62 protein-coding genes (2 of these 62 running past the window's edge) are annotated in these 53,374 nt (G+C 63.1%); 33 read left to right on the forward strand and 29 right to left on the reverse strand.

Features of this window, described 5'->3' with window-relative positions:
- Positions 1–176 carry the 5' portion of an ADP-forming succinate--CoA ligase subunit beta gene (gene sucC / locus NKH89_RS24405; RefSeq protein ID WP_023723108.1) on the reverse strand. 1,018 nt of this gene lie to the left of the window's left edge, so the window shows 176 of its 1,194 coding nt (coding positions 1–176); its start codon is at positions 174–176; its stop codon lies beyond the left edge, outside the window.
- Positions 177–217: 41 nt separating this feature from the next.
- Entirely contained in the window at positions 218–1,186 is a 969-nt protein-coding gene (mdh, locus tag NKH89_RS24410; RefSeq protein ID WP_023723107.1) for a malate dehydrogenase, read from the reverse strand.
- 232 nt (positions 1,187–1,418) lie between these two features.
- Between mdh and NKH89_RS24415 the strand changes: the two genes are divergently transcribed.
- A complete protein-coding gene (locus NKH89_RS24415; RefSeq protein WP_031195456.1) occupies positions 1,419–1,847 on the forward strand; it encodes a GNAT family N-acetyltransferase in 429 nt (142 codons plus the stop codon).
- Between the two features lie 87 nt (positions 1,848–1,934).
- Here NKH89_RS24415 and zapE read toward each other — a convergent pair whose 3' ends face one another.
- A complete protein-coding gene (gene zapE / locus NKH89_RS24420; RefSeq protein WP_352790100.1) occupies positions 1,935–3,131 on the reverse strand; it encodes a cell division protein ZapE in 1,197 nt (398 codons plus the stop codon).
- An 82-nt stretch (positions 3,132–3,213) separates the two neighbouring features.
- Positions 3,214–3,753, reverse strand: coding sequence for a protease inhibitor Inh/omp19 family protein (locus NKH89_RS24425; RefSeq protein WP_023723103.1), 540 nt, complete (start codon positions 3,751–3,753; stop codon positions 3,214–3,216).
- 281 nt (positions 3,754–4,034) lie between these two features.
- On the opposite strand from NKH89_RS24425, the gene NKH89_RS24430 reads away from it, so the two are divergent.
- On the forward strand, positions 4,035–5,045 hold the full coding sequence (locus NKH89_RS24430; RefSeq protein ID WP_352494047.1) for an MBL fold metallo-hydrolase: 1,011 nt from the start codon (positions 4,035–4,037) through the stop codon (positions 5,043–5,045).
- On the opposite strand, the gene NKH89_RS24435 is transcribed toward NKH89_RS24430, so the two are convergent.
- Positions 5,042–6,301 carry a flavin-containing monooxygenase gene (locus NKH89_RS24435; protein ID WP_352790097.1) on the reverse strand — a complete coding sequence of 420 codons (1,260 nt, stop codon included), beginning with the start codon at positions 6,299–6,301 and terminating at the stop codon, positions 5,042–5,044. The genes NKH89_RS24430 and NKH89_RS24435 overlap by 4 nt on opposite strands.
- 289 nt (positions 6,302–6,590) lie before the next feature.
- Between NKH89_RS24435 and NKH89_RS24440 the strand changes: the two genes are divergently transcribed.
- From NKH89_RS24440 to NKH89_RS24470, 7 genes are all read left to right on the forward strand, one after another.
- Positions 6,591–6,752 (forward strand): DUF1328 family protein, encoded by a 162-nt coding sequence (locus NKH89_RS24440; RefSeq protein WP_031195454.1) that lies wholly within the window; start codon positions 6,591–6,593, stop codon positions 6,750–6,752.
- 74 nt (positions 6,753–6,826) lie between these two features.
- Positions 6,827–7,711: a diaminopimelate epimerase gene (gene dapF / locus NKH89_RS24445; protein WP_352481057.1), complete on the forward strand. Its 885-nt coding sequence runs from the start codon at positions 6,827–6,829 to the stop codon at positions 7,709–7,711.
- Positions 7,711–9,012: a tRNA (N(6)-L-threonylcarbamoyladenosine(37)-C(2))-methylthiotransferase MtaB gene (gene mtaB, locus NKH89_RS24450; RefSeq protein WP_352494045.1), complete on the forward strand. Its 1,302-nt coding sequence runs from the start codon at positions 7,711–7,713 to the stop codon at positions 9,010–9,012. Before dapF ends, mtaB begins: the two co-directional genes overlap by 1 nt.
- 11 nt (positions 9,013–9,023) lie before the next feature.
- Positions 9,024–10,787 (forward strand): signal recognition particle-docking protein FtsY, encoded by a 1,764-nt coding sequence (gene ftsY / locus NKH89_RS24455; RefSeq protein WP_352494044.1) that lies wholly within the window; start codon positions 9,024–9,026, stop codon positions 10,785–10,787.
- Between the two features lie 60 nt (positions 10,788–10,847).
- Entirely contained in the window at positions 10,848–11,513 is a 666-nt protein-coding gene (locus NKH89_RS24460; RefSeq protein ID WP_023721875.1) for a septation protein A, read from the forward strand.
- 91 nt (positions 11,514–11,604) lie between these two features.
- On the forward strand, positions 11,605–12,225 hold the full coding sequence (locus tag NKH89_RS24465) for a pyridoxamine 5'-phosphate oxidase family protein (protein WP_352481060.1): 621 nt from the start codon (positions 11,605–11,607) through the stop codon (positions 12,223–12,225).
- A 40-nt stretch (positions 12,226–12,265) separates the two neighbouring features.
- Positions 12,266–12,799, forward strand: coding sequence for an NADPH-dependent FMN reductase (locus NKH89_RS24470; protein WP_352481121.1), 534 nt, complete (start codon positions 12,266–12,268; stop codon positions 12,797–12,799).
- Positions 12,800–13,077: 278 nt separating this feature from the next.
- On the opposite strand, the gene NKH89_RS24475 is transcribed toward NKH89_RS24470, so the two are convergent.
- Entirely contained in the window at positions 13,078–13,287 is a 210-nt protein-coding gene (locus NKH89_RS24475; RefSeq protein ID WP_352481061.1) for a tautomerase family protein, read from the reverse strand.
- Positions 13,288–13,319: 32 nt separating this feature from the next.
- Positions 13,320–14,237: an SMP-30/gluconolactonase/LRE family protein gene (locus NKH89_RS24480; protein ID WP_352481062.1), complete on the reverse strand. Its 918-nt coding sequence runs from the start codon at positions 14,235–14,237 to the stop codon at positions 13,320–13,322.
- Between the two features lie 263 nt (positions 14,238–14,500).
- Between NKH89_RS24480 and NKH89_RS24485 the strand changes: the two genes are divergently transcribed.
- Positions 14,501–14,668 carry a hypothetical protein gene (locus NKH89_RS24485; RefSeq protein WP_023721879.1) on the forward strand — a complete coding sequence of 56 codons (168 nt, stop codon included), beginning with the start codon at positions 14,501–14,503 and terminating at the stop codon, positions 14,666–14,668.
- A 32-nt stretch (positions 14,669–14,700) separates the two neighbouring features.
- Here NKH89_RS24485 and NKH89_RS24490 read toward each other — a convergent pair whose 3' ends face one another.
- From NKH89_RS24490 to ccmA, 5 genes are all read right to left on the reverse strand, one after another.
- On the reverse strand, positions 14,701–15,276 hold the full coding sequence (locus tag NKH89_RS24490; RefSeq protein WP_352790086.1) for a DsbE family thiol:disulfide interchange protein: 576 nt from the start codon (positions 15,274–15,276) through the stop codon (positions 14,701–14,703).
- Positions 15,273–15,440, reverse strand: a complete 168-nt coding sequence (gene ccmD, locus NKH89_RS24495) for a heme exporter protein CcmD (RefSeq protein WP_352494038.1) — start codon at positions 15,438–15,440, stop codon at positions 15,273–15,275. The genes NKH89_RS24490 and ccmD overlap by 4 nt, the downstream gene beginning before the upstream one ends.
- A gap of 102 nt (positions 15,441–15,542) precedes the next feature.
- Positions 15,543–15,920: an Imm50 family immunity protein gene (locus NKH89_RS24500; RefSeq protein ID WP_352481064.1), complete on the reverse strand. Its 378-nt coding sequence runs from the start codon at positions 15,918–15,920 to the stop codon at positions 15,543–15,545.
- The gene (ccmB, locus tag NKH89_RS24505) at positions 15,920–16,585 is read right to left on the reverse strand and encodes a heme exporter protein CcmB (protein WP_352481065.1); all 666 of its coding nucleotides are present in this window, start codon (positions 16,583–16,585) and stop codon (positions 15,920–15,922) included. Before ccmB ends, NKH89_RS24500 begins: the two co-directional genes overlap by 1 nt.
- The gene (gene ccmA / locus NKH89_RS24510; RefSeq protein WP_352494037.1) at positions 16,579–17,208 is read right to left on the reverse strand and encodes a heme ABC exporter ATP-binding protein CcmA; all 630 of its coding nucleotides are present in this window, start codon (positions 17,206–17,208) and stop codon (positions 16,579–16,581) included. The genes ccmB and ccmA overlap by 7 nt, the downstream gene beginning before the upstream one ends.
- Before the next feature lie 283 nt (positions 17,209–17,491).
- Between ccmA and acnA the strand changes: the two genes are divergently transcribed.
- Entirely contained in the window at positions 17,492–20,182 is a 2,691-nt protein-coding gene (gene acnA / locus NKH89_RS24515) for an aconitate hydratase AcnA (protein ID WP_352481066.1), read from the forward strand.
- Between the two features lie 67 nt (positions 20,183–20,249).
- On the opposite strand, the gene NKH89_RS24520 is transcribed toward acnA, so the two are convergent.
- The gene (locus tag NKH89_RS24520) at positions 20,250–20,912 is read right to left on the reverse strand and encodes a ceramidase domain-containing protein (protein WP_023721887.1); all 663 of its coding nucleotides are present in this window, start codon (positions 20,910–20,912) and stop codon (positions 20,250–20,252) included.
- A 175-nt stretch (positions 20,913–21,087) separates the two neighbouring features.
- On the opposite strand from NKH89_RS24520, the gene NKH89_RS24525 reads away from it, so the two are divergent.
- Positions 21,088–21,837 carry a DUF1223 domain-containing protein gene (locus tag NKH89_RS24525; RefSeq protein WP_023721888.1) on the forward strand — a complete coding sequence of 250 codons (750 nt, stop codon included), beginning with the start codon at positions 21,088–21,090 and terminating at the stop codon, positions 21,835–21,837.
- Positions 21,838–22,436: 599 nt separating this feature from the next.
- Positions 22,437–22,823, forward strand: a complete 387-nt coding sequence (locus NKH89_RS24530) for a DUF2794 domain-containing protein (protein WP_023721889.1) — start codon at positions 22,437–22,439, stop codon at positions 22,821–22,823.
- Between the two features lie 4 nt (positions 22,824–22,827).
- Here the strand turns inward: NKH89_RS24530 and NKH89_RS24535 are convergent, their stop codons facing one another.
- The 4 genes from NKH89_RS24535 to NKH89_RS24550 all read right to left on the reverse strand — a co-directional run bounded on the left by NKH89_RS24535 (position 22,828) and on the right by NKH89_RS24550 (position 27,820).
- Positions 22,828–23,397 (reverse strand): GNAT family N-acetyltransferase, encoded by a 570-nt coding sequence (locus NKH89_RS24535; RefSeq protein WP_352494036.1) that lies wholly within the window; start codon positions 23,395–23,397, stop codon positions 22,828–22,830.
- 164 nt (positions 23,398–23,561) lie between these two features.
- The gene (locus tag NKH89_RS24540; RefSeq protein ID WP_254817871.1) at positions 23,562–24,341 is read right to left on the reverse strand and encodes a Bax inhibitor-1/YccA family protein; all 780 of its coding nucleotides are present in this window, start codon (positions 24,339–24,341) and stop codon (positions 23,562–23,564) included.
- Between the two features lie 219 nt (positions 24,342–24,560).
- Positions 24,561–27,110, reverse strand: coding sequence for an ABC transporter permease (locus tag NKH89_RS24545; RefSeq protein ID WP_352481069.1), 2,550 nt, complete (start codon positions 27,108–27,110; stop codon positions 24,561–24,563).
- Positions 27,110–27,820 (reverse strand): ABC transporter ATP-binding protein, encoded by a 711-nt coding sequence (locus NKH89_RS24550; RefSeq protein WP_023721893.1) that lies wholly within the window; start codon positions 27,818–27,820, stop codon positions 27,110–27,112. The genes NKH89_RS24545 and NKH89_RS24550 overlap by 1 nt, the downstream gene beginning before the upstream one ends.
- A gap of 108 nt (positions 27,821–27,928) precedes the next feature.
- Between NKH89_RS24550 and NKH89_RS24555 the strand changes: the two genes are divergently transcribed.
- The 4 genes from NKH89_RS24555 to NKH89_RS24570 all read left to right on the forward strand — a co-directional run bounded on the left by NKH89_RS24555 (position 27,929) and on the right by NKH89_RS24570 (position 30,065).
- The gene (locus NKH89_RS24555; RefSeq protein WP_023721894.1) at positions 27,929–28,573 is read left to right on the forward strand and encodes an arylesterase; all 645 of its coding nucleotides are present in this window, start codon (positions 27,929–27,931) and stop codon (positions 28,571–28,573) included.
- A gap of 137 nt (positions 28,574–28,710) precedes the next feature.
- Positions 28,711–29,307, forward strand: a complete 597-nt coding sequence (thpR, locus tag NKH89_RS24560) for an RNA 2',3'-cyclic phosphodiesterase (protein ID WP_352481070.1) — start codon at positions 28,711–28,713, stop codon at positions 29,305–29,307.
- 6 nt (positions 29,308–29,313) lie between these two features.
- Entirely contained in the window at positions 29,314–29,610 is a 297-nt protein-coding gene (locus tag NKH89_RS24565; RefSeq protein WP_352481071.1) for a 4a-hydroxytetrahydrobiopterin dehydratase, read from the forward strand.
- A gap of 92 nt (positions 29,611–29,702) precedes the next feature.
- Entirely contained in the window at positions 29,703–30,065 is a 363-nt protein-coding gene (locus NKH89_RS24570; RefSeq protein WP_023721897.1) for a YkvA family protein, read from the forward strand.
- Between the two features lie 45 nt (positions 30,066–30,110).
- Here NKH89_RS24570 and NKH89_RS24575 read toward each other — a convergent pair whose 3' ends face one another.
- The gene (locus NKH89_RS24575; protein ID WP_352494034.1) at positions 30,111–30,719 is read right to left on the reverse strand and encodes a methyltransferase family protein; all 609 of its coding nucleotides are present in this window, start codon (positions 30,717–30,719) and stop codon (positions 30,111–30,113) included.
- A 362-nt stretch (positions 30,720–31,081) separates the two neighbouring features.
- Here NKH89_RS24575 and NKH89_RS24580 point away from each other — a divergent pair, with 362 nt between their 5' ends.
- From NKH89_RS24580 to NKH89_RS24590, 3 genes are all read left to right on the forward strand, one after another.
- Positions 31,082–31,588, forward strand: coding sequence for an invasion associated locus B family protein (locus NKH89_RS24580; RefSeq protein WP_023721899.1), 507 nt, complete (start codon positions 31,082–31,084; stop codon positions 31,586–31,588).
- Between the two features lie 314 nt (positions 31,589–31,902).
- Positions 31,903–33,135 carry a dual-specificity RNA methyltransferase RlmN gene (rlmN, locus tag NKH89_RS24585; RefSeq protein WP_352856355.1) on the forward strand — a complete coding sequence of 411 codons (1,233 nt, stop codon included), beginning with the start codon at positions 31,903–31,905 and terminating at the stop codon, positions 33,133–33,135.
- Positions 33,132–33,611, forward strand: a complete 480-nt coding sequence (locus tag NKH89_RS24590) for a hypothetical protein (RefSeq protein ID WP_023721901.1) — start codon at positions 33,132–33,134, stop codon at positions 33,609–33,611. Before rlmN ends, NKH89_RS24590 begins: the two co-directional genes overlap by 4 nt.
- On the opposite strand, the gene NKH89_RS24595 is transcribed toward NKH89_RS24590, so the two are convergent.
- Complete coding sequence (locus NKH89_RS24595; protein WP_023721902.1) at positions 33,583–34,224, reverse strand: LysE family translocator; 642 nt, start codon at positions 34,222–34,224, stop codon at positions 33,583–33,585. The genes NKH89_RS24590 and NKH89_RS24595 overlap by 29 nt on opposite strands.
- A gap of 178 nt (positions 34,225–34,402) precedes the next feature.
- On the opposite strand from NKH89_RS24595, the gene NKH89_RS24600 reads away from it, so the two are divergent.
- From NKH89_RS24600 to NKH89_RS24610, 3 genes are all read left to right on the forward strand, one after another.
- The gene (locus NKH89_RS24600; protein WP_352481074.1) at positions 34,403–35,626 is read left to right on the forward strand and encodes an argininosuccinate synthase; all 1,224 of its coding nucleotides are present in this window, start codon (positions 34,403–34,405) and stop codon (positions 35,624–35,626) included.
- A 147-nt stretch (positions 35,627–35,773) separates the two neighbouring features.
- The gene (locus tag NKH89_RS24605) at positions 35,774–36,073 is read left to right on the forward strand and encodes a hypothetical protein (protein ID WP_352481075.1); all 300 of its coding nucleotides are present in this window, start codon (positions 35,774–35,776) and stop codon (positions 36,071–36,073) included.
- A 46-nt stretch (positions 36,074–36,119) separates the two neighbouring features.
- Positions 36,120–36,614, forward strand: a complete 495-nt coding sequence (locus NKH89_RS24610) for a hypothetical protein (RefSeq protein ID WP_352495991.1) — start codon at positions 36,120–36,122, stop codon at positions 36,612–36,614.
- A 58-nt stretch (positions 36,615–36,672) separates the two neighbouring features.
- Here the strand turns inward: NKH89_RS24610 and NKH89_RS24615 are convergent, their stop codons facing one another.
- A complete protein-coding gene (locus tag NKH89_RS24615) occupies positions 36,673–37,473 on the reverse strand; it encodes a lytic murein transglycosylase (RefSeq protein WP_023721906.1) in 801 nt (266 codons plus the stop codon).
- Between the two features lie 185 nt (positions 37,474–37,658).
- On the opposite strand from NKH89_RS24615, the gene NKH89_RS24620 reads away from it, so the two are divergent.
- From NKH89_RS24620 to rpsP, 7 genes are all read left to right on the forward strand, one after another.
- The gene (locus NKH89_RS24620; protein ID WP_352495992.1) at positions 37,659–38,906 is read left to right on the forward strand and encodes a flavin monoamine oxidase family protein; all 1,248 of its coding nucleotides are present in this window, start codon (positions 37,659–37,661) and stop codon (positions 38,904–38,906) included.
- Between the two features lie 90 nt (positions 38,907–38,996).
- On the forward strand, positions 38,997–40,094 hold the full coding sequence (locus NKH89_RS24625) for a zinc-binding metallopeptidase family protein (RefSeq protein WP_352481078.1): 1,098 nt from the start codon (positions 38,997–38,999) through the stop codon (positions 40,092–40,094).
- Positions 40,095–40,157: 63 nt separating this feature from the next.
- Complete coding sequence (locus tag NKH89_RS24630; RefSeq protein WP_023721909.1) at positions 40,158–40,760, forward strand: DUF1236 domain-containing protein; 603 nt, start codon at positions 40,158–40,160, stop codon at positions 40,758–40,760.
- A 147-nt stretch (positions 40,761–40,907) separates the two neighbouring features.
- Positions 40,908–41,876 (forward strand): CPBP family intramembrane glutamic endopeptidase, encoded by a 969-nt coding sequence (locus tag NKH89_RS24635; protein WP_023721910.1) that lies wholly within the window; start codon positions 40,908–40,910, stop codon positions 41,874–41,876.
- Between the two features lie 312 nt (positions 41,877–42,188).
- Positions 42,189–43,799, forward strand: coding sequence for a signal recognition particle protein (ffh, locus tag NKH89_RS24640; protein WP_352481079.1), 1,611 nt, complete (start codon positions 42,189–42,191; stop codon positions 43,797–43,799).
- Between the two features lie 7 nt (positions 43,800–43,806).
- Positions 43,807–44,133, forward strand: coding sequence for a chorismate mutase (locus NKH89_RS24645; protein ID WP_023721912.1), 327 nt, complete (start codon positions 43,807–43,809; stop codon positions 44,131–44,133).
- Between the two features lie 51 nt (positions 44,134–44,184).
- Positions 44,185–44,586: a 30S ribosomal protein S16 gene (gene rpsP / locus NKH89_RS24650; protein ID WP_023721913.1), complete on the forward strand. Its 402-nt coding sequence runs from the start codon at positions 44,185–44,187 to the stop codon at positions 44,584–44,586.
- 93 nt (positions 44,587–44,679) lie between these two features.
- Here rpsP and NKH89_RS24655 read toward each other — a convergent pair whose 3' ends face one another.
- The gene (locus NKH89_RS24655) at positions 44,680–44,943 is read right to left on the reverse strand and encodes a YMGG-like glycine zipper-containing protein (protein WP_023680734.1); all 264 of its coding nucleotides are present in this window, start codon (positions 44,941–44,943) and stop codon (positions 44,680–44,682) included.
- Positions 44,944–45,135: 192 nt separating this feature from the next.
- A complete protein-coding gene (locus tag NKH89_RS24660) occupies positions 45,136–45,546 on the reverse strand; it encodes a DoxX family protein (RefSeq protein ID WP_023721914.1) in 411 nt (136 codons plus the stop codon).
- Positions 45,547–45,805: 259 nt separating this feature from the next.
- On the opposite strand from NKH89_RS24660, the gene NKH89_RS24665 reads away from it, so the two are divergent.
- The gene (locus NKH89_RS24665; protein WP_352481080.1) at positions 45,806–46,213 is read left to right on the forward strand and encodes an ACT domain-containing protein; all 408 of its coding nucleotides are present in this window, start codon (positions 45,806–45,808) and stop codon (positions 46,211–46,213) included.
- A 3-nt stretch (positions 46,214–46,216) separates the two neighbouring features.
- On the opposite strand, the gene NKH89_RS24670 is transcribed toward NKH89_RS24665, so the two are convergent.
- The 3 genes from NKH89_RS24670 to NKH89_RS24680 all read right to left on the reverse strand — a co-directional run bounded on the left by NKH89_RS24670 (position 46,217) and on the right by NKH89_RS24680 (position 48,047).
- A complete protein-coding gene (locus NKH89_RS24670; RefSeq protein ID WP_352910365.1) occupies positions 46,217–46,600 on the reverse strand; it encodes a GNAT family N-acetyltransferase in 384 nt (127 codons plus the stop codon).
- 159 nt (positions 46,601–46,759) lie between these two features.
- The gene (locus NKH89_RS24675; RefSeq protein WP_023721916.1) at positions 46,760–47,794 is read right to left on the reverse strand and encodes an aspartate-semialdehyde dehydrogenase; all 1,035 of its coding nucleotides are present in this window, start codon (positions 47,792–47,794) and stop codon (positions 46,760–46,762) included.
- A 103-nt stretch (positions 47,795–47,897) separates the two neighbouring features.
- Positions 47,898–48,047, reverse strand: coding sequence for a hypothetical protein (locus NKH89_RS24680; RefSeq protein WP_023721917.1), 150 nt, complete (start codon positions 48,045–48,047; stop codon positions 47,898–47,900).
- A gap of 200 nt (positions 48,048–48,247) precedes the next feature.
- On the opposite strand from NKH89_RS24680, the gene NKH89_RS24685 reads away from it, so the two are divergent.
- Both NKH89_RS24685 and NKH89_RS24690 read left to right on the forward strand, forming a co-directional pair.
- Entirely contained in the window at positions 48,248–50,080 is a 1,833-nt protein-coding gene (locus tag NKH89_RS24685) for a DEAD/DEAH box helicase (protein WP_352856351.1), read from the forward strand.
- Between the two features lie 88 nt (positions 50,081–50,168).
- The gene (locus tag NKH89_RS24690) at positions 50,169–50,882 is read left to right on the forward strand and encodes a DUF805 domain-containing protein (RefSeq protein WP_352481083.1); all 714 of its coding nucleotides are present in this window, start codon (positions 50,169–50,171) and stop codon (positions 50,880–50,882) included.
- Between the two features lie 58 nt (positions 50,883–50,940).
- Here the strand turns inward: NKH89_RS24690 and leuB are convergent, their stop codons facing one another.
- The 4 genes from leuB to NKH89_RS24710 all read right to left on the reverse strand — a co-directional run.
- Positions 50,941–52,044 carry a 3-isopropylmalate dehydrogenase gene (gene leuB / locus NKH89_RS24695; protein ID WP_352495996.1) on the reverse strand — a complete coding sequence of 368 codons (1,104 nt, stop codon included), beginning with the start codon at positions 52,042–52,044 and terminating at the stop codon, positions 50,941–50,943.
- A gap of 132 nt (positions 52,045–52,176) precedes the next feature.
- Positions 52,177–52,527 carry a VOC family protein gene (locus NKH89_RS24700; RefSeq protein ID WP_352496012.1) on the reverse strand — a complete coding sequence of 117 codons (351 nt, stop codon included), beginning with the start codon at positions 52,525–52,527 and terminating at the stop codon, positions 52,177–52,179.
- Positions 52,528–52,578: 51 nt separating this feature from the next.
- Entirely contained in the window at positions 52,579–52,962 is a 384-nt protein-coding gene (locus NKH89_RS24705) for a RidA family protein (RefSeq protein WP_352495997.1), read from the reverse strand.
- Positions 52,963–53,110: 148 nt separating this feature from the next.
- On the reverse strand, positions 53,111–53,374 hold the end of the coding sequence (locus NKH89_RS24710) for an Ivy family c-type lysozyme inhibitor (protein WP_352516119.1). 666 nt of this gene lie beyond the right edge of the window; only the last 264 of its 930 coding nucleotides appear in the window; the start codon falls outside the window, past its right edge; the stop codon is at positions 53,111–53,113.

Below are 53,374 nucleotides of genomic sequence, written 5' to 3' on the forward strand. Positions count from 1 at the left end.
AACTTGCCCTTGCCGCGGCCGCCGGCATGGATCTGGCTCTTGACCACATAGAGCGGGCCGGGCAGCGCCTTGGCGGCGGCTTCCGCCTCGCTCGCCTTGAACACCGGCACGCCCTCGGCCACCGGTGCGCCAAAACCTTTCAGCAGCGCCTTGCCCTGATACTCATGGATGTTCATGCGCTATGTCTCCAGCTTGTTTGGCGGGCTTGGTTGCCGGCTTATTTGGCCGCGAGATGCGGAGCGATCTTGACGCAGGCGTCGCACAGACCCTGCACCGCGGCGACCGAACTGTCGAACATCTTCTGTTCGCTTTTCGCCAGTTCGATCTCGATGATACGCTCGACGCCGCCGGCGCCGATCACCACGGGAACGCCGACATAGGTGTTCTTGACGCCATATTGGCCGGAAAGAAAGGCAGCACAGGGCAGCACCCGCTTCTTGTCCTTGAGATAGGCTTCGGCCATGGCGATGGCCGAGGCGGCGGGCGCGTAGAAGGCCGAACCGGTCTTGAGCAGGCCGACGATCTCGGCGCCGCCGTCGCGGGTGCGCTGCACGATCTGGTCGAGCCGCTCCTTCGAGGTCCAGCCCATCTTGATGAGGTCGGGCAGCGGGATGCCGGCAACGGTGGAATAGCGGATCATCGGCACCATGGAATCGCCGTGGCCACCGAGCACGAAGGCGGTGACATCCTCGACCGAGACCTTGAATTCCTCGGCCAGGAAATAACGGAAGCGCGAACTGTCGAGCACGCCGGCCATGCCGACGACATGGCTCTTCGGCAGGCCGGAAAACTTCTGCAGCGCCCAGACCATGGCGTCGAGCGGATTGGTGATGCAGATGACGAAGGCCTTCGGCGCGTATTTCTTGAGGCCGGCGCCGACCTGCTCCATCACCTTCAGATTGATGCCCAGAAGATCGTCGCGGCTCATGCCGGGCTTGCGCGGCACGCCGGCGGTGACAATGCAGACGTCGGCGCCCTCGATGCCGGCATAGTCGTTGACGCCGGTCAGCCTGGAGTCGAACCCATCGACCGGCGACGACTGCGCGATGTCCAGCCCCTTGCCTTGCGGGATGCCTTCGGCGATATCGAACAGCACGACGTCGCCGAGATCCTTGAGGCCGACCATGTGGGCGAGGGTGCCGCCGATCATGCCCGAGCCGATGAGCGCTATCTTGTTGCGTGCCATGTCAGGATGTTTTCCCTTTGACTATGACGGCGCCCAAATCCTTGACGATTTGATGACGGCGTCGGAGGAAGAGGCCGGAATGCTGCGGAACCGCGAAATTCGCCGCACGCAATAGCCCCGGCCGTGCAAAAATTCAAACGATTATTTTGGAGTGAGTAATTTCAATCGGTTAGAAACAATGGGACTTACGTAAACGTAAAAGTTCTGAAGCCGGCTAGAGGAATTCTACACAATGGCATCTGAAATCAGAAGGCTATTTCCGGGCGATGACGCCCTTGTGATGCGGGTTGCCGACGAGGTTTTCGATGAGCCGGTCAGGCCGGATCGACTCTCTGCCTATCTCGCGGCGCCCGGCCATTTCATGATCGTGGCCCTCGCCGACGGCGTCGTTATCGGCCAATGCGCCGCGATCGTCCACCGGCACCCGGACAAGGTGAGCGAACTCTACATAGACGAGGTCGGTGTGGCGCCGGCCTTTCAACGCCAGGGCATTGCGACGAGGATGCTCGACGCCATGTTCGCACTCGGTCGCGAGCATGGTTGTGAGGAGGCCTGGGTCGGCACCGAGCCGGACAATGTTGCTGCTCGCGCACTTTACGAGTCGCGAAAGGTGCCGCATGGGCCGGCGGAGGATTTTGTGATGTATGTTTATCGATTATAGACGCGGCGGGACGGACCCTTTTAACGATGGCTGGACAGGTGTGAAGGAGCGCTGCAGATCAGCCTGCTGGGCATCGGGCTCCTAGCCCTAAGCCTGCCGCGCCTCTGTCGATGATCCCCGCGCCTTCTGCCTTTCCACCCAATCCTCCAGCCAGTCGTGGCTCTGCATCTCGATCAGCCGCGATGCGGTGCGCTCGAACTCGAAGACCTCGTTGCCGCGCTTGGCCGTATAGAGCTGCGGCGGCGGTGCTGCGGCGCTCATCACCAGCCGCACATGATGATCGTAGAGCGTATCGACCAGCAGGATGAAGCGCTTGGCTTCGTTGCGCTTGCCTTCGCCGAGCACCGGCACATGGTCGATGAAGATGGTCGAGAAACGGCCGGCGATGGCAAGATAGTCACGGGCGCCGAGCGGCCTCTCGCAGAGATCAGCGAAGGAAAACCGCGCCGCCTCGCCGGCAGCACGCGGCACTACGACATGCCGGCCCTTCACCATCAGCATCGTCTCGGCCGTCGGCCTGCCATGCGTCATCACCGCCCAGGCGTCGTCGAGCGCATGGTCGGCGGCGGCATCGGCCGGGGTGACGTAGACCGGCATGCGGCTGAGCTTGTCGAGGCGGTAATCCTTGTCGGCGTCCAGCGCCAGCACCTGCGCGTGGCGCTCCAAGATAGCAACAAACGGCAAGAACAACTGACGGTTCAGGCCGTCACGGTAGAGCTCCTGCGGCGCGACATTGGAAGTGGCGACCAGCACCACGCCATTGGCAAACAACGCCGAAAACAACCTGGACAGGACCATCGCATCGGCGATGTCGGTGACCGAAAACTCGTCGAAGCACAGCACCCAGGCTTCCTCGGCCAGCGCGCGCGCCACCGGTGGGATCGGATCGTCCTCCTTGGCCGTGCCGTTCTTGCGAGCCTGCCGGTGCTTCTGGATGCGATCCTGCACGTCGGCCATGAAATCGTTGAAATGCACGCGGCGCTTGCGCCGCACCGGCAGCAGCTCGAAGAACATATCCATCAGCATGGTTTTGCCGCGGCCGACGCCGCCATGGATGTAGAGGCCCTTGACTGCCTCGTGCACTTCGCGCTTGCGGGCGAACAGCCACCCAAGTGCGCTTGATTTATGCGCCAGCCGCTTTGCCGATATTTCGTCGATCAGCCGGTCGAGCGCAGCGGCGATCCGCTCCTGCGCCGGGTCGCGCCCGATGGCGCCCGTCTCGACCAGATGGTCGTAGCGCTGCTTGACGGTCGCATGGGTCTGGAGGCCGTCACGCAGATGCATCGGTCACGTCGTTCTGCAGCAATTCCAGGAAAGTGTATAACGGTTTTCCGTCCGGAATTGCGTAACAATAGGGGCGGTTCGATTACCTTGTTAGCGAGATCGGCAGGCCGTTGGAAGTCTGGCCGTCGAATTTCTCGCCGCCCGAGGAATAGAGCCGTGCCAGCGTGCCGCCGTTCTCGTCAAAGAGCGTCAGCTGTTTGCCGGCGACGTTCCAGGATTTGATGCCGTCGAGCGGCGCCGGGCAATGCAGCGGTCCGGCGCGATAGCCCGAGCCGAATTTGGTCTGCGGCGTCGCCACCTGACAGCTCTGGCCGGACACGCTTGCCTTCCACACGCCGGCGACGCTGGAGGCGGTCAGGTCGGCCGCGCCGGCCGGCGCCGTCCCGTCGGGCGGCAACGAGGCGACCTGGGTGTTCTGCGGCGCGGTTGGAAATTTCGACGGATCGGCCGGGCCGGGTGTCGCCGGGGGCGGCAGCTGGTTTGCAGTCACCTTGCCGGCGGGCGCAGCTTCCAGCGGCGCCGGCTGCTGCTCGTCCATTGATGAGAACCGCGAGGTTGAACAGCCGCTCGCAACGAGCGCGGCCAGCGATACGGCCAGCAGGCCGGTTTTCGAAAATCTCATTCTTCAACCTCCGTCGGATCCGGCTGGGGGGTGCCGTCCGCGCAATGTCCCTCTCACCAAGATGGAGAAGGTGGCGAAATTTCAACCCGATATGGTTAAAATACGGTTTGCGCCGCTAATGTTGCAAATTTATCGCAAAATGCACATTGCCTGGCTGATACCTCCGGGTCGGTGCGATACGGCGCGCCGGCTCCAAATCCTTGACGTTCACCTCAAATGCTTGCGCCAGCTGGCTCCGGCATTATCTCTTGGCGATCAGCAAACTGCAGGGAGCCGATTTCTTGGCCGCGAGAAAGAGAGCCGCCAACCGCTATTACAGCGGCCCGCCCAGCGATCATTTCGACGGCACCTTGTTCTTCAATCCCGACGGCCGGCCGCCGGGTCGCTTTGCCGATCTGTTGAAATGGCAATTGAGCGGCGAGCGCTCGAAATGGCCGGCGGCGAATCCGAGTCCGTTTCCACCGGCAAGACCGGTCGAGCGGATCGATGGTGCAGCGCTCCGCCTCACCATGGTCGGCCATTCCTCGCTGCTCGTCCAGACAGCCGGCCTGAACATCCTTACCGATCCGGTCTGGTCGCGGCGTGTCTCGCCAATCTCGTTCGCCGGGCCGAAACGCGTCAATCCGCCGGGCATCGCCTTTTCCCATCTGCCGCCGATCGACCTCGTGCTGGTCAGCCACAACCATTACGACCATCTCGACCTCGCCACGCTGAAGCGCCTGAAGGCAAGGCACGACCCGCTACTGCTGACGCCGCTCGGCAACGACGCCATCATCGGCGCTGCCGTTCCCGGTATGCGGCTTTCCGCGCATGACTGGGGCGATCGGGTCGATATCGGCGATGACGTCGCCGTGCATGTCGAGCCGGTGCACCACTGGTCGGCCCGCGGTACTCGCGACCGGCGCATGGCGCTGTGGGCGGGTTTCGTCGTCGAAACGCCAAGTGCAAAGATCTATTTTGCCGGCGATACCGGCTTCCACGGCGGTATCAACTACCGGCTGATGGCTGAAAAGCATGGCGGCTTCCGCCTCGCCATCCTGCCGATCGGCGCCTACGAGCCGCGCTGGTTCATGGCGCCGCATCACCAGGATCCGGAGGAGGCGGTGCAAGGCATGCTTTTGTGCAACGCTGGCTATGCCGCCGGCTGCCACTGGGGCACATTCCGGCTCACCAACGAGCCGATCGACGAGCCGGCCAGAAAGCTCGGCGAAGCACTTGGAGCCGCCGGTCTGCCGCGGGATCGTTTCCGTGCCTTGCAGCCGGGCGAAGTCTGGGACGTGCCAGAGGTTTAGCGCGGCGGCTGGCCTGACGGCGAAGGCGGCTGCAAAGCTTCCATATGCCTGGCTATATGGGCGGCGTCGCGGCCCACATATGAAAGAAGGCCGGAGCCGAAGGTATGCATCCAATGAAGGCCAAGAAAGTATAGGCCGGGAAAGGCTGTCACGCCACGCTGTTGAATAGGTGCGTTGCGCGAATCGAAAATTGGTAAATCGATCCAGTTATAGTCGAAGCGATATCCCGTTCCCCAGATGACCGAGCCGACGTTCTCGCCGGAGATATCCACTGACCGGGCGCCGCCGACTTCCGCCAGGTTTGGCGTTGCTGAGCGTTCATTGCCATCGCTGATGTGGTCCGAGACTTCAGGTTTCTCTGCCAACGCCTCTGCCGCGGAGACAAAATCGTCATAGGACCTATCGGCTTCAGCCAATATCTGCGAGGCATCCCCGGCCACCAACAGTTTTCCATCGGCGCATCCGAGTACACGTCCCAGCACCACTCCACCATCGTGTGCAAAACGGCGGACGTTCATATCGTAACCGCCGTTGACACCGGTTACGACGGTCGAGGGGGGATACCGCCGCTCCGGGAAACTATCGATAGTGATCTCGAAACGTCCCATTTTGTCGAACCACCACAAAACATCCTGGCCGCGATAGCGCCGCGGCACCCGACGATGCGGACTGACCGAAAGATAGACATCGCGCCCGGATTGCTGGAGTTCATCCGCAATCTGGCTGCCGGATGCACCACTGCCCACCACCAGCACCACTCCGGGGGGAAGCTCGTCGGGGTTGCGGTACCTCGAAGCGTGAACCTGGTAAACGGATCGAGGCAAATCCTTGGCCGCCGCCGGTACCATCGAACGCTGGAACGGGCCCGTCGCCACAACGACATTGCGGGCCGTCATGCTGCCGGCGTTTGTCTCCAACGCATAATCGCCGGTATCCCTGTGTCGGAGCTTCGTGACCTCCACACCCTCGCGAACCGGAGCTGCAATTTTTGCCGCATAATGCTCGATGAACCGCGTGATGGCGGTGTGGTGGGCGAATCCTTCCGGTTCAGGGTCCTGATAAGAAACCCCAGGAAGCTCTATTGCCTGGTTGATGAATTGAAACCGAAGCGAATCCCAACGCTCAGTCCGCCAGCGTCCGGCAATACGCGCGCGTTCCAACACGACATGCTCACGTTCATGTTGGTGAAGATAGTAACTCATGGCGAGCCCCGCCTGGCCGCCACCAATAATGATCGTGTCCCAACGCTCAGTCATTGGAAAACTCTATCGCCGGCCCGCCAAACACGTCGTCAGCTTACGGTCTCGGTGCGGTGAAGATCATGGGTAAGACGAAAAAACGGATCCAAGATTGCTTAGCAGCGAAATATCCATTCCCGGACGTCAAATCGACACAACGGTAGCGTTCATTCAACACCATGACAACATTGCATCCGTAGCTGCATATCACAGCCAGGTCCTCGACCCGCCCAGCCACCGCAGGGAACCCAAGCCCTCGCAGAAGCGTTTGTAGGTGTTCAAACCTGCCGGCTGCGAGGTGTCTCTCATGATCAGGTGGATCATCATTCTTTTGATTATCGCGGCCGCGGCAAGCCTGCTCGGCATGCCGGCACTGGCTGGAGCCGCCGCAACCGGCGCCCGCATCCTCATCGGCATCGTGCTGATCATCTTCCTGCTGATCGTGCTTGGCGTATTCGCGGTGACCTGAAAAGCATGCCGCACTGGTAATTTCGGCCGGTATCCGCCATATAGGCGCCAAATCGGCAAGAGACCTTTCGATCCATGGCAAGCGCGGCCCCTTTCGCCAAGATGAACGGTATCGGCAACGAAATCATCGTTGCCGATATGCGTGGCCGTGCCGATCGCGTAACGCCTGCGGCAGCCGTCGCGCTTAATGCCGACGCCGCGACCAGGTTCGACCAGATCATGGCGATCCACGATCCCAGGACGCCGGGCACCGCCTTTTTCATCGACATCTTGAATTCCGACGGAACCAGTGCGCAAGCCTGCGGCAACGGCATGCGCTGTGTCGTCCAGGCGCTCGCCGCCGAGACGGGCCAGAAGACATTTGCCTTTGAAACAGTCGCCGGCATCCTCAATGCCGAGGAACATGCCGACGGAATGATCTCGGTCGACATGGGCAAGCCGCGCTTTGGCTGGCGGGACATCCCGCTGGCCGAGGAGTTTCGCGACACCCGCATGATCGAACTGCAGATCGGCCCGATCGATGCGCCGGTACTGCATTCGCCGTCGGTCGTCTCGATGGGCAATCCGCACGCCATCTTCTGGGTCGACCGCGACGTCCGGTCCTATGAACTCGAGCGCTTCGGCCCGCTGCTCGAAAACCACCCGATCTTCCCTGAGCGCGCCAACGTCACCATCGCGCAAGTGACTTCGCCGGAGACCATGGCCATCCGCACCTGGGAGCGCGGCGCCGGACTGACCAAGGCCTGCGGCTCGGCTGCTTGCGCCGCCGTGGTCGCCGCGGCCCGCACCCGGCGCACCGGCCGCAGCGTCACGCTGATGACGCCCGGCGGCGGCTCGCTGCACGTCCTGTGGCGCGACGACGACCACGTCATCCTGACCGGTGCCGCCGAATGGGAATTTTCCGGCAGCTTCGATCCGTCGACCGGGGCGTGGGCGCGCGACACCGAAAGCGCCGCCTGATGGCTCCTCGTGGCAACAGGGGTATCGACGTCGTCACCTTCGGCTGCCGGCTGAACACCTATGAATCCGAGGTGATGCGGCGTGAAGCCGAAAGTGCGGGCCTCGGCGGGCTCGAAGGCGGCGCTATCATCTTCAACACCTGCGCCGTCACCGGCGAGGCGGTGCGCCAGGCCAAGCAGTCGATCAGAAAAGCCCGCCGTGAGAACCCGGCCGCCCGCATCATCGTCACCGGCTGCGCCGCGCAGACCGGCCCGAAGGATTTCGTCGCCATGGACGAGGTCGATCTCGTCCTCGGCAATGAGGAGAAGCTGAAGGCGCATTCATATCGCGCGCTGCCGGATTTCGGCGTCAACGACACCGAAAAGGCGCGCGTCAACGATATCTTTTCGGTGCGCGAAACGGCCACCCACATGGTCGACGCCATCGAGGGCCGGGCGCGCGCTTTTGTCCAGGTGCAGAACGGCTGCGACCACCGCTGCACCTTCTGCATCATTCCCTACGGTCGCGGAAATTCGCGCTCGGTCCCGATGGGCGCCGTGGTTGAGCAGGTCAAGCGACTCGCCGGCAATGGTTATGCCGAGATCGTGCTGACGGGCGTCGACATGACCAGTTTTGGCGCCGATCTGCCGGGCGCACCGAAGCTCGGCAAATTGGTCAAGACCATCCTGAAGCAGGTGCCAGACGTGAAACGCCTGCGGCTTTCTTCCATCGATTCGATCGAGGCCGACGACGATCTGCTGGACGCCATCGCCACCGAGCCGAGGCTGATGCCGCATCTGCACCTGTCGCTGCAATCGGGTGACGACATGATCCTGAAGCGGATGAAGCGCCGGCACAGCCGCGACCAGTCGATCCGCTTTTGCGAGGATGTGCGCAAACTGCGCCACGGCATCGTTTTCGGCGCCGACATCATCGCCGGCTTCCCGACGGAGACGGATGCCATGTTCGAAAACTCGCTGGAGATCGTCGAGGAATGCGGCCTGACGCATCTCCATGTCTTCCCGTTTTCGCCGCGCCAGGGCACGCCCGCCGCGCGCATGCCGCAGCTTCGCCGCGAAATGGTCAAGCAGCGCGCCGCACGGTTGCGCGCCGCCGGCGAGGTCGCCTACCGCCGTCACCTTTCCTCGCTCGCTGGCACACGCCAGTCGATCCTGGTCGAGCGCGATGGGCTCGGCCGCACCGAAGGGTTTACGCTGGCCGTGTTGTCAGCCGGGGCGCCGGGCGACATCGTCGAGGCTGATATCGCCGGCAATGACGGTATCAGACTGATCGCCGCGCCGCTTGCCGCCCGCGCCGCCTGAGAGCGCAAGACATGGCCGGGTTTTTCAAGAAGATATTTTCGTTCGGCAAGAAGGAAGTTGTCGAGGAGCGGCCCGACGAGACCGCACCGCTGCCGCCGATCAAATGGGACGAACTGGAGGCGCTGAAGCCGGCGGCCGAGCAGGCCGTCCCGGAGTTTTTGAAACGCGAAGAGTCGCGGCCCGAGGCAGACACTGCGCCTCCGCCGTCTGTCGAGACGGAAGCGCCGCCCGCGCCGCAGCCACCGCTCGAACCCGCACCAACCATTCCGCCCGAGCCAGAGATCCAGCCGGAGTCGGAAACGCCTGCTGAGGAGCCGGAAGAAATCCCGGCCGAGCTTGTTATTCCCGAGCCGGAGCAGCCGGAGATTGTCCAGACTGAGCCTCGGTCATCGGAAGCTGGCGCTGCCCCTCATCCGCCTGCCGGCACCTTCTCCCCGTATGGTGACGGGGAGAAGGGGGCTGATCGGCAGGCCGAGCCTCCTTTTGAAAGCGATGAAGAAGAAGCTGCAACGCTGACGTCCCCCTCTCTCCGTCCTTCACGGGGGTCCGGAGGACCGGCGAGACAAGCGGCTCGCCCCGGAACGGGAAAGGGTGAGGGGCAGCGCGAACCTCTGCAAGATACCGCACCGCCCGCCGAGAGCCCCTCCGCAGCGCCCGAAGCGCCGCCGGCCGAAATCCCGCCTCCGCTCCGCCAGCCCGCCCCGGTCGAAACGAAACCGGTCTTGACCGAGATTGCGCCCGAACCAGAGGCCATTCCGCAACCATCGCCGGAGCCAAAACCTGCCCCCGGCAAGGTGACCGTAACCAAGAAGGTCGAGCAGAAGGCCGAGCCGCAAAGAGCGCCCGAACCGGCGCCGAGGCGCTCCTGGTTCCAGCGCATGCGAGACGGGCTTGCCCGCTCTTCCAGGGAGTTGTCCGGCAACATCGCCGGCGTCTTCACCAAGCGCAAGCTCGACGAGGACACGCTGCAGGACCTGGAGGATGTGCTGATCCGCGCCGATCTCGGCATGGAGACGGCTTTGCGCGTTACCGACGCGCTCTCCGCCAGCCGCTACGGCAAGGATGTCTCCGAGACGGAAGTCCGCGCCATCATGGCGGCGGAGGTGGAGAAGGTGCTGACCCATGTCGCCATGCCGCTGGAACTCGACCTCAGCCACAAGCCGCATGTCATCCTGGTCGTCGGCGTCAACGGCACGGGGAAAACCACGACCATCGGCAAGCTCGCCGCAAAGCTGACCGATGGCGGCCTCTCGGTGATGCTCGCCGCCGGCGACACTTTCCGCGCCGCCGCGATCGAGCAGTTGAAGATCTGGGGCGAGCGCACCAACTCGCCGGTCATTGCCTCGAAGCTCGGCGCCGACGCCGCCGGCCTCGCTTACGACGCCTTCGAGCGGGCGAAGGAGGCCGGCTCCGACGTGCTGATCATCGACACCGCCGGGCGGCTGCAGAACAAGACCGAACTGATGGCGGAACTGGAAAAGATCGTCCGCGTGCTGGGCAAGCTCGATCCGGAAGCGCCGCACACCGTGCTGCAGACGGTCGATGCCACCACCGGCCAGAATGCGCTCAACCAGGTCGAGATCTTCCGCAATGTCGCCGGCGTCAACGGCCTGGTGATGACCAAGCTGGACGGCACGGCGCGCGGCGGTATTCTGGTGGCGATCGCGGCAAAGCACAAATTGCCGGTCTACTTCATCGGCGTCGGCGAACAGGTCGACGACCTCGAACCCTTTTCCGCAAGCGAGTTCGCCAGGGCGATCGCTGGCGTGGCTTGACGAGCATGATCCCGAAAAGTTGCAGACTTTTTGGATTGGATCGTGCGTAAGAAGGATCCCATGAACCCACCCATCCTCGAACGCGACCTGTCCGATCCGCGACGCAAGGCGTTGAACTCCGGCCTGAAATTCCTGCTCGAACTCGGGCCTGGTCTGGTGTTCTTTTTCACCACCATCCGCGGCGCGTGGCTTGTCGGGAAATTCCCGATCCTCAGCCATATCGGCGAGCCTATCCTGATTGCCACAGCGTTCTTTATGGTGGCGACGGCGCTGTCGCTCAGCGTTTCGTGGATTTTGACGCGCAGCTGGCCGATCATGCCGCTGGTCTCGGCCATCGTCGTGTTTGTGTTTGGTGCGCTGGCGCTGTGGCTGCAGGACAAGACCTTCGCTTTCATGAAGCCGACAATCATCAACAGCCTGTTCGGCATCACGCTGCTTGGCGGGTTGGCGTTTGGCAGATCGCTGTTGGGCTATGTCTTTGATTCCGCCTTCAATCTCGACGCCGAAGGCTGGCGCAAGCTCACTTTCCGATGGGGGCTTTTCTTCCTTTTTCTGGCTGTACTGAACGAGGTCGTGTGGCGCAATTTTTCTGAGGAAACCTGGCTTTATTTCAAGGTCTGGGGCACGATTCCCATTACCCTTGTCTTCACGTTAAGCCAAATGCCGTTGATCCTGCGCCACTCGCTCGAGGACAAGGCCGCCAAGGAAGAGAAAGCCGGCAAATAGAGCAATTCCAAGAAAAGTGTGTAGCGGTTTTCCGGGGAAAAGCGCGTAGCGCTTTCCCTAGGGAATTGCGTCAGAATAGGAGGAGAGGGGCATGGAATTCATCACCACGCGCGACGAGTTGAGGACGATCTACAAGACGCCTCGGCCGACCGACGGTTCGATCCGCAAGGAACTGAAGGCATTGGACGGCCACTGCCGTTCCTTCATCGGCAAGAGCCCCTTCGTGCTGATCGGCTCGTCCGACGGCGCCGGCAATGCCGATGTGACGCCGAAGGGCGACAGGCCGGGCTTCGTAACAGTGCTTGACGAGAAGACCATCGCCATCCCCGACCGGCCCGGCAACAACCGGCTCGACACGCTGGAGAACATCCTTCTCAATCCCTCGATCGGGCTGCTCTTCCTCATTCCCGGCATGAACGAAACGCTGCGTGTCAATGGCGATGCCCGCATCACCGTCGATGCGTCATTGCGTGAGCGGCTGGCGGTCGACGGCAAGGCACCGCAAAGCGTCGTCGTGGTGACGGTCAAGGCCGCCTACATGCATTGCGCCAAGGCCTTCATGCGCTCCGAATTGTGGAAGCCGGAGAGCTGGTACGACCGCGCGACGCTGCCGACGCTCGGCCAGATCCTGCGCGACCAGTTGGCGCTCGCCGATTCGGCCGAGGCGACCGACCGCTGGCTGGACGAGGAATACAGAGAGACCATGTGGTAGTGTGCCCGGCGACGAATCGCTCGAGCCGGTCTCCATTTCCTTGCTCAACATCCTCGCCATCTCTGGCAGCCTGCGCGCCGCCTCGACCAATTCGGCCCTGGTCGCGGCACTCGCGCAAAACGCGCTGCCGGACTGTCACGTCGCCGTCTACGATGGGCTTGGGCGGCTGCCGATCTTCAACCCCGACGACGAAGGCGAGCGAACGCCACCGCAAGCAGCGGCGCTGATCGACGCGGTCACCGCCGCTGACGGCGTCATCGTCTCCTGCCCGGAATATGCCCATGGTGTGCCAGGCGGCCTGAAGAACGCGCTCGACTGGCTGGTGTCGCGCGATGCAGCCGTCGGCAAACCGGCCATGCTGGTACATGCCTCGCCGCGCTCGCTGTTTGCCCGCGCCGCACTTGCCGAGATCATGCGGACAATGTCTTTCGCGCTCTATGAGGAAGCAGCGCTCGAAATCGCGTTGCTCGGCAAGAAGCCGCCGGAGGTGGAGAAAATCCTGGCGGAACCGGAAAACCGGCTGGCGATGCGCAGCGCCGTTTCGGCCTTCGCGGGCTTCATCCGCTCGCGTTAAGTGGCGGCCATCGTGCTGTCGTATCCCAGGGCAGAGCGAACGCGAAGCGAGCGTCGGCGATCCTTCGCGCCCCCCTCTGTCCTGCCGGACATCTCCCCCACAAGGAGGGAGATTGGCCGTCATCCCTGCTTTCGCCAATCTCCAACGTTGAAACAAGGGCCATGCGGCGAAGCTGCCGATCTCCCCCCAAGTGGGGGAGATGCCCGGTAGGGCAGAGGGGGGCGCTGTCCCGCAGGCCTCTCGCAAACTTCCGCACTGCCGCTGTGCTCGTCGAGAAATCAGCCCTTGCCCCTCCGCGTCTCGACGTCGGTCTCGCCGACGAACCAGTCGCGTGCAGCGACTTCCTCGAACACCACCCAGACATCGTTGCTGGTCAGGCCGGTGGCGCCGGTGATGGCCGCCGTCACCTGGGCGGCGATCGCGGCCTTTTTGCCGGCCGGGTCATCGGCAATCACCTCCTTGACCAGGCGGATATTCACGAATGGCATGGTGCCCTCCCTTGGATATGCTTGGCGGCCGTTCAATAGGTTTTGGCGCCGTTGACCATGAGCCGGACCATGTAGAGCGAGGTCGTGCCGGCGATGTAGAGGCAGTTCAGCTTGTTGCCGCCGAACACGCAATTGGCGACGACTTCCGGTACCTTGACCTTGCCGATCAGCGTCCCGTCTGGATCGTAGCAATGGATGCCGTCGGCGGCACTGGTCCAGATGCGGCCGTCCGCATCCAGCCTGAAACCGTCGAACAGGCCGGCGGTGCAGTCGGCAAAGACCTTTTCGCCGGAGACCGTCTTGCCGCCCTGGCCAACAGTGAAAACCCGGATGTGCGCCGGGTTTTGGGCGCCATGCGTGCGGCCGGTGTCGGCGACGTAGAGCTTGCTCTCGTCGAGCGAGAAGGCGAGCCCGTTGGGCCTGACCATGTCGGTGATCACCGCCTCGGTCTCGCCGGTGCCGGGATCGACGCGGTAGACATGGCAGGCGCCGATCTCACTTTCGGCCTTGTCGCCCTCGTAATCGGTATCGATGCCGTAGCTCGGGTCGGTGAACCAGATCGAGCCGTCGGACGTGACCACCGCGTCATTGGGCGAGTTCAGCCGCTTGCCGCGCCATTTGTCGGCGATGGTGATGACCGAGCCGTCATGCTCGGTGCGGCTGACGCGGCGGCCGGAGTGCTCGCAAGTGACCATCCGGCCTTGCCGGTCGACGGTGTTGCCATTGGAATTGCCGGACGGCTGACGGAACACGCTGACGCTGCCGTCGGTGTCATCGTAGCGCAGCATGCGATTGTTCGGAATGTCGGACCACACCACATAGCGCCCGGCCGCAAACCAGGCCGGCCCCTCCGCCCATCGGCAGCCGGTAAACAGCCTGTCGACCTGTGCGTTGCCGTTGAACAGCCGCGAAAAGCGCGGATCGAGAACTTCGTAGAATTCGCTGGTCATGGTTCCTCCCGGTATCAGTCGCTTGGCGAGCCGCGATCAAGCCAGCCTGCGATCGATATGGCAAGATCGATGATGCGTCAGAAGCATTAGGGGAGCGAATGCTGGGCCGGACGGCAGGTCACATCCCGTTAACCGGCTATGCGCCCAGCGCAATGGTGCATTGCAACATCTTATTTTTGCAACGCACCATAACTATGTCATGCTTCGTATCGATCAAGGGAGGAACAACTGGCCGCGAAATGCGGCGCAAAAGGAAACTCGCTATGATCATCGACAGCCTCATGAGCCGCGCTCGCGCCAGCATCGCCAAGCGCCGGCATTACAACCGCCTCGTCGCCGAAATCGACAGCTTCAGCAGCCGCGACCTCGCCGACATGCGCGCCGACCGCTCAGAAATGCTCTATCAGGTCCACAAGCAGATCTACGGCTGAGTCTTCGGTCGACCTATCACGATCGGCGGGCATCAGCCCGGCACGGCCAGCGCCTTCTCGATCTCCGGCAGCAGCAGCGTCTGCGCCGAGTCCGGCGTCAGCGGCCCGACATGCTTGTAGGCGATCTTGCCATCCTTGCCGATGACGAAGGTCTCCGGCACGCCGTAGACACCCCAGTCGATCGCTGTGCGCCCGGCCTGGTCGACGCCGATCGCCTGGAACGGATTGCCGAGATCGCCAAGGAACCGACGGGCGTTTTCCGGCTGGTCCTTGTAGTTCAGCGCTGCCATGACGAAGCGTCTGTCCTGCGACAGCGCCAGCAGCACCGGATGCTCGTCGCGGCACGGCGCGCACCAGGACGCGAAGACGTTGACCAGCGTCACTTTGCCGGCGAACTGTTTTGAATCGAGGCCCGGCAAATTGGTGCCTTCGAGCGCCGGCAGGTTGGTCTGCGGCGCCGGCAGGCCGATCAGTGCCGACGGCACTTCCGAAACGTCGCGCCCGGACAACAGCTGCGCCAGGAACAATCCCGCCAGCCCGAGAAAGACCAGCAGCGGCACCAGCACGATCAGGCGGCGGCGCGCCGGAGTTTCCGTTTCCGTGCTCATGATTTTGCTGCCTTGTCGGAGCGCCGGCGCACGCCGGACGCCTCCAGCTCGGCGAGCTCTCGCTTGCGGCCGCGCTGGTCGAGCAGGATCCAGCCAACCAGCCCGGCCAGCACCACGGCCGTAATGGCATAGGCGGCGGTGACATAAAGGGCGTGCACGCTCATTTTCCCGATCCAAGGCTTCTCACGGCGAAATTCATAGCCTCACCGGCTGTTTGCCGCAATGAACGGGTCTGCGGCAGATTTGCGGTTATCGCAAGCCGAAGGTCACTGCGAAAGCAAAACACCTGATATGTTTTTGATACGCATGTATTGGCACGTCAGGGACAGCCTGACAGCTCCTTCGCAGGTAAGCAGGATTCTACCGGCGTCATCCCACATCCTGATTGCACTGGAGCCATGGCTCTGGAACTTGCGAAGGCTAATGGATTCGACCGCGATGAACTCAAGCCCGAAAGACACGGCATTGAACGCCGCCCATTTGGCGGGAGGCCGGTAGGGGAGGACGGTCGAGATGAAGGAAAGGTGCATGCTAGGCCCGTTGCGGTCCATCTTGGCCCCGGTAACCTCGACGGAGGACAGATCGGGGTAGTTGCCGTAGATGGTCTGGAGAAAGATCGGGTTCTCTATGCGCAGCGGCCACATCAATCCGTTCCGTGCCGCAGCGCCAGCGCCGCTGCCACCGGCCCGAGCACGGCAAGAAACAGGGTCAGCGCGGTAAGAATGAGGAAGGGCTGCAGGAAGGGATCGGGGTCCGCCACCGCGCCATAGCTTGCCGATACGCCGAAGATCAGCACGGGAATGGTCAGCGGCAGCACCAGCACCGAGATCAGCAGCCCGCCGCGCGGCAATGCTACCGCCACCGCGGCACCGGCGGCACCGATGAAGGTGATCGCCGGCGTGCCTACCAGAAGCGTCAGCGCCGTGGCACCGATGCCGATGGGCTCCATGTTCATGAACAGGCCGAGCAGGGGAGCCGCGATGACCAGCGGCAACACGCTACCCGCCCAATGCGCCAGGCATTTCGTCAGCACGGTCAGGGCCAGCATGTGCCGGTCGTTGCCAAGCACCAGAAGATCGAGCGAGCCGTCCTCGCGGTCAGCCTGGAACAGCCGGTCGAGGCCGAGCAGGCAGGCCAGCAAGGCGGCGATCCACAGGATCGCCGGGCCGATGCGGGCCAGCAGCTTCAGGTCGGGACCGACGCCGAAGGGGATGGTCGCGATAACGGCGAGAAAGAAAATCACGCCAGTCAGCGCCCCGCCGCCGGCGCGGATACTTAAGCGGATGTCGCGGAGAAAGAGGGCTAGCATGATGTGAGATGCTTTCGCCCAGGCACCCCCATCACAAGCTCCCTCGCCCCCTCCAGCCCCAGCGGCAAATGCGTGGCCGCAACCACGATCCCCCCACCATCGAGATGCTTCCGCAGTAGCCCGCCGAATCTCTCCTCCGAAGCCTTGTCCAGTCCCGCCGTCGGCTCATCGAGCAGCCACAATGGCCGATGACTGACCAGCAGTTTTGCGATCGCGGCGCGGCGGCGCTGGCCGGTCGAGAGATAGCCGAACGGCAGATGGCCGATGCCGCCCAACCCGACGGTCTCCAGCGCCTCTTCAACACCCCTGGAACCCGCGCCCGAAAAATCGCGCCAGAAGCACAGATTCTCCTTAACGGTGAGTGCGCTCTTCATCGCGTCGAGGTGGCCGAGATAGTGACAGGCCGAGGCGGCCGACGGAAAGTCTTCGCCACCACCTTCGAACCGCACACGGCCTGCCGCCACCGGCAACAGTCCGGCGATGATCCTGAGCAGCGTCGATTTGCCGGCGCCGTTCGCGCCGGTGACGACCAACGCCTGGCCATCCCCCAGCGCGAATTCGATGCCGGAAAATACCGTCTCGCCGCCGCGTTCGCCGCCCAGATTTTCGGCGATCAGCCGCATCCGTTCCCCTTCGCCGAAAGTTCAAGCGCGGCTTCGGTGCGCCGCAGCAAAAATGGCAATTCCGTGTCTAGAACTATTCCAGAAAATTCTCTATATCCGCATCATCCGTGCCAGCGGTCGGCACGGGAACCGAATTTGCGCCGAACCAGCGCGCGTGCCGCCTTGAACGGCCCGGACGCTTGGGAACGGATAGCGGAAATGGCCGTACCCGCACCTTTGCGCGTGATTTGCATGCCCACTGGCGTCCGTTCCCTCCCCGGCAACCGACAGTTAGGGATCGCACGTGTCCAAATCACTCGACAGCTTCAATTGCCGCCGCACGCTGACCGCCGGCGGCGCCGAGTACATCTACTATGACCTTGTCGAGGCCGAAAAGAACGGCCTCACCGGCATCGCTCAATTGCCCTATTCGATGAAGGTGCTGCTGGAGAACCTGCTGCGCAACGAGGACGGCCGTTCCGTCACCAAGGAGAGCATCCAGGCGGTCGCCGGCTGGCTGACAGACCGGGGCACTGCCGGCGTCGAGATCGCCTATCGCCCGGCCCGCGTGCTGATGCAGGATTTCACCGGCGTTCCGGCTGTGGTCGACCTTGCCGCCATGCGCGACGCCATGGCCTCGCTCGGCGGCGACCCGCAAAAAATCAATCCGCTGGTGCCGGTCGATCTGGTCATCGACCATTCGGTCATCGTCGACGAATTCGGCACGCCGCTGGCTTTCGCCCGCAATGTCGAGCTTGAGTATGAGCGCAATGAGGAACGCTACAAATTCCTGAAATGGGGCCAGCAGGCGTTCCGCAATTTCCGCGTCGTGCCGCCCGGCACCGGCATCTGCCATCAGGTCAACCTTGAGTACCTCGGCCAGGTCGTGTGGACCAACAGCGAAGATGGCGAGACCACCGCCTATCCCGACACCTGCGTCGGCACCGATTCGCACACCACCATGATCAACGGCCTCGGCGTGCTCGGCTGGGGCGTCGGCGGCATCGAGGCCGAGGCCGCGATGCTCGGCCAGCCGGTTTCCATGCTGTTGCCCGAAGTGATCGGCTTTCGCCTCACCGGCAGGCTGAGGGAAGGCGTCACCGCCACCGACCTGGTGCTCACCGTCACGCAGATGCTGCGCAAGAAGGGCGTCGTCGGCAAGTTCGTCGAATTCTTCGGTCCGGGCCTGTCCAACATGACGCTGGCCGATCGTGCCACCATCGGCAACATGGCGCCGGAATATGGTGCCACCTGCGGCTTCTTCCCGGTCGACAGCGAAACCATCCGCTACCTCACTATGTCCGGCCGTGACGAAAGCCGCATCGCCCTGGTCGAGGCTTATTCGAAGGCGCAAGGCCTATGGCGCGACGTCGGCTCGGCCGATCCGGTCTTCACCGATCTGCTCGAGCTCGATCTCGGCAGTGTCGTCCCGTCGATGGCCGGCCCGAAGCGGCCGGAAGGCCGCGTGGCACTTGAAGACATTCCGGCCGGCTTCGACAAGGCCATGGAGACCGAGTACAAGAAGGCCGCCGAAATCGACAAGCGCTATGCCGTCGAGGGCACGGACTACGATCTTGGCCATGGCGATGTCGTCATCGCCGCCATTACCTCCTGCACCAACACCTCGAACCCGAGCGTGCTGATCGGCGCCGGGCTGTTGGCGCGCAACGCCAACCGGCTCGGCCTCAAGCAGAAGCCGTGGGTCAAGACCTCACTGGCGCCGGGCAGCCAGGTCGTCGCCGAATATCTGGAGAAATCCGGTCTGCAGAAGGAGCTCGACCAGATCGGCTTCAACCTGGTCGGCTTCGGCTGCACCACCTGTATCGGCAATTCCGGCCCGCTGCCGGCGCCGATCTCCAAGACCATCAACGATAAGGGCTTGATTGCTGCGGCAGTCTTGTCCGGCAACCGCAATTTCGAAGGCCGCGTCTCGCCCGACGTGCAGGCGAACTATCTCGCCTCGCCGCCGCTGGTCGTCGCCCACGCGCTGGCCGGGACCGTGACCAAGGATCTGACCACCGAGCCGCTCGGCGAGGATCGCAACGGCAATCCGGTCTATCTCAAGGACATCTGGCCGAGTTCAGTCGAGATCCAGGAATTCATCGAGAAGAATGTCACGCGCGAATTGTTCGCCCGCAAATATGCCGACGTCTTCAAGGGCGACGAGTACTGGCAGAACGTCAAGGCGCCGGAAGGCCAGACCTATGCCTGGGACGACAATTCGACCTATGTGCAGAACCCACCCTATTTCGCCGGCATGACATCAGGCTTCGGCAAGATCGGCGATATCAAGGGCGCGCGTGTGCTCGGTCTGTTCGGCGATAAGATCACCACCGACCACATTTCGCCGGCCGGTTCGATCAAGGCGGCCTCCCCGGCCGGCAAGTACCTCACCGACCACGGCGTCGGCGTCGCCGATTTCAACCAGTATGGCACGCGCCGCGGCAACCACGAGGTGATGATGCGCGGCACCTTCGCCAACATCCGCATCCGCAACCACATGCTGGGCGAGAACGGCCGCGAGGGCGGCTACACCATCCATTACCCGTCGAAGGAAGAGGAATCGATCTACGACGCCGCCATGCACTACAAGAAGGAGGGCGTGCCGCTGGTCATCTTCGCCGGCGTCGAATATGGCAACGGCTCGTCGCGCGACTGGGCGGCCAAGGGTACGAATCTGCTCGGTGTCCGCGCGGTCATCGCCCAGTCCTTCGAGCGCATCCACCGCTCCAACCTGGTCGGCATGGGCGTAATCCCCTTCGTCTTCGAGGAAGGCACCTCGTGGGCCTCGCTCAACCTCAAGGGCGACGAACTGGTCGAGATCGACGGACTGAGCAACATCAAGCCGCGGCAGAAGATGATCGCCAGGATCACCTATGGCGACGACAGCGTCAAAGAGGTTCCGATCATCTGCCGCATCGATACGCTGGACGAGCTCGACTACTTCAAGAATGGCGGCATCCTGCAATACGTGCTGCGCGACCTTGCGGCTTAAGGGAGTAGGGCAATAAGGGAGTAGGGCAGTAGGGGAAGCAAGGACAAGCACCTACTGCCCTACTGCCCTACTTTGGCTTTCCAAACCGCGCTGTCGCCGCCAGCAGCACGCCGAGCATCAGCCCGTTGAGGATGTGCCACAGGAAATGCGTGCCGAGCGGAAAGCCGCCGCAGACCAGCGGATCGATCATCCGGCAGACGACCGACACGACGAAGATCGCCGAACCCGCCAGATTGTACCAGCCGGCACGATTGCCGCTGGCCGCCACCCAGGCGCCGAAGAAGGCAAGCGCCAGGAAGGGCGGCAGGTAGCCGGTCGTGCCGTTCGACGCTTGGCGCAGCCAGTCCGGCACGGCAAAGGTCACCAGCCCGGCAACGGCGTAAAAGGCGACGAAGATGACGATCGCCTTGCCCCATTTCATCCCGAGAAAACGTCGCAGGTTGAACAGCGTGTAGGCCAGCGTGAACCCTGCAATCGGCAGCACGTCGGCCAGGATCATTCCCCTTGTGGCAAAGGTGTGGAACAGCGACGAGCCGACGCCGATCGCCACCACCCACCAGGCCAGCACTTCGGCGAAGGCGCCGGTGCCGCGCTTGCGCACCTGCCAGACACCCCATAGCCCGGCGGCAAAAAAAGCCAGATTGCTCAGCGCATTGAGCGGTTCAGCCCAGAATTCCGGCCCCGTCCGTTCGCAATAGAGGTCGACCGGCGCCAGGAGAGATTGCCACATGCTGATTGCCGCCCGAATCGCTTCCATCGTGAAGTGCGCGTCCACCTATTGCGCCCTTGCCAGCGGTTGCAACGGCAAAATTTCACCGCAACGTGACTTCCCGTTGACTGCCGCTTCTGCCACATATTTCGACAATCAGAACAAAGCCGGCATCACCGGCGGGATCGGAACGGCCATGTCATCTCGAAGACCATTGCGGCTTGCGGCCGTTGCGCTGGCTCTGTCGGCGTTTGCCGGAAGCGCCTTCGCCGAGCAGGCCGACAAGCCATTAGGCGTCGTCGAGCTCTTCACCAGCCAGGGATGTAATTCCTGTCCGCCGGCCGACGAATTCTTTGCCGAGCTCGCCGCCAAGGAGAACATCGTCGCGCTCGCCTATCATGTCGACTATTGGGATTACCTCGGCTGGCAGGATACGCTGAGCCGCAAGGAAAATACCGAGCGGCAATATGAGTATATGCGCGCCTTCGGCAGCCGTTCCGTCTACACCCCGCAAGCCGTCATCAACGGCCGCAGCCATGTCAATGGCGCCAGCCGCAAGGAAGTCGACGGCGCGCTGGCCCGCATGGAGAGGGTCGGCGAAGGCATGCGCGTCGGCATCAAGGTCAGCCGGACCAGCGATCGCGTCATGATCGATGCCGGCGACGCCGTGACCGGCCCCGCCGACGCGCATGTCGTCATCGTCTATTTCAACCCGCCGCAGACGATCAAGATCGGCAAGGGTGAAAACACCGGCCGCAGCATGACCTACTGGAACGCCGTCTCCAGCATCCAGACCGCCGGCATGTGGCACGGCAAGGCGCAGCGCTACGAACTGCCGATGAGCGAGATCGCCAAGAAGGGCGGCTGCGCCGTGCTGCTGCAGTCGGTCGGCAAGGACGGCGTGCCCGGTCCGATCCTGGGTGCAGCCTTTATCCGCAAGCCTTAGATGGAGCGCTCTCCCTTCTCCCTTGTGGGAGAAGGTGTCGCCGAAGGCGACGGATGAGGGTGTTCCAGGGAACGCCAACGCCTCACTCCGTCCAACACCCCTCATCTGTCTCGGCGCTGCGCGCCGATCCACCTTCTTCCACAACAAGGGGAGAAGGGATAGCCGCGCTCAAGCCTCCGACGACAGCCTATCCGGATGGATCGCGCCGCCACGGCTCCAGCCAATAAAAAACCGGCGTCAGCTTGCTTCTGACGCCGGTCATTTAGGTTTTGGGATCGTCGCACCCGATCTTTCCAAGGAAAGACCGAGGTTGGTTCGATCCGACGCAGACCCGTGGGCGGGGGGCTTGGGGTTTACGAGCCGGTGCCGGACCGAACCGTCTCAGGCAACGCCGGTAAATTCGTCGGACATTGGGGCATGAGCACGGATAAAAAAAGGCAGGATTGTGGCGAAGCATCACCAATTCCAACAGGCGTTTCGCAAACGTGACTGGACGTTGGAGAAACCGCGCGGTGCTGCCGTTGCCCGGCCGGGCCTTGCAATTCGGCAACGAAAGCGCCAACTTTGGTCGGCGTACGATTCATTGCGAGGATCCAGGCATGACTGATCGCAGCAGCGGGACGGAGGATGGGGACGCATCCGCAATATTGATCCCGCTGCACGAGGCAAGACACGAACGCCTCGACCAGCCGGTGCGGTTCGACCGCCGCGAACTGGACCAGATCCTCAGGCTCTACGGCCGTATGGTCGCCGCCAATGAATGGCGCGACTATGCTATTGACCATCTCACCGACCGCGCCGTTTTTTCCGTCTTCCGTCGCACCAGCGAAGTGCCGCTTTTCCAGATCGTCAAGGATCCGAAGCTGGCGCGCCGGCAAGGCGCATTCGCCGTCATCGCCGCCGGCGGACGCATCCTCAAGCGTGGCCAGGAACTCGGCCGGGTGCTTGGCGTGTTCGACCGAACGCTGAAGCTGGTCGAGGCGTAACCCCTTATTTTTGTTTGCGGAACTTCCGCTCGGGCAGCGATTGCGGATCGGGCGGGACCGACGCTCCACCGTTGATCGGCAGTTGCATGAACACCGTGTCCAGCCAGCGTCCGTGCTTGTAGCCGGAGCCTTCCAGGCGGCCGGAATGGTGAAAGCCGAGCTTCTCGTGCAACCGCACCGAGGCGCTGTCGGGCCGGCCATCGCCAATCACCGCGATGATCTGGCGAAAGCCCGCCGCCTTGGCTGCCTCGATCAGCCTTTGCATCAGGAGCAGCCCGACGCCCTGCCCCTTGGCGTCGGGCGCGACATAGACGGAATCCTCAACCACGAAGCGGTATGCCGGGCGCGGCCGGAAAGCGCCGGCATAGGCATAGCCGAGCACAATGCCGCCTTTTTCCGCCACGAGATAGGGAAAGCCACCCGCTACCAAACTGTCGAAGCGCGCTCCCATCTCGATACGACTTGGCGGGTCGAGTTCATAGCTCGCCGTGCCGTTTGTCACCGCGTCGGCATAGATTTCCGTGATCCGGTCGAGATCGGCCGACGTCGCGGCCCGCAAGGTGATGCTGCTCATAATTTATGCACGTCGTTCATCTGCCCTATATCACAGCAAAAGCCGGCACAAAAGAAAAGGGCGGCCATTGGGCCGCCCTTTCCAAACTCGCTGGAGTCAGACCATGATCCCGAAAAGTGGAAACCGGTTTTCGGAACAGATCATGGTCAACAAAGAACGCCGTACTAGCGACGGTCGCCCATGAACTGCAGCAGGAACATGAACAGGTTGATGAAGTCGAGATAGAGCCTCAGCGCGCCCATGATCGCCTTGCGGCCGGCGACATCAGTCTCGTCACCCTCGAAATACATCTCCTTGATGTTCTGCGTGTCATAGGCGGTGAGGCCTGCGAAGATCAGCACGCCGATCGCCGAAACGGCGAAGGAAAGCGCCGACGACTGCAGGAAGATGTTGATCACCATCGCGATGATCAGGCCGACCAGGCCCATGACCAGGAACGAGCCGAACGCGGAAAGGTCGCGCTTGGTCGTGTAGCCGTAGAGCGACAGCCCGCCAAACGCGGCGGCGGTGGCGAAGAAGGTCTGCGAGATACTGGCGGTGGTGTAGACCAGGAAGATCGACGACAGCGACAGGCCGACAAGGCCGGCGTAAACCCAGAACGTCGTCTGCGCCGCCGAAACGCTCATCGATTGGACCCGGAACGACAGGAACATCACCGCTGCCAGCGGGGCAAAGATCACCAGCCATTTCAGCGGCGAGCCGAAGATCGCGTAGCCGAACGAGGTCAGCATCTCGCCGCTTGGCAACGTGGCAACCGCCGAGGCGGGATCGCTGGTGGTGGCCAGCATGATTGTGCCGACCGCGGCAAGGCCGGTGATGAGGAGGCCAAGCCCCATCAGGTTGTAGACTTTGATCATGTAGGCGCGCAGGCCCTGGTCGATGGCAGCATCGACGCCGGCGCCGGGCACGGCGCGCGTCTGATAATTGCGAACGGGATCAGCCATGGAAATCCTCATATTGCTTCTGCCCCGTCCGGTGTCAGGTCCTTTTGAACCCAGGCGCCGCTGGCGGGGCTCCAGCATGCCTGCGCCGAAATATGATGGTTCTTGGCGTAAAGGACAAGACCGTAACCGGACGTAATGCTCCGTGAAGTGCCGGAGATCCGGTTTTATTGGCCTTGCCGGTCGAAACATTAACGAGATTTAATCAAAACCGGCTCTGGCTCAAAGATTCCGCAGCACCGGCGCCGCCTTGTGGCCCAGCACCCGCCACGTGCCGGCCAGGCCGATACCCACCGTGACCACCAGTGAAAAGCCGATGGTCGCCACGGCTACCTCGGGCATGAAGTGCGATGGCAGCGTCATGATGCGCGCGACGACGTACCACGCCGCCACACCGCCCGCCGCCAGCGCGAAGATCGCGGTCGCAAGGCCGATCAGCATGTATTCCAGCGAAAAGGCCGCGATCAGCGTTTTCCTGGTCGCACCCAGGGTCTTCAGCACCACCGCGTCGTGGATGCGGGCCCGGTTGCCGGCGGCGAGCGCCCCGGCCAGCACCAGCACCGAGGCGATCAACGCCACGCCCGCCGCGGCCCTGATCGCGGTGCCGAGCTGCACCACCAGCCGGTTGACGATGTCGAGCGCGTCCTTGACCCTGACCGTCGTCACCGCGGGAAAAGCCCGGGTGACGGCATTGAGAAGATGCGCGTCGTCGGCCGCCGACGCATTCGTCTCGGTCAGCGTCGCCAACCAGCCATGCGGCGCCCCGGCGAATGTGTTGGGCGAGAACACCATGACGAAATTGATGCCCATGGTTTCCCATTCGACCTGGCGGAAATTGGCGATCTTGGCCGTGATATTGCGGCCGAGCACGTTGACGGTGATGGTGTCGCCGAGCTTCAGCCCGATCTCCTTGCCCTCCTCGGCGGAAAACGAGACCAGCGGTTCGCCGGAATAATTCCCCGGCCACCAGCTGCCCTCGGTCAGCGTTGCATTCTCCGGCAATTGTGCGTCATAGGTCAGCCCACGGTCGCCGCGCAGCACCCAGGCGCCTTCGGCCGGAACCTTGACCTTGTCGACATCGACGCCGTTGAGCGCCATCACCCGGCCGCGCAGCATCGGCACCTTGATCAGCGTGCCCTGCGGCGCCTCTTTGCCGACCAGCGCGGAGAAGGCATCGACGTCGCCGCTCTGGATATCGACGAAGAAGAAGTTCGGCGCCCGTTCCGGCAGGCTGCCGGAAATCTGCCGCCTGAGATTGCCATCGATCAGCGCCAGCGTCACCAGGAGCGTCAGCCCGAGACCCAGCGACAGCACCACGGACGGCGTCAAGGCGCCAGGCCGATGGATGTTGCCGATGGCGAGCCTGAGCGCCGTCGAGCGCACACGCGGACTTCTCTTCGCCGCCCACTGCACCAGCGTACCGACGACACGCAGCACCAGGAACGAAAAGACCGTGGCGCCGACGAAGATCGAGGCAATACGGCGGTCGCCGGAAAACAGGATCGCCAGCACCGCGAGCAGCAGCGCGATGGCCATTGCCGCGGCGACATAGAGCGGGCGGGGAAAACCGCGGCCCTCAAAACCCATTTCGCGAAACAGCGCCGTCGCTGGCACGTCGCGAGCACGGCCGAGCGGCAGCAGGGCGAAGGCCAGCGTCACCAGCAGCCCGAACAGCGCTGCCATGCCGAGGGCGCCGGGATAGAACCCACCTTCCGCCGGCACCGGAATAACCGACTGGAGTGCCGCGCTGGCCGCGAACGGCATCAGCGCGCCAAGCACAAGGCCCAGCGTGATACCGAGGGCGGCAATCATCAGGATCTGCACCAGGTAGACGGCAAAGACGAACCCGCCCGAAGCCCCCAGGCTCTTGAAGGTGGCGATGACGCCGCGCTTGCCGTCGAGATAGGCACGCACCGCATTGGCCACGCCGACGCCGCCGACCACCAGCGCCGTCAGCCCGACCAACGTCAGGAATTGCGAGAACCGCTCGATGTTCGAGGACAGCGCCGGCGCTGCGTTGCTGCGCGTGCGGATCGACCAGCCGGCCTGCGGGAACTCTTTCGCGGCCTGCTCCTGGATCGCCTTGATCTGTACTTCAGTGGTGCCGCCGGGCAGGCGGACCTTATAGGCGTTCTCGACCAGGCTGCCCGGCTGGATCAGGCCTGAAGCGGCAAGCCCGTCGGTCGACACCATCAGCCGCGGCGCAAAACCGAAGCCATCCGACACCGCATCTGGCTCGTTGACCAGCTTGGCGCGCAGCTCGAATGTCGCGCTGCCGAGCTTCAACCGGTCACCGATGCCAAGGTTCAGCCGCTCGAACAGAAGGTCCGGGGCGGCGGCGCCGAAGACACCGGATTTTTCGCCGAACAAATCCTCTCGCGACAGCACCGGCTGGGTCTCCAGCGCGCCATAGAGCGGATAGGCGCCGTCGACCGCCTTGGCCTCGACCAGCGCCTGGTCGGAGCCGTCCTCGAGCCTCGCCATCGAGCGCATGTTGGCGCTGTGCGAAACCGTGCCAAGCCGGCCGAGGAAGCTGCGTTCGGCTCTGGTCGGATCGCGCTGGTTGATCTGGAAGCGGAGATCGCCGCCGAGCAGCGTCTGACCCTGGTCGGCAACACCGGCGGAAATCGCCTGCGCCACCGAATTGACGCCGCCGATTGCCGCGACGCCGAGCGCAATGCAGGCAAGGAAGATCAGGAAACCGGACAGCCCGCCGCGCATTTCGCGCAGCGAGAACTTGAAGGCCAGCCTCAGCGTTTGCGACAGCGGCATCAGGCGGTCACCTTGCCGGCCCTGGAGGCCGGCTTGGATGCGTCCTCGATCAGCCCCGACCGCATCGACACCTGGCGCGAGCAGCGCGCCGCGAGCACCGGGTCATGCGTGACCAGCACCAGCGTCATGCCGCGTTCGGCCGCCTTGGCGAACAGCAGGTCGGCGACGTGCCGTCCCGTCGCCTGGTCGAGATTGCCGGTCGGCTCGTCGGCGATCAGGATGCGTGGCGACGGCGCCAGCGCCCGGGCGATCGCCACGCGCTGCTGCTCGCCGCCAGACAATTCGCCGGGATAATGGGTGATGCGATCGCTAAGGCCGACCGCCGCCAGTTCGCGCGCCGCCACGCCGAACGGATCGGCATGGCCGGCAAGCTCAAGCGGGACGGCGACGTTTTCCAGCGCCGTCATATTGGGGATGAGGTGGAACGACTGGAACACGATGCCGATGTTTCGCCCTCGAAACGATGCGATCTGGTCTTCGCTTTTGCCGTTGAGCAGCTCGCCGGCAATTCGTACCGCACCCGAATCGACCCTTTCAAGCCCGGCCAAAACCATCAGCAATGTCGACTTTCCCGAACCCGAAGGTCCAACGATGCCTGTCGCTTCGCCGCTCGCCACATCAAGGCTGACGCCCTTCAGCACATGCACCGAGGATGCGCCTTCGCCGAGCGTCAGCGATACGTCTTTCAGCGAAATGACGGCTTCTTCCAAAATCAAATCGTCCTATATGGGGGAAAGAGGGCTAGAGCATCCGATGCTCGACAAAGACGAAAACCTGCCTTCGCCAACAGATGTTCCTGGTCATATGGGGCCTGCCGCATGGCTTTCAAACACACTTTTGCCGCAGCCTTCGCCCTTTTCCTCGCGATCTGCAGCGCCATTTCGTCGGCGCGCGCCGAGCCCTTCACCATCGTTGGCTTCGGCGACAGCTTGATGGCGGGTTATGGCCTTGGGCCGGGTCAGGGGTTCACCGAAAAGCTGCAGGCCGCGCTTCGCGCCAAGGGCTACGATGTCACGGTCGCCAATGCCGGCGTTTCCGGCGATACGACGAGCGGCGGCCTGTCGCGGCTCGACTGGTCGGTGCCGGACGGCACGCAGCTGGTCATCCTGGAGCTCGGCGCCAACGACATGCTGCGCGGCGTTTCGCCCGCCATAGCGGAAAAGAACCTGGACGCCATGCTGGCAAAGCTGAAGCAGCGCAAGATCGCCGTGTTGCTGGCCGGGATGCGCGCGGCGCCGAATCTCGGCGCCGATTACCAGAGGGCCTTCGACGCGACCTTTCCGAGACTGGCTGAAAAATACGGCGTGCCGCTCTATCCTTTCTTTCTCGAGGGCATCGCCGGCCAATCCGTCCTGCAGCTCGAAGACGGTCTTCATCCAAACGCCCGAGGCGTCGACCGCATCGTCGAGGGTATCCTGCCCAGCGTGGAGAAGACCATTGAAGCGATCCGGGGCAATTCCTGAAGGCGAGGGTTCGCCGCCGCAACACCTTCCGCGGGGGAAGCTTTTAGGCAGGCCTGCGACCAACAAACCCCTTGCCCCGTTTGAATATCGATGATTCGCTAGGGGCAAGAGTTCGATTCGAGGACAGGAGGCTTGCCATGCCGCGTCTTTTTACCGCCCTCGAAATACCGCGTGATGCCGCTCTTTCGCTGTCCCTGCTCAGGGGCGGCCTGCCCGGAGCCCGCTGGATCGACGTCGAAAACTATCATCTGACGCTGCGCTTCATTGGCGATGTCGAGGGCCATGTCGCCGACGAAATCGCCAACGCGCTCGACCGCGTTCACCGCCCGTCCTTCCCGCTGACGCTGTCCGGCGTCGGCGCCTTCGGCCAGAAGAAGCCGCATGCGGTGTGGGCCGGGGTCGCCGCTTCGCCCGATCTTTCCGCTCTGCAAAGCGAAATCGAGCGCATCTGCCAGCGGCTCGGCATCCCGGCCGACCCGCGCAAGTTCATGCCGCATGTGACGCTGGCCCGCCTGCGCAATGCGAGCCCGCTCGACGTCGCCCAGTATCTGTCGGCGCGCGGCAATTTTTCGACGCTGCCGTTCCGGGTCGGCCGCTTCGTGCTGATGTCGTCGCGCGACTCGGTCGGCGGCGGGCCTTACGTCGTCGAGGAGGCTTGGCCGCTTTCAGGTGCCGACAACCGCGTCGCCAGCCGTTTGGCCGGCGCCGCCGACGCTTCGCGGATCATGCGGTAGACGGACATGGCCAGGGAGAAACTAGCAAAAGAGGCGATCAGCGCCGAACTTGCCGGCCTCGACGGCTGGTCGCTGGCCAAGGATGGTGGTTCGATCAGCCGCAGCTTCACTTTCAAGAATTTCTCGGAAGCCTTTGCCTTCATGACCCGCGTTGCCCTGGCTGCGGAGAAGATGGACCACCACCCCGACTGGTCGAACGTCTACAAGACGGTAAACGTGACCCTCAACACCCACGACGTCGGCGGCCTGACCGCGCTGGATTTCGATCTGGCCAGGAAGATGAACCGCTATTTCGGCACCTGACGTTATCTGCACCTTGCAGCGAGGTTCGGCTTTCACCACATTTTGCCTCGCGGTCACGCGTGAAGTCACGCGACGGCGGCAAGGAGAGGTTGATGGCGCAAAAATCCGGTTTTGATTTCTTCGGCCTCGGCAGCAAGCTGGGCAATGAGAGCGAAGTACGCGAAAAGTTCTGGCGTACGGCGAAGAAGGCTGCCCGGCAGATCCCGTTCATGGAGGAGGTGGTCGCCGCCTATTACTGCGCCATGGACAAGAAGACGCCGCTGCGCGCCAAGGGCACATTGCTGGCTGCGCTCGGCTATTTCGTGCTGCCGACGGACGTCATCCCCGATTTCATCTTTGGGCTTGGCTTCACCGACGACATCGCTGTGCTGACCGCGGCGATCACAACCGTCAGCGCCCACATCACGCCGGCGCACCGGCTCGCCGCCAGGCAGGCCATCGCCGACAAGAGCTGAGCCGGTACGGCGCAAAAAATCGCGCGGGAACCGACTTTCCGGCCGTCAAAGCCACCGCCGCACCCGCGTCTTGTAGGCGCGATAGGCGTCTCCGAACTTACGCTCGAGATAACGCTCTTCCGGCGCGATGACGCCCGTATTGATCACCCACAGCAAGGGAATGACGAGCGCGATACCCCAAAGACTTCCGGCCGCGACACCGAGGCCCAGATAGATAAGGGTCGCTCCCAGATAGAACGGATTTCTGGTCCACCGATAGATACCGTCGACGACCAGCGCCGTCGTTGGCAAGGTCGGTGGTATGTTGGTTCCAGCGGCCTGAAAGCGGCCCGCCGCCATAAAGATGAGCACCAAGCCGCACACCGCGAGCACGGCGCCGGCCAGATAGCGGGCGAGGGCCTGCCCGGCCATGACCGGGAGCGGCGCGAGCACCTCGAGCACGGTTGCCGCCGCCAGGAAGCCGAGGAAGATCAAAGGCGGCAGCGCAATGACCCCCGCCACGTCGGGCGCGCCCGGTCCGCCCGCCACCTCTCCGCCATCCGACCGGGGCACCGCGCCGCTGGCCACCGCGCGGACGGCGACACGAATGCCGAACACGATCGCCAGGACGACTGTGCCGCCCGCCAGGATCAGAACTGTCTCGGAAATGGCCATGGCCAAATCTCCCGTAAGCCGCCAAGGAGGGCACCCTGGCCGAGTGCCGTGGAGCCGAACGCAGACATATACCGCCTGGCGGGAAATTCGTCACGTAGCTCTCAGAAAAGCGAGAATCGCTGCAAGACCTAGCTGCTTGAAAAGTCAAACTCTTGCCGTTTTCGTGGCCTCCAAGTCGCGGCAGGGACATTGCGCCAGCCGCTTTTTCAAGCGGCAGCGCGAAGACGGCGGCGGTTTCCTGGCGTGAACATCCTTTTCTCAGGGGAAATTCACCGTTTGGTAACCCAGATTAAATCAAAATGAAGCGACGGGCAGGACGCCGAGCCGGCCTGCCGCCGCACCAGTGGAATACGGGAAAAGCGATGCGCGGATTGATTGCTATAGTTTCCAGCCTGGCCCTGGTGGCCTTGACGGCGCCCGCGCTGGCGCAGTCGGCAACCAAGATCGGCCAGCACAATGCCTGGGGCACCTACAGCTACCAGGCGTCGGGCGGCGGCAAGGTCTGCTATGTCCTGACCGTGCCAACCGACAAGCAGCCGCCGACGCTCGATCATGGCGACATGTTCTTCTTCGTCAGCCAGCGGCCGGGGCAGCAAGTGTCCTACGAGCCGCAATTCATCGCCGGCTATACCTTCCAGGAAGGTTCCAAGGCCACCGTCACCATCGACAAGAAGTCTTTTTCGATGTTCACGCGCGGCAAGTCGGCCTGGGTCGAGAACGCCGCCGAGGAGCCGGTGCTGATCGCCGCGATGAAGACCGGCACCGACATGAAGGTGTCAGCCAAGTCCGGCCGCGGCAATACCACCACCTACGTCTTCTCGCTGAAGGGCATCTCGGCGGCGCTGGCCTCGATCGCCAAGTGCAAGTAAAGTCCTCGTCCGGGACGTTCACGACCTAACACAGCGACGTAAAGAACCAGTGTTCGTGCGGTCTTGCCTTCTCTCCTGTGGGAGAAGGTGGATTGGCGCGCAGCGCCAAGACGGTTGGGGGGTGCTGGACGGAGTGCAGGGGATGCCAAGCTGGAACACCCCTCATCCGACCGAGCTTCGCTCGGCCACCTTCTCCCACAAGGGGAGAAGGAAGAACCCCCTGCATGACTCCGCCATCAACCTGTGCTATGCGCCGCGCTTCATTTCGGGCACGATGCTGTAATCGGCCGCAAATCGCTTATATTGGCGCAACAATGACCCTTTCATTCGATCTTACCGCCGAAGGCGCGCGTGACGCGTTGCGCACCCGCACGACGCCTGAAAAGCCGTCGCTGATCGGCTTGACGCGCGCCGAACTCGGGGCCGCCCTCGTCGCCGCCGGCATCGTGCCGGAGCGCCAGGCGAAGATGCGCGCCCAGCAGCTCTGGCACTGGATCTATGTGCGCGGCGTTTCCGATTTTGCCGGCATGTTCAACATCTCCAAGGATTTGCGCGCCGCACTGGACAGGCATTTCACCGTTGCCAGGCCCGAGATCGTCGAGGAGCAGATTTCCTCCGACGGCACGCGCAAATGGCTGTTCCGCTTTCCGCCGCGCGGCGCCGGCCGGCCGGTCGAGATCGAGACCGTCTACATTCCCGAAGAAGGCCGCGGCACGCTCTGCATCTCCTCGCAGGTCGGCTGCACCCTGACCTGCTCCTTCTGCCACACCGGCACGCAAAAGCTGGTGCGCAACCTGACGGCGGAAGAAATCCTCGCCCAGCTTTTGACAGCTCGCGACCGGCTCGGCGATTTCCCCGACCGCGACACGCCCGACGGCGCCATCGTGCCGGCCGAGGGCCGGAAAGTGTCCAACGTCGTCATGATGGGCATGGGTGAGCCGCTCTACAATTTCGAGGCGGTGAAGAAGGCGCTGCTGATTGCATCCGACGGCGACGGGCTTTCCCTGTCGAAGAGGCGCATCACGCTGTCGACCTCGGGCGTCGTGCCCGAAATCTTCCGCACCGGCGAAGAGATCGGCGTCATGCTGGCAATCTCGCTGCACGCTACCAATGACGATCTGCGTGACCTTTTGGTACCGATCAACAAGAAGTATCCGCTCAACGAGCTGATCGCTGCCTGCCGTGCCTATCCCGGCCTGTCCAACGCCAAGCGCATCACCTTCGAATATGTGATGCTAAAGGACGTCAATGATTCCATCGAGGACGCCAAGGCGCTGATCAAGCTGCTCAAGGGCATCCCGGCCAAGATCAATCTGATCCCGTTCAATCCGTGGCCGGGCACCAACTACCAGTGCTCGCACTGGGAGACGATCGAGAAATTCGCCGACTACATCAACAATGCCGGCTATGCCTCGCCGATCCGCACGCCGCGCGGCCGCGACATCCTCGCCGCCTGCGGCCAGCTCAAATCGGACTCCGAGCGCATGCGCAAAGTCGACCGGCTGGCGCTGGAAGCGATGATGATCGCAGGGCACGGCGAGGCGTGAATCGCGTCGTCGCCTATCTGATCCGCTTCGCCGTCATCCTGATCGGTTATGGCGTCGCCTCGCTGGCGGCCAGCGCATTTCTCAATATCATGTTTCTGGCGTCCCTGGGCTACACGCCGGAGCAGGCACCGCCGGCGGCGACGGCTTCCCTCTATTTTTCCGTCCCCTTCGTCGCGCTGTTCGTCGCCTATTTCGCTTTCATGCCGGCGGCGATCGCCATCCTGGTTTCCGAAATCCTCGGCCGGCGCGACTGGCTGTTCTATGCACTGGCGGGCGCGGCGGTGGCGGCGGTCTTCCTCGGCTTCGTCCACCAGACGAACGACGCCAATTTCGAGGTTACCAACACAAGCGTCATGCTGGCGGTGATCGGCTGCGGCATGGTCGGCGGTATTTTCTACTGGCTGAGCGCCGGCCGCTCGGCTGGGAGCTGGCGTCAAATCGGACGCCCTATTTCGCCTGGGCCGTCAGGATCTTGAGCGCGAAGGCCGAAAAAACTCCGGCAAACAGATAGTCGACGACGCGCGTCACGCGCGGGCTGGCTTTCATCGCCGCCGAGAATTTTTCCGCCGCCAGCACCATCGGCGCTGTCACCGGGACCGACAGCACGACGAACATCGCGCCGAGGAAGAACAGCTTTCCCGGCGCATTGGGATCATGCGCGGAGACGAATTGCGGCAGGAAGGTCATGAAGAACAGGATGATCTTCGGATTGAGCAGATTGACGCCGAGCCCCGCCGCCCAGCTGCGAACCAGCGATATCTGCGGCCCGCTCTTCTTCTCCGGTGAAAACGCCGACCCTTTTGTGATCGCCTGCCAGGCCAGGAAGACCAGATAGCCGGCGCCGAAAATCTTCAGCACGAAGAACGCCATCGGCGAGGCGACGATCAGCGCCGAGACGCCGACCACCACCAACGTGGTGTGGATCAGCGTGCCGCACAGCGCGCCGGCCATCGAGGCGAAGCCGGTGGCGCGGCCCTGGCTCAGCGTGCGCGACACGAACAGCGTCATGTCCGGCCCAGGCGTAATCGCCAGGATCACCGTCGCGATGGCGAATTGGATAAGCGTAGCGTTGTCGGGAATGAAGGACATTGGCGGCCTCGGACAAGAAGGCGCAGCCTATAGCGCAGGCGCCTCGCCGACGCCAGCATCTCGCCGCCACGGCGTCTGGTCCAGCGCTTGCGGCTCCCAGGCGCCTGTTCCTCCCTTGCGCAGCCCCGAAACGCCGTGATACCTCGCCCGCAAGAATCCTGTCGCGGAACCGCCCACCATGTCGAAAGCAAAAGCCGTCAAGAAAGTCGTGCTCGCCTATTCTGGCGGCCTTGACACCTCGATCATCCTGAAATGGCTGCAGACCGAGCTCGGCGCCGAGGTCGTGACCTTCACCGCCGATCTAGGCCAGGGTGGCGAACTGGAGCCGGCTAGGCGCAAGGCCGAGATGATGGGCATCAAGGATATTCGCATCGTCGATGTCCGCGAGGAGTTCGTATCCGATTTCGTCTTTCCGATGTTCCGCGCCAACGCTGTCTATGAAGGCACCTATCTGCTCGGCACCTCGATCGCCCGGCCACTGATCTCGAAACATCTTGTCGAGATCGCCAGGGAGACCGGCGCCGATGCGATCGCCCATGGCGCCACCGGCAAGGGCAACGATCAGGTGCGTTTCGAACTCTCGGCCTATGCGCTCAACCCCGACATCAAGGTCATCGCGCCCTGGCGCGACTGGTCGTTCAAGTCGCGCACCGATCTGATCAATTTCGCCGAGCAGCACCAGATTCCGGTGCCGAAGGACAAGAAGGGCGATGCGCCGTTCTCGGTCGACGCCAACCTGCTGCATTCCTCCTCCGAGGGCAAGGTGCTGGAAGACCCGTGGAGCGAGCCGCCGGAATTCGTCCACCAGCGCACCATCTCGCCGATGGATGCGCCGGATGAGGTCACAGAGATCGAAATCGAATTCCTCAAGGGCGATCCCGTCGCGCTCAACGGCAAGAAACTGTCGCCGGCAACGATGCTGGCGGCGCTGAACGATCTCGGCCGCGACAATGGCATCGGCCGGCTCGATCTGGTCGAGAACCGTTTCGTCGGCATGAAATCGCGCGGCGTCTACGAGACCCCCGGCGGCACCATCCTGATATCGGCCCACCGGGCGATCGAATCGATCACGCTGGACCGCGGTGCCGCCCATCTCAAGGACGAGTTCATGCCGCGTTATGCCGAGCTGATCTATAACGGCTTCTGGTTCGCGCCCGAGCGGCTGATGCTGCAGGCGATGATCGACAACAGCCAGGAAGACGTCGAAGGCATCGTGCGGCTGAAGCTCTACAAGGGCAACGTCATTGTCACCGGCCGCAAGTCGAGGAAGACGCTCTATTCCGACGCGCTGGTCACCTTCGAGGACGACCGCGGCGCCTACGACCAGAAAGATGCCGAAGGTTTCATCCGCCTCAATGCGCTGAGGCTGCGCACGCTGGCGGCGCGTGGTCGTAAAGGCTAAGTATATATTCATGAAAATCCTGCTTAGCCTGGATCCATACTCTTAGTGAGCTAATGTAGTTGTTTCTAATGACAGCTGCAGAGCTTTTCTTGCTTGACCTCATGGCCGGATTGTCCAATTGTTTTTTTGGGCAATGGGGCTGTAATAATGCGACTTGGTCTTTTGATTTTGACGGCGATGATCGGCATTCTGGCGGGCTGCCAGACCGGACAGGACATCACGAAGAAGGATCCCCAGGCGGGATGCATCGCCGCTGTCGCTACATGGACCATTACGTTCAAACATGAGATCGCAGCCTTCATGGGCGTTTCTCAGGAACGCATGCCGAGCCTCTTCTGCCGGCGCTTGGGCGATGCGGTGCGCAGCGGCCGAATTGGCTTCTCCGACATAAACAGCCTTCAGCTCGACCAATCCACCGACATCTGGAAGGTCATCAAAGGCAAGTGACAGGTCGGCGATGGTTAGTTTGCGACGCGCCACGCGACTTCCGCTGATGTTGCTGGCGGGCCTGGCAGCAGCCGGAGCGGAGGAATTCGATCCCACCTCGCTCGACCTCGCCGCGCTGATTGAATGCAGGGCCGACGTGCCGGCCTATAACGGATTCGCCTTGTGGCTGAGCGGTGAGCCCGGCGCGGCGGAAAAACTTGGCTGGAAGGAAGTCACCGCCGGCAATCCTTTCCTCAGGCAATACGAGCTGCCGGCCACGGTCGGCGTCTTCGGGCGCGAAACGGCGGCCGTCGTCCTTACCGCGACCGGGCCGATGGCGGTGTTTGACGATGTTTCCGCGCCCGATCTCGCTCGAGCGCTCGGCGTCACAGCGCAAATCTCGACACCGGACAAATTCCTTGGCGAGAAGGTGCTCGTCGAAAGCAGCGAGGAAGCCGACGGCATGACATTTTCCACGCACATTGCGCTCAATGTCTCAACCGTTAATTCACATCCCGGCAAGGTTCTCGCCGGCTGCTCCTACGCGCTCGACGTGAAATAGAAAGCCCGGCGCATGGCCGGGCTTTCTGTCGAATCATTCTATCGAATAGAGATTTCTGTCAGTCGGCATCGATGGCTGTGGCCATGCGGGCGATGGCCTGTTGATAGACGCTAGCGGAATTCCAGCCAGCGATTGCGCCCATATTCGCCTGCGCGCTCGCTCCGGCCCGCCAACCATGGCCCTTGAGGAAGTTGGCCGTGGAAGCCAACGCAGTGCTCTTGTCGCGCAGATTTTTGTTGCCGACGCCATACGTCAAAACATTTCCGGGCAGGAACTGCGTGTGGCCGATCTCGCCATGTGCGGCACCGACCGACGAGGCGCTCAACGCTCCGCGATCGACCAGCTTCAGGGCTGCAATGGCATGGGGATAGAAGAACTCCGGACGGCGGCAATCATAGGCGAGCGTTAAAATGGCAGAGACCGTATTCTGGTTGCCCATGGCGGAACCGAAGCCCGTCTCCATACCCCAGATGGCGATCAACACACCCGGCGACACGCCGTAATTCCGTTCGATCTTGTCGAACAGCGCCGCATTGGCCTTCTTCAGCGCACGGCCCCTGGCAATGATCGCGGACGCGCCACGGCGCTTCATGAAAGCTTCGACCGAGCCGCTGAAAGCCTTATGGATGGCGCGGTCGACGGAGATCGTCTTTGTCGCGTAGGTTGCGCGAGCCAGAGCGGCCAGACCCTTCGAGCCGACACCGTCGGCCTTGGCCTCCGCGGCAAACTCCGGTTTCCACGCCTCGAAGCCGGCGCCGTTTTTGCCACAACTGGCCGCCGCCTGCGCGCCCGTCGCCAGCGCAAGCACCGCCACCACCGTGGCCACTACAAACATCTTCCCCTTGGCAAGAAATGCCATGCTGCTCTCCTGGTTGCCTGAATCACGTTCCCAATTGCGAATTTGCCAGCGAAACACCTGCTTGTCACTGTCCCGGCGCTGCGCCGATGCACTCAATACAGCAGGAACTTCAAATCCACCACACTGGCGGATGCCCGGGAATTTGCCTACGATCAAGTAATTATTGTGGCGGGGACAGAATAAGCATGAAAGACGTTGATGTCGTGATCGTCGGCGCCGGTTCGGCCGGACTTTCGGCTGCCAAGACCCTGCGCGCCGCCGGTTTTTCCTTCAAATTGTTAGAAGCGATGAACCGCGTCGGCGGCCGCGCCTGGACCAGCGACCAGCATTTCGGCGTGCCGTTCGACATCGGCTGCGCCTGGCTGCATGCGGCAGACCGCAATCCCTACTTTCCCGAGGCGAAAGCCGCCGCCTGGACGCTTCATCACCACGACATGAATGTCGATCATCTCTACTACCGCGAGCGAAAGGCAAGCGAAGCCGAAGAGGCCGCGATGAAGGTGGCCGACGCAAGACTGCTCGAACTGGTGGCGGCACGTCAGGTGAGGGAAGGCGACGATGACCGCCTTTCGGCATTGCTCGCCAAAGGCCACGCGCCGCGCGCCGCCGCAACCTTCGCGGGGCCGATGGATTTCGGCGCCGACGAGGACGAGATATCGATCCGCGACTTTCAGGCCGCCGCCGATCTCGATCCGAACTATTTCACCAGGGAAGGCTTCGGCACGCTGGTTGCGCGCTTCGGCGCCGACGTGCCGGTGGAGCTGTCGACGCCGGTGCGCAAGATCCTCTGGGATGGGCCGGGCGTAGCCTGCGTCACGGATCGCGGTACCATCCGCGCCAAGGCTGTCATCGTCACCGCCTCGCCGGCAGTGCTCGCCTTCGAGGAGATTGCGTTCTCGCCCGCACTCCCCGATGGGCATTTCGCTGCCTTCTTCGATCTGCCGATGGGCATGCTGACCAAGCTGCCGGTCGAAATATCCGGCACGAGGCTTGGCTTGGAGCCGTTCGACGATTTGCTGATCGAGCGGCTGGCCCGGCACGACATCTACTTCCTCTGCTTTCCCTTCGACTTCGATTTGATGGTCGGTTTCGTCGGCGGCGATTTCGCTTGGGAGATGTCGGCGGCGGGCGAGGCGGCCGGCATCGACTTCGTCGTCGACCGGCTCTGCGGCATCTTTGGCGGCGACGTACGAAAGCATGTCGGACGCGCAATGATGACCAATTGGGGCGCTGAGCGGTTTGTGCGCGGCGCCTATGCGGCGGCGCGGCCCGGCCGCTCGCAAGCGCGCGCCACGCTGATGCAGCCGGTGGCGGAAAAGATCTTCTTCGCCGGCGAGCATTTGGCCGGTCCGCTGATGCAGACCTGCGGCGGCGCCAGATTGTCGGGCGAGGCAGTGGCCAGGGAGGTCGTGGCCCAGCTTGCGGCAAAATAGCATCGGCCGGCAGGAACGTGGGCCGGTGACAGGCGTTTGGCCTTGTCCTGTTCGCCTCGTCCTCCGCATTTCGAATGATTTGAGACGCCAATGAAGCTTTTCGACTGCCCGCATTGCGGCCACCGTCTCTATTTCGAGAACGCGCAATGCCTGAACTGCGCCAGCCTCGTGCTCTATGATCCCGAGCATGCGCGTTTTGTGCTGTCCGGCATCGACGACATCTTCCAATGCACCAACGCCGACGAATGCGCCTGCAACTGGATGGCGGAGCCTGGCCACGCCTTCTGCCGCGCCTGCACGCTGAACCAGCTGATCCCGGATCTGTCGGTCGACGGCAATCGCCGCCGCTGGATCCGTGTCGAGGCGGCAAAGAAGCGTGCCGTCTATTCGCTGCTCGCCTTCGGCCTGCCGGTCGCATCCAAGCAGAATCCCGGCGACGAGATCGGCCTCGCTTTCGATTTTCTTGCCGATCCTATCGGTGGCGGTCCCGGTGGCGAGCGTATCCTGACCGGCCATGACAACGGCCTGATCACGCTCAACGTCGCCGAGGCGGACTCGGCTGAGCGCGAGCGGCGGCGCGTCGAGATGGGCGAGAACTACCGCACGCTGCTCGGCCATTTCCGCCATGAGCTCGGCCATTACTATTGGGACCGCCTGATCCGTGACGATCCGCAAAAGCTTGCCGGTTTTCGCGCTTTGTTCGGCGACGAACGCGCCGGCTACGAACAAGCGCTGAAGACCTATTACGCCGATGGCGCGCCGCCCGACTGGCAGCAGCGCCATATCTCGGCCTATGCGACGTCGCACCCGTGGGAGGACTGGGCCGAGACATGGGCGCATCACATGCACATCACCGACACGCTGGAGATGGTGCATGCGCTGAATTTCCCGCTCGGCCGGCTGGAGACCGTCGAAGCCAACGAGCTGCCGCGCGCCGATACCGGCGGCGAGCTGCAGCCGGCACCATCGGAACCCGCCACCAGGCCGGAGCCTTTCGAAAAGATCCTCGACCGCTGGCTGGTGCTGTCGGAAGCTTCCAACTCGATCAACCGCTGCATGGGCCTGCCCGATCTGTATCCCTTCGTAATCTCCGACGTGGCGGCGCAAAAGCTTGCTTTTGTTCACGAGCTTTTGACTGACCTGCCGAAAACTATTGGAACAAATCGTGAGCCGGCGGAGGCTTTTTAGCCGGAACGCATGCCGCTTTGCTTCGTTTTCGGTCCCGAGGGACTGTGAAACGGAGAGAAAACCATGAAACGCATATTGTTTCCGGCGGTGGCCGGAGCGCTCATAGCGATGTCGGGCTCTGCTTTGGCCGAAACCGCCGTCTCGGCCATCACCGATCTCAATGTACGCGCCGGCCCCGGCCCGCAATATCCGGTCATCGGGGTACTCGCGGCCGGCCAGTCGGCGACGCTCGACGGCTGCATCGCCAACAGCAAATGGTGCACCATCGCCGAGGCCAACGGCCAGGGCTGGGTCTATTCCGACTATGTGACGGCCGATTTCGGCGGCAGCCGTGTGGTCCTGACACAGCGTCCGGCCGGCGCCGACATTGCCGTCGTGACACCGCCTGCCGATAGCGCCGAATATTCCGACAGCTATACCGGAGCGATCGTTGCCGGCGAGGCGATCGAGCCCATCCGGCGGCCGCCGGCGGAAATCCGCACCTATGTCGAAACGAACCGGCTCGATCCGGTCTATCTCGAAGGCGAGGTGGTTACCGGCGCGATGTTGCCCGACACCGTCGAGCTGCGCGAGATACCCGATTATGATTATCGCTACGTCTATGTGAACGGCCAGCCGGCGCTGGTCGATCCGAGCAGCCGGCGTATCGTGTACGTCGTGCGCTGACGCGCAAAACAGGGCGGTCGCCCTGTAATGGCGGCCGCTCACACCCCGACATTGCCACAAGCCGGCATTGCCGCTGCAATACCGGTTTCCACTTTTGCGTCCGATGCTCTAGATCATGCGAGCCGAAGCACCAGCCAGCGAGCCCGCGTGACGATCGACCCGACCGCCTTCCAACAGTACCGGCACACCGCCAACGAGAAGACCACTTTGCCGCGCCTTCTGCTTGGAACGGTCGTCGTCATCCTGTTCTGGCTCGGAATCACTGCCGCCGTGCTGTTCGGCGGCACCTATGCCTTTGCCGTTTGGCAGGCGTCGTCTGGCACCGCCCCGCCAGGTGGAGGAGCGGTGCAGGATTTCATGGCCTCTCCAGCGGGCATCCTCGCGGCGCTGGCTTCGTTTGCCGGAATCTGGCTCGGCCTTTGGGCTGCCATGCGCTGGATCCATCGCGAGAAGCTGACGGCCCTGATCGGCGTCAGCCGGCGCATTTCATGGTCGGGGTTCCTGAAAGGGCTGGCCGCCGTGCTGATCACCTCGCTGCTTTCCGAGATCCTGCTTTACGGCCTGCAGCCCGATATTGCGCGCGGTACGATCGGCCTGTCCTCGTGGCTTTTGTTCCTGATCCCGATCGCTGCGCTGACCTTTCTGCAGACCTCGTCGGAGGAGATGCTGTTTCGCGGTTATCTGCTCAGGGGCCTGGCGAGCCGGTTCCAGAACCCTTTCATCTGGGCGCTGCTGCCGGGATTGCTGTTCACCTCGCTACATTGGAGCCCAGGCTCGAGCGCCGCGATCAATGCCTGCGTGCTGGCCTCGATCGCCGCCTTTGCGCTGCTGCTGACGCTTCTGGTCTATGCAACCGGCAATCTCGGTGCCGGCTTCGGCGCCCATCTCGGCAACAATCTGACCGGCTTCCTGCTGATTTCGCACCAGCAAAGCTATAATTCCTTCGCCCTGTTCAACGCCAAGCCGCTCGAAGCCGCCGGCTGGACGACTTCAGACGCCGTCCTCATCGCCGCGATCGGCATCGTCAGCAGCCTGTTGACCGTTCTGCTGCTTTTGCATCCGCGCTCCCCGCTGAAGGTCGAGCCGGATATGGCGCGCGCCAGCAGCGTGCGCTGATGCGCCTTGCCTGGTGGTCCTGAGCATATTTGGCGCAAAGCCTGACCAAAGCTTGACTCCGCGGCCGATTTCCTGTCTACACGCCGCGAAATTCCGCGACGAGTATTCCTCCGAGCAAACCGACCGGGACGCCGAAACCTCTTTGAGGTGAAGTGCTGTAAATCGATCCCGGAGGCCAACACCCGGCAGCGCTGTGCGCCCCCGGGTGCTTTTTGGCTTTGGGCTTTTGCCCGGACCGGCTTTTGCTTGGACAGCTGGCGCGAACGCATTACCTCTCGGGCATCATCCGGGTGCCAGGGAAAAGGAAAAAGAATGTTTGAATCGCTACAGGAACGTCTTGGTTCGATCCTGAACGGCCTCACCGGCCGCGGCGCCTTGTCGGAGGCGGATGTCTCGGCGGCGCTGCGCGAGGTGCGCCGCGCGCTGCTCGAGGCCGACGTGGCGCTGGAAGTGGTGCGTTCCTTCACCGACAAGGTGCGCGAGAAGGCCGTCGGCGCCGCCGTGGTCAAGTCGATCAAGCCCGGCCAGATGGTCGTCAAGATCGTCCATGACGAGCTGGTCGAGATGCTCGGCGCCGAGGGCGTCGCCATCGACCTCAATGCGCCGGCTCCGGTCGTCATCATGATGGTCGGCCTGCAAGGTTCCGGCAAGACGACGACCTCGGCCAAGATCGCCAAGCGGTTGGCCGAGCGCCAGAACAAGAAGGTCTTGATGGCCTCGCTCGACACGCGGCGTCCCGCCGCGCAAGAGCAGCTCCGTCAGCTCGGCGAGCAGGTCAAGGTCGCGACGCTGCCGATCGTCGCCGGCCAGACGCCAGTCGACATCGCCCGCCGCGCCGTGCAGGCGGCAAAGCTCGGCGGCCACGACATCGTCATCCTCGACACCGCCGGCCGTACGCACATCGACGAGCCGTTGATGGTCGAGATGGCCGACATCAAGAAGGTGTCGTCGCCGCACGAGATCCTGCTGGTTGCCGATTCGCTGACCGGCCAGGACGCCGTCAATCTGGCGAAAAGCTTCGATGAGCGTGTTGGCATCACCGGCCTCGTGCTGACCCGCATGGACGGCGACGGTCGCGGTGGCGCAGCACTCTCGATGCGCGCCGTCACCGGCAAGCCGATCAAGCTGATCGGCATCGGCGAAAAAATGGACGCGCTGGAGGAATTCCACCCCAAGCGCATCGCCGACCGCATCCTCGGCATGGGCGACATCGTCAGCCTCGTCGAAAAGGCAGCCGAGAACATCGACGCCGAGCAGGCGGCGGCGATGGCCAAGAAGATGCAGTCGGGCAAGTTCGACCTGAACGACCTCGCCGGCCAGCTTCAGCAAATGTCGAAAATGGGTGGCATGGGCGGCATCATGGGCATGATGCCGGGCATGGGCAAGATGAAGGACCAGATGGCCGCCGCCGGTCTCGACGACAAGATGTTCGGCCGCCAGCTCGCCATCATCTCGTCGATGACCAAGGCCGAGCGCGCCAATCCCGATATTCTGAAGCACTCGCGCAAGAAGCGCATCGCCGCCGGCTCGGGCACCGACGCGGCCGAAATCAACAAGCTGTTGAAGATGCATCGCGGCATGGCCGACATGATGAAGGCGATGGGCGGCAAGGGCAAAGGTAGCGGCCTGATGCGCGGCATGATGGGCGGCCTCGCTTCCAAGATGGGGCTCGGCGGCATGATGCCCGGCATGGGCGGCCAAGGCGGCATGATGGGCGGCGGCATGCCCGATCTGTCCAAGATGGACCCCAAGCAGCTCGAGGCCTTGCAGAAGCAGGCACAGGCGGCCGGGCTCGGCGGCATGAAGGGCCTGCCCGGCGGCTTTCCCGCTGGCGGTGGCCTGCCTGGCTTGCCCGGCGGCATGAAGCTCCCTGGTTTGCCGGGATCCGGCGGCGGGCTGCCTGGCCTCGGCAAGAAGAAATGAGGGCGCCATGAACGAAGAAAAGGACATGGCTGACGCGCGCGCGGCGCTGGTCAATTATCGCGCCTCGATCGACAACATCGACGCGGCGCTGATCCACATGCTGGCCGAGCGCTTCCGCTGCACCAAGGCGGTCGGCGTGCTGAAGGCGGAGCATGGCCTGCCGCCTGCCGATCCGGCACGCGAGCAGCAGCAGATCGCCCGTCTTCGCCAACTGGCGAAGGACGCCCATCTCGACCCGGATTTCGCGGAAAAATTCCTGAACTTCGTCGTCCGCGAAGTGATCCGCCATCACGAGCAGATCGCCGCATCCAACGGCATAACGAAAACCGGCTGAGGACCAGCCACCAACCGATCAACCAAATCAGAGCTTTTTAGGAGAAAAGAAATGCCACTGAAAATCCGACTGGCCCGTGCGGGCTCGAAGAAGCGTCCCTATTACCACGTCGTCGTCGCCGATGCCCGTTCGCCGCGCGACGGCCGTTTCATCGAGTCGCTTGGCTCGTGGAACCCGCTGCTGCCCAAGGACGGCGAACGCGTCAAGGTTGACGCCGAGCGCGTCAAGCATTGGCTGTCGCACGGCGCCCAGCCGACCGACCGCGTGCTGCGCTTCCTCGACGAGGCCGGCCTCGCCAAGCGCGAAGCCCGCGCCAACCCGAAGAAGGCCGAGCCCGGCAAGAAGGCGCAAGAGCGCGCAGCCCTGCTGAAGAAGGCGCAGGAGGAAGCTGCAGCCGCTGTTGCCGCCGCTTCCGCCGCGCCGGCCGAGGCGGAAGCCGCCAGCGCCGAATAAGTCATCGATTGCCCTTCACAAAACGGCTGACCAGTCACAAAACGGCGGGCCTTTGCCCGCCGTTTTGCTGTCCATCCGTATGATGCGGCCCGATCAATAGCCTTCCGGGCAACTCGCAACGTAGACACGGCCATTGCGATCGCGATAACGGCACTGGCCGCTTTCGCTGGCACGGCCGATCAGCGCACCGGCCAAGGCGCCGGCCGCACCGCCGATCACCGCGCCCTTGGTCGGGTTGCCGGCCACTGCGGCGCCGACCGCCGCACCGCCCAGGCCACCAACGGCCGCGCCTTGCTCAGTACGGGAGCAGGCACCGAGCGGCACCAGCAGGGCCATCAAGATCATCACCTTTTTCATTGTCGTTCCTCTCCAACAGGGTGCCGTCCTCGCCGCTGCGCCCCCTAACTCGCAACCAGCCAATTTGATCCAAAGAAGAAGATCGGCAGCAGACCGGGCGGCGCTCGATTTGATCCAAAGAGAAGAAAGGCGGCGGCAGACAGCGCCCTCTCTGGCGGCGTGGCCGCCATCGAACGGCTTTGGAAGTCGCTGCTATTGGCTGAACGGGATCAGCGCGCGCACCCTTGGATCGCGCAGATACAGGCCGCCCCAGAGGATGGCGCCAAGGTAGACGCCGAACAGCATATGCGAGAACAAAGGGCTGCCGATACGCACATGCGTGGCGATGGCGCCGCCGAGATAGGCGGTGAGCAGGATGGCGCCGAGCACCGAGGTGCGCGGCAGTACATAAAGTGCTGTCGAGACCAATCCAATGATGCCGAGCATGCGCGAGACATTGGCATCGGCTGGCCAGCCGAGCTGCACCATGGTCTGGGTGACGATTTCGAGCGGCGGTAGCTTGATGACGCCGTCGAAGATCATGAACAGCACGATGACGGCGCTGAGCACGCGACCGGCCCAGAGGGCGCGCGGTGAGACGGATGCTGCCTGAGACTTGGTCATTGATGTTCCCTCCGGTCGTTGCGAGCACTGGCTTTTCTGCCAGCTCGAACCAAGGACGCGTCCCATGACGGCCATCCGACATGCCTCCAGTGCTTTTTCACTCCGGGGACGGCGACCTTGGATGTGCAAGTTCAGCCAGCAACCAACCTGGCCAAGTCCACCTTGCGAGGTGAGGTGGAGGGCGTTATTGGAAATCCGTAAGGGTATCTCCCGAGCGCTCGACGGCAGCAGCCGCCTAATCGCACAACGAAAGTAAGCGATGGCCGGAGAGACCGACCTGAAAAAGTTGCTGGCGGCAATGACGCCGGAGTTGCTTGCCGGCGTTCATGTCTTCACCACGTTGCCACCTGATGCGGCCGTTCCCGACCAGCTCGATCCGGTAATGCTGTTTCGCGAGCACGAGGGCATGACGCTGATCGTGCTTGAAGACCAGGCCAAGACCGCTGGCCTGAAAACCGTGTTCCGCTGCCGGATGCTGACGCTGAACGTCCATTCGTCGCTGGAAGCGGTCGGCTTCCTCGCCGCCATCACCGCGCGGCTGGCCACCGCCGGCATCGGCGTCAATCCGGTCTCGGCCTTCTACCACGATCACCTGTTCGTGCCCGCCGACCGGGCGGAGGAGGCGCTGGATGTTTTGCAGAAACTCGCTGCGGACGCCGCACGATAAGGATCAATGCCTTCGGACGTACAAAATGTCGGGCAATCGCTCTTCATTGTTCGTGCCGTTGCCCAAAGCTTCCGCGCGAAAGCCATGGCGCTCGTAGAAGCGCCGAGCGCCTGAGTTCGACTGAAAGCAATGCAATTTCACAACCGGCAAATTCGCGGTTGCTTGTGTCAGCAGCCGGGCGCCGATGCCTTGGCCAGTCCAGGCAGGATCCAGATAGAGCTGCTCGACCCATTCTCCTGCAACGGCGACAAAGCCAACAATGGCCGCGTCGATTTCGGCGACCGTCACGTGCTGCTGCGCCAGCACGGTGCCGCTGATGAAGGCCACATCCTCATCCGGTGTATGCAGGACCGGCATCCAGTCGAACGACGAAAGCGCTGCGCGCATGATCCTGGCAATTGCGCCTGCGTCCGACCCGTTAGCCGGACGCAGCGCGATTTTAGTCGCAATGCTCATCTCACAAGCCTGCGACCGCGGGCCGCCGGCCGTCCGGCGCCCCCGCGGAGGGCCAGCCGCGAAGCGGCGATGCGGCCCGTGAGCGAGAAGTTATGCCGCCTTCTTCTTTGGCTGGATCAGCCCGCGCTCGACCAGCAGCTCCGCGATCTGAACCGCGTTGAGTGCCGCGCCTTTGCGCAGATTGTCGGAGACGATCCACATCGACAGGCCGTTGTCGATGGTCGAATCCTCGCGGATGCGCGAGATGAAGGTGGCGTCCTCGCCAGCCGATTCCAGCGGCGTGATGTAGCCGCCGTCCTCGCGCTTGTCGATGACCTGGCAGCCCGGCGCCTCGCGCAGGATCTCGCGCGCCTCATCGGCGGTGATCGGCTTCTCGAACTCGATGTTGACCGCTTCCGAATGGCCGATGAACACCGGCACCCGCACGCAGGTCGCCGTCAGCTTGATCTTGGGATCGAGCATCTTCTTGGTCTCGGCCACCATCTTCCATTCTTCCTTGGTGAAGCCGTCGTCGAGGAAGACGTCGATATGCGGGATGACGTTGAAGGCGATGCGCTTGGTGAACTTCTTGACGTCGACGGAATCGGCGACGAACACCGCCCGCGTCTGCGTGAACAGTTCGTCCATGCCTTCCTTACCGGCGCCGGAGACCGACTGGTAGGTGGCGACGACGACGCGCTTTATGGTGGCGAAGTCATGCAGCGGCTTCAGCGCCACGACCAGCTGCGCCGTCGAGCAGTTCGGGTTGGCAATGATGTTCTTGCGTGTGAACAGCGAAATCGCATCCGGGTTCACTTCGGGAACGATCAGCGGCACGTCCTGGTCGTAGCGGAAGGCCGATGAATTATCGATGACGACGCAGCCCTGCTTGCCGATCTTCGGCGACCATTCCTTGGAGACGTTGCCGCCGGCCGACATGATGCAGATGTCGGTGTCGGAAAAATCATATTGGTCGAGCGTCCGGACCTTCAGCGTGCGGTCGCCGAACGACACTTCCGTGCCCTGGCTGCGCCGCGAGGCCAGCGCCACCACCTCACTCACCGGAAAGCCGCGCTCTTCCAGTATGTTGAGCATTTCTCGGCCCACATTGCCCGTGGCGCCGACGATCGCAACCTTGAAACTCATCGAAATCTCCTGTCCCTCTCCGCTCGGTTTCTGGAGAAACCCGCCGGCCAATGCGGGTTTCACCCCGGGCCGGACCCGGGAGAGGGTGGTTAGGCCAAGGGAATCAGACCGTTTTGGTGGTCGTTTTACCGGTTTTTTTGACCAAGAACGTGGTTTTGCTGGAACGGAAAGGCGCACCGAGACGTCCGGCCCAATGGTTCGCATTGGGGCCGGGGATGTCGAAGGCAAGAAGCGCCATCAAAAGGCCGCGCATCGAAAACTATCCCGTTCGGTGCCGGCTTTTACGCGGTTTGCGTAAGGAGTCAATCGCAACCAGGCGGATCGCCCGCCCTGTACAACGAGGGCGGCACGAAGTACGAACGGGCATCGTTTGGCTCGTGGCGCCCGTCGTGGCGCTTGCCGACATCAGACCCGTCGCCGGGCATTTAAGAATCCGAATTTCGAAAGAAGCATATGTCCAACTTCGAAGCTATTGTCCCCGTGCTGGCAAAGGCGCTGGAAAAACGCGGCTATGTCGAGCTGACACCGGTGCAGAAAGCGGTTCTTGAGCTCGGTCAGGCCGATGCGCTGGTTTCAGCCCAGACCGGCTCCGGCAAGACCGTCGCTTTCGGACTGGCCTTGGCGCCGACGCTGCTCGACGGCGCGGAGCGCTTTTCCCACGCGGCGGCACCCCTGGCGCTGGCCGTGGCGCCGACGCGGGAGCTGGCCCTGCAGGTGACGCGCGAGCTGGAATGGCTCTACGAGCTGACAGGCGCCACGGTGTCGTCCTGCGTCGGCGGCATGGACATGCGCACCGAGCGACGCGCGCTGGAGCGTGGCGCCCATATCGTCGTCGGCACGCCCGGCCGCCTGCGCGACCACATCACCCGCAATTCTCTCGACATGTCGGCGCTCAAGGCAGTCGTGCTCGACGAGGCCGACGAGATGCTCGATCTCGGCTTTCGCGAGGACCTGGAATTCATCCTCGACGCCGCCCCTGCCGAGCGCCGCACGTTGATGTTTTCCGCGACCGTGCCGCGCTCCATCGCCACGCTGGCCAAGGGCTACCAGCGCGATGCCGTGCGCATCTCGGCCTCCGGCGAGGAGAAGCAGCATCTCGACATCGAATACCGGGCGCTGGGCGTCGCGCAGGCCGACCGCGAAAACGCCATCATCAACGTGCTGCGGTACTATGAGGCGAAGAACGCGCTGGTGTTCTGCAACACGCGTGCCGCCGTCAATCACCTGACAGCACGCTTCAACAACCGCAACTTTTCCGTCGTGGCACTGTCCGGCGAGCTGAGCCAAAACGAGCGCAGCCACGCGCTGCAGGCGATGCGCGACGGCCGCGCCAAAGTCTGCATCGCCACTGACGTCGCGGCGCGTGGCATCGACCTGCCCAATCTCGAGCTGGTCATCCATGCCGACTTGCCGACCAACCCGGAGACGCTTCTGCACCGAAGCGGGCGAACGGGACGGGCGGGGCGCAAGGGCGTCAGCGCGCTGATCGTGCCGAACAATGCCCGCAAGCGCACCGAGCGGCTGCTGCAAAGTGCCGGCCTTGCGGCGACCTGGGCGAGCCCGCCCTCGGCCGACGACGTGATCCGGCGCGATGACGAGCGCATTCTCGCCGACCCGGTCCTCAGCGAGCCTATGAAGGATGAGGAGCGCGGCTTCGTCCAGGCGCTTCTCGATCAGCACGGGCCGGAACAGGTCGCCGCAGCCTTCGTACGGATGTGCCGCTCCAGCCGCTCGGCGCCGGAGGACCTTCTCGACGTCGCACCGTTCACGCCGTCGGGCGAAAAATTTGCGCGCCGGGACGAGGCACCGAGCCGCCGCGACGATTTCGGCGACAGCGTCTGGTTCTCGCTGTCGGTCGGACGCCGGCAGAATGCCGAGCCGCGCTGGCTGATCCCGATGCTGTGCCGGACAGGCGGCATCTCCAAGCGCGAGATCGGCGCCATCAAGATGCAGCCGGAAGAAACCTTCGTGCAGATCGCGGCGGACTGGGCCGAGCGCTTCCTCGCCGCGATCGGCCCCGACCGCAAGCTGCAGGGCAACATTGCGGTCAAGCGGCTGGACGGCACGCCCGATCTGTCGCGGGCCGGCTATCAGGAGCCGCGCCCCGACAAGAAGCCCCACCGCGGCAAGCGGACATTCGATCAGAACACGCCCAAATTCGAGAAGCGCGCACCGGCTGACCAGCGCCCGGCATTCGAGGCAAAGCCCTGGGCCGGCAAACCGGCCAAGGCGAAATTCGAAGGCGGACCGGCGAAACACAAGAAATCGAAGAAACGGCCGGGGTGAATAGTCTGCCCCTTCCATTTCGCGCACGCCCCTTGCGGTCTACCGGAACTTTGCACAGTCTGGGGCAGGGCAATGGGGTGGGCAGGACATGCGCGGCGAAGTTCTTCACTATGACGAGGACCAGGCCTTCGGTTTCATTACCGGGGCCGATGGCAACCGCTACAGCTTCGCGCGCGAGGACTTGCGCCGCCAAGCGTCGGTTGCCGGAGGCACGACCGTCGAATTCCAGCCGGCTGGCGGACGGGCACGCGATGTTTTTTCGATCCACGCCCAACCTGCCAGTGCACCCGCCCGTGCCTCCGCTGCAACCGCCGCCCCATCTCAGGCCGGCAATGCGCCCGCGGCACGTCAGCCGCAACATTTCGGCCGTTCCGCTGAAAATCAAACCGCCGAATCCACCGGCCTGTGGAGCTACTTCTCGCGTGGCCTGACCGAAAATTATTTCAACTTCGCCGGCCGTGCCCGCCGCAAGGAATATTGGGGCTATTGCCTGTTCTGGACGATCGCGCTGATCGTGGCGATAGGATTCGGCGTCTTCATCGACGACGCCATGGGCAATCTCGACAACAGTGAATTGCCGGCAGTGACGGTCGGCCTTTGCGGCCTCTTCCTGCTGGCGACAGCCCTGCCGTGGTTCGGGCTCAACGTGCGCCGCCTGCACGATATCGGCCTGACCGGCTGGCTCTTCCTGCTTTTCCTGATCCCGACCTTCGGCACCGTGATCATCCTGATCTTTGCGCTGATCCCGACCCAGCCGCGTGAAAACCAGTGGGGTCCGGTGCCGGCGGGTGTCCAAATCTAACCGCGGGAGTGCCGCCGCATCGGCGGCAGTCGCCCAGCGGACGTCGACCTACACAGGATCAGCCCAGGAACTTGGCGATGATCGCGTCGCCCATCTCAGCGGTGCCGACCTCGGTCATCCCCGGCGAATGAATATCCCTGGTGCGCAGGCCGTCGTCGAGCACGGCGGCGATCGCACCTTCGAGCTTGTCGGCTTCAGTCACCATGCCGAAGGAATAGCGCATGCACATGGCGAAGGAGGCGATCATGGCGATCGGATTGGCGATGCCCTTGCCGGCGATGTCGGGCGCCGAGCCATGCACCGGCTCGTAGAGCGCCTTGCGCTTTTTTGTCTTGGCATCCGGCGCGCCGAGCGAGGCCGACGGCAGCATGCCGATCGAGCCGGTCAGCATGGCGGCGATGTCGGACAGCATGTCGCCGAACAGATTGTCGGTGACGATGACATCGAACTGCTTGGGCCAGCGCACCAGCTGCATGCCGCCGGCATCGGCGAGCATATGGTCGAGCTTGACGTCGGCATACCTGGCCTTTTGCGTCTGGCTGACGACCTCGTTCCACAGCACGCCCGATTTCATCACATTGCGCTTTTCCATCGAGGTGACGTGGTTCTTGCGCGTGCGTGCCAATTCGAAGGCAACGCCCGAAATGCGCTCGATCTCGAAAGTATCGTAGACCTGGGTGTCGATACCGCGCTTCTGGCCGTTGCCGAGATCGATGATCTGCTTCGGCTCACCGAAATAGACGCCGCCGGTGAGCTCGCGCACGATGAGGATATCGAGCCCCTCGACCACCTCCTGCTTGAGCGAGGAGGACGCCGCCAGCGCCGGATAGCAAATGGCGGGTCGAAGATTGGCGAACAGCTCCATGTCCTTGCGCAGCCGCAGCAGACCCGCCTCCGGGCGCACCTCGTAAGGCACGGCATCCCATTTCGGTCCGCCGACGGCGCCAAACAGCACCGCGTCCGCCGCCATTGCCTTGGCCATGTCGGCATCGGAAATCGCCGCGCCATGTGCGTCGTAAGCGCAGCCGCCGACAAGGCCCTCATCGGTGACGAAATCGCTGCCGAGCTTGTCGTTCATAGCGGCGATCAGCTTCTTCACCTCGGCCATCGCCTCGGGGCCGATGCCATCGCCGGCAAGCAGGAGAAGATTTTTCGAAGCCATGTGGAACCGTCCTGTGTCGTGAGCCGCGGCCTTGCTAAACGCCAAGCAGCCGGCGCGCAAGCCTGCGGTTCAGAGCATCGGACTCAAAGTGGAAACCGGTTTTGGGAAAATCCGATGCTCAAGACAAAACGCCTACAGATGCGAAAGGATATTGACCAGCCTGCCGAACGGGTCGCGCACGAAGAAGCGCCGCACGCCCCAGGGTTCGTCCGCCGGACCGTATTCGATGGCAAAGCCGGCCGTCCTCATGCTTTCAAGCGCGGCATCGACGTCGTCGACTTCGATAGAGATGTCCGGCACCGGCGTTCCTGATCCCCCTTCGGCCATGAAACTGACCTGTACGGACATCGTCTCTTGCGAGCCATAGGTAGCGATCCAGCCCATATCCATCTTGAGATCGAGGCCGAGCACATCCCGATAGAAGGGTTTTGCCGCCGCGATATCCTGCGTGTCTATGTTTGCAACGATGCGTCTGACCTTCACCATGGGCCGATCCTCGTGCTAACCGTATCGTTGTCACAACCGTGACAGGTATCAGGCTGTGCGCCGCAGCGCCGTCACCTCGATCTCGATCTTCATTTCCGGCTTGTTGAGCTGGCACACGATCATCGTCGCTGCCGGCCTGATCTCGCCAAACGCCTCGCCGAGGATCGGGAACACCACATCTACGAAAGCCGCATCGGTGATGTAGTAATGTGCCCGCACCACGTCAGCCATTTCGAAGCCGCCATCTCGCAACGCCTTGGCGATCGTCGTCAGGCAATTGCGCGTTTGTGCCTCCACGGTCTCCGGCATCGACATGGTCGCATAATCGTAGCCGGTCGTTCCGGACACGAAACACCAGTCGCCCTGCACCACGGCGCGCGAATAGCCGGCGGTCTTTTCGAAGGGCGAACCGGTGGAGATCAGTTTTCGCATGGGTCCTCCGCAAATCGTCGCGGATATCTTGCAGGGAACGAGCCGATCCCGCCATGGGCCAGATAGAACTGACGGTTGTTATGAGTCTCCCGCCTCGACAAAGCCCTCTCGTCCAAGGCGTGGTGGTCACTGCGCTTTGCAAAAGTACCTAATTCGCCGACCCCAGCGCCTTGTCCAGCGCTTCCTTGACGTCGGCCGGCCATGTACTCACCGCTGGCCACGCGTCCGGCTCGGGCTTGTCGCCGCGGCGGGCGAAATAGAGCTTGTGCTTGACCGGGTCGACCGCCATGAAGCCGTCATTGCCGCCGCAATCATGCGGCACGCAGCCGCTGGCAAAGAAGGCACCCGACGCGGTTTTTTCCGTGCCGCCGCCGACCAGCAGGCTGGTCGCCATGTCGGGCATGTCCTTGCC

This window comes from Mesorhizobium sp. M0923, from assembly GCF_040319365.1.
GTDB lineage: Bacteria > Pseudomonadota > Alphaproteobacteria > Rhizobiales > Rhizobiaceae > Mesorhizobium.

What these genes read in the sequence shown, in the direction of transcription:
- NKH89_RS24440 (WP_031195454.1), top strand. Translation starts at nt 6,591, where the DNA reads ATGATCAGGTGGATCATCATTCTTTTGATTATCGCGGCCGCGGCAAGC.
- mdh (WP_023723107.1), bottom strand. Translation starts at nt 1,186, where the DNA reads ATGGCACGCAACAAGATAGCGCTCATCGGCTCGGGCATGATCGGCGGC.
- NKH89_RS24705 (WP_352495997.1), bottom strand. Translation starts at nt 52,962, where the DNA reads ATGCGAAAACTGATCTCCACCGGTTCGCCCTTCGAAAAGACCGCCGGC.
- NKH89_RS24595 (WP_023721902.1), bottom strand. Translation starts at nt 34,224, where the DNA reads ATGTCCTTCATTCCCGACAACGCTACGCTTATCCAATTCGCCATCGCG.
- NKH89_RS24535 (WP_352494036.1), bottom strand. Translation starts at nt 23,397, where the DNA reads ATGAGCAGCATCACCTTGCGGGCCGCGACGTCGGCCGATCTCGACCGG.
- NKH89_RS24415 (WP_031195456.1), top strand. Translation starts at nt 1,419, where the DNA reads ATGGCATCTGAAATCAGAAGGCTATTTCCGGGCGATGACGCCCTTGTG.
- NKH89_RS24480 (WP_352481062.1), bottom strand. Translation starts at nt 14,237, where the DNA reads ATGACCAGCGAATTCTACGAAGTTCTCGATCCGCGCTTTTCGCGGCTG.
- ffh (WP_352481079.1), top strand. Translation starts at nt 42,189, where the DNA reads ATGTTTGAATCGCTACAGGAACGTCTTGGTTCGATCCTGAACGGCCTC.
- rpsP (WP_023721913.1), top strand. Translation starts at nt 44,185, where the DNA reads ATGCCACTGAAAATCCGACTGGCCCGTGCGGGCTCGAAGAAGCGTCCC.
- NKH89_RS24600 (WP_352481074.1), top strand. Translation starts at nt 34,403, where the DNA reads ATGTCGAAAGCAAAAGCCGTCAAGAAAGTCGTGCTCGCCTATTCTGGC.
- dapF (WP_352481057.1), top strand. Translation starts at nt 6,827, where the DNA reads ATGGCAAGCGCGGCCCCTTTCGCCAAGATGAACGGTATCGGCAACGAA.
- NKH89_RS24660 (WP_023721914.1), bottom strand. Translation starts at nt 45,546, where the DNA reads ATGACCAAGTCTCAGGCAGCATCCGTCTCACCGCGCGCCCTCTGGGCC.
- zapE (WP_352790100.1), bottom strand. Translation starts at nt 3,131, where the DNA reads ATGCATCTGCGTGACGGCCTCCAGACCCATGCGACCGTCAAGCAGCGC.
- NKH89_RS24565 (WP_352481071.1), top strand. Translation starts at nt 29,314, where the DNA reads ATGGCCAGGGAGAAACTAGCAAAAGAGGCGATCAGCGCCGAACTTGCC.
- thpR (WP_352481070.1), top strand. Translation starts at nt 28,711, where the DNA reads ATGCCGCGTCTTTTTACCGCCCTCGAAATACCGCGTGATGCCGCTCTT.
- NKH89_RS24580 (WP_023721899.1), top strand. Translation starts at nt 31,082, where the DNA reads ATGCGCGGATTGATTGCTATAGTTTCCAGCCTGGCCCTGGTGGCCTTG.
- NKH89_RS24615 (WP_023721906.1), bottom strand. Translation starts at nt 37,473, where the DNA reads ATGGCATTTCTTGCCAAGGGGAAGATGTTTGTAGTGGCCACGGTGGTG.
- leuB (WP_352495996.1), bottom strand. Translation starts at nt 52,044, where the DNA reads ATGGCTTCGAAAAATCTTCTCCTGCTTGCCGGCGATGGCATCGGCCCC.
- NKH89_RS24520 (WP_023721887.1), bottom strand. Translation starts at nt 20,912, where the DNA reads ATGTGGCAATCTCTCCTGGCGCCGGTCGACCTCTATTGCGAACGGACG.
- NKH89_RS24555 (WP_023721894.1), top strand. Translation starts at nt 27,929, where the DNA reads ATGGCTTTCAAACACACTTTTGCCGCAGCCTTCGCCCTTTTCCTCGCG.
- NKH89_RS24670 (WP_352910365.1), bottom strand. Translation starts at nt 46,600, where the DNA reads ATGCGCGCAGCGCTTTCGTCGTTCGACTGGATGCCGGTCCTGCATACA.
- NKH89_RS24475 (WP_352481061.1), bottom strand. Translation starts at nt 13,287, where the DNA reads ATGCCATTCGTGAATATCCGCCTGGTCAAGGAGGTGATTGCCGATGAC.
- NKH89_RS24425 (WP_023723103.1), bottom strand. Translation starts at nt 3,753, where the DNA reads ATGAGATTTTCGAAAACCGGCCTGCTGGCCGTATCGCTGGCCGCGCTC.
- NKH89_RS24645 (WP_023721912.1), top strand. Translation starts at nt 43,807, where the DNA reads ATGAACGAAGAAAAGGACATGGCTGACGCGCGCGCGGCGCTGGTCAAT.
- ccmD (WP_352494038.1), bottom strand. Translation starts at nt 15,440, where the DNA reads ATGAGCGTGCACGCCCTTTATGTCACCGCCGCCTATGCCATTACGGCC.
- NKH89_RS24680 (WP_023721917.1), bottom strand. Translation starts at nt 48,047, where the DNA reads ATGCGCGGCCTTTTGATGGCGCTTCTTGCCTTCGACATCCCCGGCCCC.
- NKH89_RS24530 (WP_023721889.1), top strand. Translation starts at nt 22,437, where the DNA reads ATGACTGATCGCAGCAGCGGGACGGAGGATGGGGACGCATCCGCAATA.
- NKH89_RS24625 (WP_352481078.1), top strand. Translation starts at nt 38,997, where the DNA reads ATGAAGCTTTTCGACTGCCCGCATTGCGGCCACCGTCTCTATTTCGAG.
- NKH89_RS24435 (WP_352790097.1), bottom strand. Translation starts at nt 6,301, where the DNA reads ATGACTGAGCGTTGGGACACGATCATTATTGGTGGCGGCCAGGCGGGG.
- NKH89_RS24545 (WP_352481069.1), bottom strand. Translation starts at nt 27,110, where the DNA reads ATGCCGCTGTCGCAAACGCTGAGGCTGGCCTTCAAGTTCTCGCTGCGC.
- NKH89_RS24610 (WP_352495991.1), top strand. Translation starts at nt 36,120, where the DNA reads ATGTTGCTGGCGGGCCTGGCAGCAGCCGGAGCGGAGGAATTCGATCCC.
- NKH89_RS24485 (WP_023721879.1), top strand. Translation starts at nt 14,501, where the DNA reads ATGATCATCGACAGCCTCATGAGCCGCGCTCGCGCCAGCATCGCCAAG.
- NKH89_RS24525 (WP_023721888.1), top strand. Translation starts at nt 21,088, where the DNA reads ATGTCATCTCGAAGACCATTGCGGCTTGCGGCCGTTGCGCTGGCTCTG.
- NKH89_RS24685 (WP_352856351.1), top strand. Translation starts at nt 48,248, where the DNA reads ATGTCCAACTTCGAAGCTATTGTCCCCGTGCTGGCAAAGGCGCTGGAA.
- NKH89_RS24620 (WP_352495992.1), top strand. Translation starts at nt 37,659, where the DNA reads ATGAAAGACGTTGATGTCGTGATCGTCGGCGCCGGTTCGGCCGGACTT.
- NKH89_RS24500 (WP_352481064.1), bottom strand. Translation starts at nt 15,920, where the DNA reads ATGTGGCCGCTGCGCATAGAGAACCCGATCTTTCTCCAGACCATCTAC.
- rlmN (WP_352856355.1), top strand. Translation starts at nt 31,903, where the DNA reads ATGACCCTTTCATTCGATCTTACCGCCGAAGGCGCGCGTGACGCGTTG.
- NKH89_RS24655 (WP_023680734.1), bottom strand. Translation starts at nt 44,943, where the DNA reads ATGAAAAAGGTGATGATCTTGATGGCCCTGCTGGTGCCGCTCGGTGCC.
- NKH89_RS24490 (WP_352790086.1), bottom strand. Translation starts at nt 15,276, where the DNA reads ATGAGCACGGAAACGGAAACTCCGGCGCGCCGCCGCCTGATCGTGCTG.
- NKH89_RS24460 (WP_023721875.1), top strand. Translation starts at nt 10,848, where the DNA reads ATGAACCCACCCATCCTCGAACGCGACCTGTCCGATCCGCGACGCAAG.
- NKH89_RS24465 (WP_352481060.1), top strand. Translation starts at nt 11,605, where the DNA reads ATGGAATTCATCACCACGCGCGACGAGTTGAGGACGATCTACAAGACG.
- NKH89_RS24665 (WP_352481080.1), top strand. Translation starts at nt 45,806, where the DNA reads ATGGCCGGAGAGACCGACCTGAAAAAGTTGCTGGCGGCAATGACGCCG.
- NKH89_RS24605 (WP_352481075.1), top strand. Translation starts at nt 35,774, where the DNA reads ATGCGACTTGGTCTTTTGATTTTGACGGCGATGATCGGCATTCTGGCG.
- ccmB (WP_352481065.1), bottom strand. Translation starts at nt 16,585, where the DNA reads ATGCTAGCCCTCTTTCTCCGCGACATCCGCTTAAGTATCCGCGCCGGC.
- NKH89_RS24690 (WP_352481083.1), top strand. Translation starts at nt 50,169, where the DNA reads ATGCGCGGCGAAGTTCTTCACTATGACGAGGACCAGGCCTTCGGTTTC.
- ccmA (WP_352494037.1), bottom strand. Translation starts at nt 17,208, where the DNA reads ATGCGGCTGATCGCCGAAAATCTGGGCGGCGAACGCGGCGGCGAGACG.
- NKH89_RS24575 (WP_352494034.1), bottom strand. Translation starts at nt 30,719, where the DNA reads ATGGCCATTTCCGAGACAGTTCTGATCCTGGCGGGCGGCACAGTCGTC.
- ftsY (WP_352494044.1), top strand. Translation starts at nt 9,024, where the DNA reads ATGGCCGGGTTTTTCAAGAAGATATTTTCGTTCGGCAAGAAGGAAGTT.
- NKH89_RS24630 (WP_023721909.1), top strand. Translation starts at nt 40,158, where the DNA reads ATGAAACGCATATTGTTTCCGGCGGTGGCCGGAGCGCTCATAGCGATG.
- mtaB (WP_352494045.1), top strand. Translation starts at nt 7,711, where the DNA reads ATGGCTCCTCGTGGCAACAGGGGTATCGACGTCGTCACCTTCGGCTGC.
- NKH89_RS24570 (WP_023721897.1), top strand. Translation starts at nt 29,703, where the DNA reads ATGGCGCAAAAATCCGGTTTTGATTTCTTCGGCCTCGGCAGCAAGCTG.
- NKH89_RS24675 (WP_023721916.1), bottom strand. Translation starts at nt 47,794, where the DNA reads ATGAGTTTCAAGGTTGCGATCGTCGGCGCCACGGGCAATGTGGGCCGA.
- NKH89_RS24540 (WP_254817871.1), bottom strand. Translation starts at nt 24,341, where the DNA reads ATGGCTGATCCCGTTCGCAATTATCAGACGCGCGCCGTGCCCGGCGCC.